The sequence below is a fragment of the Bacillus sp. ATD genome (assembly GCF_050585765.1).
Lineage (GTDB): Bacteria > Bacillota > Bacilli > Bacillales > Bacillaceae > Bacillus > Bacillus stercoris.
The window spans coordinates 689864-747534 of record NZ_JBOBQH010000001.1 but is presented as its reverse complement, the minus strand read 5'-3'; the positions used below and the strand labels follow the sequence as shown (position 1 = coordinate 747534).

The window sequence follows — 57671 nt, the reverse complement described above, 5'->3', positions numbered from 1 at the left end:
TCGAGATCATCTAGTACGATTTTCGGCACGTTGTCCGCTGGCGGAATGTGCTCTGCAGCTTTAGTGTTCGTCATGATAAACGCGGGCTGTGCATCTTTTAGCATAAAAGCAATTCGATCAGCCGGATAATCCGGATCAAGAGGCAGATAAGCTGCTCCCGCTTTCAGCACCGCCAGTAGTCCGACAGCCATTTCCAATGATCGGGGCAGTGCCAATGCCACAAATTGCTCCGGCCCGACACCTTCATTAATCAGCATGCGGGCAAGCCGATTTGCTCTTTCATTCAGCTCTGCATAGCTCAGTGCCTGATCTTCATAAACAACGGCAATGGCATCAGGACGTAAAGCAGCCTGTTTCTCAAACTGCTCCGGTAAACATGCGTGCGGAATCTTTTCAGATATACCTTGCCAATCTGTCACCATATTGCTGCGTTCCTCTGGCGCAAGAATATCCAGATTTCCGATTTGCTCGTCAGGATCAGACTCTGCAACCTCCAACAGGCGCATCAATCGGTCAGCAAGAGCCTGAGCCGTTTCCCGCTTGAAAAGATCAGTGCTGTATTCAAGCAGTCCTTCCATCCCGTTTGGTGTCCCGTCAGCAAGGCGATCTTCACTGATTTCCAGCGTCAAATCAAACTTGGCAGAACCGACACTGTTGATTCGCAGGCTGCTCTCCATGTCAGGAAGTTGCAGTTCAGCATCCGGTGTGTTTTGGAACGCAAGCATGATTTGGAACAAAGGATGCGTCGCACGCGAACGAGCCGGATTGAGCACCTCTACAAGTCTCTCAAACGGCAGATCCTGATTGTCATAGGCTGCCAGATTCACTTCCCTCACTCTGTCAAGAAGCTCACGGAAGCTTGGGTCACCGGACGTATCGGTTCTGAGCACCAATGTATTGATAAACAGCCCTACAAGATCTCCCAGCGCATCATCATTCCGTCCCGCGATCGGACTGCCGATCGGAATGTCGGTACCCGCCCCAAGCCTTGTCAATAAAGCAGCGAGACCGGATTGAAGCACCATAAATAGGCTCACCCTATTTGCGCGAGCCAGCTCCTGCAAGCGCTTGTGAAGGCCGGGCTCAATACGAAAATGAATCGTATCCCCATCATGGCTCGGCTCAGCCGGACGTGAATAATCGGTTGGCAGTTCAAGCTGATCAGGCAGGTTCTTCAAGGTTTCTTTCCAGAAAGCAAGCTGTCCGGCAATCAAGCTATTTGGATCATTCTCGTTTCCAAGCAGTTCTTGCTGCCAAAGCGCATAGTCCGCATACTGCACAGCAAGAGGCGCCCATTCGGGAGCTTTTCCGTGGCAGCGAGCCGCATAAGCCGTCCCAAGATCTCGGGTCAGCGGCGTTAAGGACCAGCCGTCCCCGACAATATGATGCACGAGAAGAAGCAGCACGTACTCGTCAGGACCGATCACAAAAAGCTCGGCACGAAAGGCCGGTTCAGCTGCAAGATCAAAGCTGTATCGTACAGCTTCGGCAAGCCGATCAGAAAGCTCCTTCTCAGCAATTTCAGTAACATGCAACTCAGGACGGGCTTGGTCGGCATCTAAAATATGCTGATAGGATGTCCCCTGTGTTTCAGGGAAGATCGTCCGCAAACTTTCATGACGGCAGACGAGGTCATAAAGTGCCGCTTTCAGCACTCCTTGATCAAGCTCACCCGACAAACGGACAGCAACCGGAATATTATAAGTAGGACTCGGTCCTTCCAGACAATGTAGGAACCATAGCCGGCGCTGGGCAAATGATAGCGGGATCTTTTCAGGCCGCTCAGCTCTTTGCAAAGCGGGACGTGCACTCTGCGCCTGATGAAGATGGGCAGCGAGACCGGCTACTGTCGGTTCGTCAAAGAGCTTGGCGATACCAAGTTCGGCTCCCATTACCTCGCGAATGCGGCTCATCAGACGGGCTGCGAGAAGAGAATGACCGCCAAGCTCGAAGAAACTGTCATCTATACCGACACGTGCCAAACCGAGAACCTCTGCAAACAAGTCACACAATATCTCTTCCTGAGGAGTCCGCGGAGCCCGATCACTGACAGATGTGCTGAAATCTGGTGCCGGCAGTGCTTTTCGGTCAAGCTTGCCATTAGGTGTTAACGGCAGCTCGTCCATCTCCACAAACGCCGCCGGTACCATATAATCAGGAAGACTGGCCCCCATATAACGGCGAAGCTCGGCAATATCGATAACAGAATCAGCGACTACATAAGCCGCCAATCGTTTGTCTCCCGGCTGATCTTCCCGTACGACAACCGCTGCCTGTTCAATGTGCGGGTGCTTGGCAAGCACGGCATCAATTTCTCCGAGTTCAATTCGGAATCCGCGAATTTTGATTTGATGATCCGCCCGCCCGATATAATCCAAAGACCCATCAGCGCGCCAGCGAGCCTGGTCTCCGGTCCGATACATCCGAGTCCCCGGCGGTCCATATGGATCTGCAACAAAACGCTCAGCCGTTAAATCAGGGCGGTGGAAATAACCTCTGGCCAAGCCGGTTCCTGCGATATAAAGCTCGCCGACAACCCCCGGCGGCACCGGCTGCAGACCGTTATCAAGCACATACACCTGCGTATTCCAAATCGGTTTGCCAATCGGCGGAACGCCCTTCAGCCCTTCATCAAGAAAAGCTGCTGCAGACCAAATCGTTGTTTCAGTCGGACCGTATAAATTCGTGACTGAACAATGAAGGTCTTGAAGCGCCTGCAAAAGACCGCTCGGCAGCGCCTCACCTCCGACAAGCACTCTAAGCCCCCGAAGTTTCTCAGGTTCACTCGTCACCAAAGCATGCCATAGTGTCGGTGTTGCCTGCATGATATTGATATCGAAATTTTCAATCATTTGAGCTAATGCCTGTGGCTCTCGGATCGTTTCTTTCTTTGCGATCACGATTTGCGCACCGCTAATCAGCGGAAGATATAACTCCAATGCTGAAATATCAAAAGCGACAGTCGTCACAGCCAACAGCCTGTCTTCTTCTCCTAGAGAAAATGCCTCCTGCATGGACAGCAGAAAATTGCTTAAGCTTTTCTGTGTCACAACGACACCCTTCGGTCTTCCGGTTGATCCTGATGTATAGATAATATACGCAGGATGGTCAAGAGAAACCGATACATTCGGATTGTCAGGCGAATAGCGTTTTAAAACCTCCTGGGTAACAGCCTGATCAAGCACTAGCTCCGGTACATCCAGGTCATCAGGCAGACTGGCTGCTATTTCCTCAGTCGTTATGATGCATGAAGGCTTCGCATCCTCCAGCATGTAAGAAATACGGTCGGCAGGAAACTCCGGATCAAGTGGGAGATACGCCGCACCAGTCTTGAGCACAGCAAGCATTGAAGCCACCATCTCTGGAGAACGCGGCAGCGCCAAAGCGACAAATTGCTCGGGACCAAGGCCTTTTTCAATCAACAGATGCGCAAGGCGATTTGCCTCTTCATTGAGCTTTCGATAGTTGACTTGAATGTCATCACACATAAGAGCGATACGTTCTGGCGTTTGAACTACCTGTTTTTCGAACATGTCTTGGAGTCTGACCAGCTTCTCGGATTTTTCCGTATGGTTCCATTTATGAATGACTTGTTCTTTCTCCTCTGGCAGCAAAAGCTCCATTTGCCCAATCAGCATGTCCTCCCCAGCTGAAGCCGCTTGCAGCAACTGCAGGATACGCTGCTGATGATGCTTGATATCAGACTCGCTGTATACCTCGGGATTCGCATCAACATCAATTCGCAGCCCGCTGCCATCTGTTCTGTCATATACATTGATTGATAGATCATCAACAGGACCGGCTGAAAGATTATGCGTTATGCCCCGGGCCCCGGCAAAGTCGAGACCATAATCAAACGGCATGAGATTGATTTGAGGGCCAAATAATCTATGATTTTCTCCTATCAATTTCAGATCACGCCGAAGCTCTTCATGGCGATACTTATGATGTCGCCGAATACTGCGGATTTCCCGGGAAATTTGCTGAATCAGTTCAGAAAAGCTCATCGAAGAGCTGACAGTCAGCCGAAGAGGGAGAAGGTTCATCACCATAGCCGGTACATTCAGTGATGCGGAACCTATCCTTCCCATCATGGGCAGGCCGAGCACAACATCCTCAGAGCCGGTCATACGGTGCACATAAACAGCTGACACCGCAATCATAACTTCATGCCAGCTTCCTGAGAAATAGCGCGCCGCTTCTTTTAACGCGTTTACATCAGACGGAGGCAGATATGCCGTATGACGAAGAAAACTGTTAGATGTTCTTGGCGCCCGATCAGCCAAGCTCACAACTTCAGGTGCATCTGCAAAACGGTCCAGCCAGAATTGACGATCCTTCTCATACTGCTCTGATCCGCGATAATCTGTATCCTCCTCCAAAATGGCTTGGAGAGACCAAAAGGAACGATCTTTAGCTGTTTGTCCTTTTATAAGCTTGGTATATGTACTTGCCACACGCTGGGCTATCAGGGAAAAACCGAAGCCATCGATCGCTATATGGTGAATGCGCTGATACCAAAAGAAACGATCAGGCCCGGCAATAAACAGAGCTTCATTGAACAAAGGGTCATCTCCTAAATCAACCGGCTTTGCCAAATCTGCTTTCATCCAGTTTAATGCTGTTTTTTCCGGATCAGGCTCAGAGCTGACGTCAATGACGTGCAGCTGTACATCCGGAGACGGGTTTATCATCTGCCATGGCCCGTCCATATTTTCACCGAAGTGGACATGCAGCGATTCCGCTTCCTTGATCACGTGCCGCAAAGCTTCTTCAAAAAGAGCAATATTGATGGGTCCATTGATTTCTATATATTCTGCCGTATTGTAGATTGGATTGTCCGGATCAAGCTGCTGAGCAAACCATATGCCAGTTTGCGCCCCGGTCAAAGAATATTGAAGATCTTTTGTATCAGGCATCCGTTTGTTTACCCTCCTTTTATAAATAATCCGCGTTTGGCAGCACTTGCTGGCTGCGGGTTGTGAGCAATTTCTGCCATTCTTCGATCGTTGGGCGTTCAGCCAATTCCACGAAAGTCACCTCTGCCCCTTCACGGCGCCATTGTTCCACCAATGTCATGATCCTTACCGAATCTAGACCACGATCGAGCAAATCCTCTTGATCTGTAATGTCTTCCGGTGTTTCTTGCAGAAGCTCAGCAATTTGTTTACGGATATTCTCACATGTAAACACTTCTTTTTTGCCGGTGTTTGCTGACGTTTTTTGAACGTCTGCCGGCGCGTTCTGCAGCTGGTCAAGAAGACTGTCAGTCATCACGGTAAACGCACAGCGTCCAGCCGCATAGTCCAGCGCCATTTGATGTTTTTCTAATGAAAAATCAGCAACTGCATCTCCCACAAAAAAGGCTTTTATATCCTCCATAAATGCCTCACATGCTGTAACGAGACAGCCAATATGGGCATAAATTCCGGTAATGATCAGCTGATCGCGTCCCTCTTTCCGCATAATGTCGAGCAGATTCGTTCTCTTAAACGCGCTGTATCTCCATTTTGTCAGCACAAGATCATCATCCTCTGGTGCCAGCTCGGTTATAATTTTCTCCTCATAAGGACCGCTGTTTAATCCCGGGCCCCAAAAGTCTGTCAGCAGCGCACGGTCATCCGGATTTTGGCTTCCCGGCTGTGCGGTATAGACAACAGGAATCCCAAGCTGAACACATTGATTCTTCAGCTTTCGTATATTCGCTGAAAGCTCTGTTACCGGAGACGCTCCCGCTGTGAAAGCATCGACAAAATAGTTTTGCATATCGTGTATTAATAGGACCGCCCGATTTGGTTCAGGCACCCATGAGACTTTGTTTTGCGGCATATCAGATGCTGTCGGCATTTGATACGGCTGAATGGCAGGTATAGCCATATGAACACTTCCTCTCAAATTGTTGATTTATTTTTTTGACCCTGCAAGAAGTTTCTCGGAAATGGCTTCACGAAGAGCCTTTTTGCTTACCTTTCCTACCCCTGTCTGCGGAAAGGATTCGACAAATTCTATACGGTCGGGAATTTTATATGCCGCCAGTCCGCGCTCTCTCAAAAAAGCTTTGAGCTCTGCGGATTTCGGGGCTTCATCCCGGGGAATAATAAACACACAAGATCTCTCGCCAAGAAATTGATCAGGCATGGAGACCATTGCCGCATCATGGACAGCCGGATGCGCCAGCAAATGATTTTCTACCTCTTCAGCCGCAACCTTTTCTCCTCCACGGTTAATTTGGTCCTTCGCACGGCCTTCAACGACAATATAGCCGTCTGGTGTCAGCCTGACGATATCACCCGTACGGTAAAAACCGTCCTCAGTAAATGAAGCAGCATTATGCTCTTCCGCCTTATAGTAACCTCGAATTGTATACGGTCCCCGCGTTAGCAAGTGGCCTGCTTCACCAGGTTTTACATCGCGATCCTGATCATCCCAAACACGCACTTCATCATATGGGGACATCGGTTTTCCTTGGGTATTGACAATGATCTCCTCAGGGTCATCCAATCTCGTATAATTGACAAGCCCCTCTGCCATTCCGAACACCTGCTGCAGCGTGCAGCCGAAAACAGCTTTTACCCTTCGCGCGGCTTCAGCACTGAACTTGGCACCGCCGACCTGCAGCACTTGAAGGCTGGATAAATCGTCACGGCGTGAGGATGCCGCATCCATCCATACCATCGCAAGAGGCGGAACAAGAGCGGTTATCGTGACCTTCTCTCTTTCAATCAAAGGAAATGCGTCATCTGGACTTGGAGAAGGAGATAAAACCACTCTTCCTCCAGCGTATAATACGCCGAGAACCCCCGGTGAGCTCAGCGGATAATTGTGCGCCATCGGCAGCGCAGCCAAGTATACCGTGCTGTCGTCGAGCCAGCAGACCTCGACACTCCGCTTCAGACTGTAAATGTAGTCGTCGTGAGTCCTCGGAATCAGTTTCGATAGCCCGGTGCTCCCGCCAGAAAGCTGGAGGAACGCCACATCTGAAGATTTGACTTCAGGCAGTTTTACAGGTTCTGTATGCAAATCGTTCAGCGGCAAAAATTCCTCTGCCTCACCTGCGACAATGACGTGTTTCAACGTCGGCAGCTTGCTTTGAACCTGTCTGGCAAGTGAACGGTAGTCAAAACCAGAATAAGAATCGGGAATGATATATGCAGCCGCTTCCGCAAACTCGCAAAAGTATGTAATTTCACTGCTTCGATGTGAAGGCAGTGCGAAGACTGGAAGCGCCCCCAGGCGGAAAAGCGCGAAAATGACTTCAAAAAACTCTTTGATATTTGGCAACTGCACCACGACACGATCCATCTGTTGAATGCCAAGCTTCTGAAATCCGGCAGCCAGACGATCAACCCTTGTGTCAAGCTCTTGATAACTCCAATGGGTGTTCCCGCATGTAATCGCAATACGATCGCCATATTTGGCTGCCCGGTCTCTTAACAAATCTCCAAACGTCTCGCCGGCCCAGCAGCCGTTTTTCCGATATATCTCAGCTACCTCTTCAGGCCAAGGAGTAAATCCATTCAGCATATTGTATCCCTCCAGCAATTCATTCTGATCATAAGTGATTCACACCCATTGCCCGCAGCATTGTCCGAAACTTTGCGGATGTCTCCTGAAGCTCGTCCTCTGGCTTTGATCCGGCAACAACACCAGCTCCCGCATACAGGCGGAGTGAGCGATCTTCTGCCTCTGCACAACGGATCGTCACGATCCATTCTCCGTCACCCGCATCGTCACACCAGCCGACCATGCCGGTAAAGAAACCGCGGTCGAACGGCTCAATGCTGAGAATCGCTTCTCTTGCAAGATCAGTCGGTGTTCCGCAGACCGCCGGCGTCGGGTGAAGTGCCGCCGCCAATTCAAGTGCGGTTACAGATGGATCGGAAAGCTCTCCCTTAATCACGCTGGACAGGTGCCACATCGTTTCTGTTTTGATCAGTGAAGGCTTCTCCGGAACATCCAGCGTCCGGCAGAAAGGCCTTAGCGCTGCCGCAACTGCGTCAGCCACAACTGCGTGCTCATGAAGATCCTTTGCGGAAGCAAGCAATTCAGCTGCCCGGCGCTGGTCTTCAACAGGATCATCACTGCGCGGCCTTGAACCGGCTAATGGATTGGAAACGACCTGAGTTCCCATCCTTGAAACGAGAAGCTCCGGACTTGCACCGAGCAATGTTCGGCGGGGAGATGTTTCCGCCTGACTGGACACGTCCGCGGCAAATGTGTAGCCATGCGTGTTATGCTGAGCCAAATGGCGAAGCAGCTCATCCGTCTGAATCGGTTCAGGCGATGTCAGCTGCAGCGACCTGGACAGAACGATTTTGCTGAGTGTTCCATCGGCAATGCGCGCCAGTCCTTGTTCCACACCATTTTTATAATCCTCCGGTGCCGGAACAGGCTCTATGTGGTATGTATGCTCACATTGCTGTTCCTTCTCCGCATGGTCAAATTGAAGCGGTCCTGACCAGCGAACTTCTTCAGGAACAACGAGCCGCGCTGCTTTTACTTGATCAAATGGAACGGCCCCGACAACAAGCGGACGGCTTTGGCCCGATCGCTTTGCCTGACGCAGCGTCTCTGCAATACGGACGGAAAGGGTTTCCATTTGATTTTGTCCGTCTGCCCCCGGTACGATTTCACATATGCCTTTCGCTAACAGTACGCGATGAGGTGAAGCTAAGAAAAAGGCACCCGGCTGATACTCATGAAGCAAATGCTCTGCTTTTGTTTCTGGTATAACGTTTTGTTCCAACATTCTCATGAACCTCCTTTAATTCAGTTACACGCCTAACGTCGCGCCGCCATCTACGCATAAATTATGCATCGTAATATGCCCTGCCTGGCCAGAAACCAAAAAGAGCACTGCATCCGCAATATCCGAAGGTTGGGCTAATTTTTTGAGCGGGATCCCTGTTTTAAATGTCTCAAGTGATCCTTTTATGACTTGCTCCGCTCCATTCTCATCGGCCCATAATGACCACTGCATGTCTGTTTCCGTTGATCCGGGAGACACGATGTTGCAGCGAATATTGTATTCTGCAAGCTCAAGGCCAAGGCATTTCGTAAACATCACAGCCGCAGCCTTTGAAGAGGCATATGCCGCCATAGATGTTCTTGGCACACCCGCAGCATTTGATCCGACCGTTACGATCGAACCCGATCTCCGGTCCATCATATATTTGCTGACTGAACGCGAGGCGTTAAATACGCCAGTCGAATTCACTGAGAACGTCGCTTCCCATTCCTCATCGCTAAGCGAATGGATAAGACCCGGACGAAGGACACCCGCTACATTCACCAAAATATCAATCGGCCCCATCTCACGTTCGATGCGCGCCGTGATCTCGTCAATCGCTGCGCTGTCTCTCACATCCGCAGGAAAAGCTTCCGCATGGTGCCCTTCCGCTTTGAGGCTGTTCACAACCTTTTCCAGCTTTTCTGGATTATAATCAACTGCCGCAATATGTGCGCCTTGACCGGCAAGCGTCCGCGCAACAGCTTCACCTATCCCTTGGGCTGCCCCTGTTATAAAAGCAATTTTGCCCTTTATATCCGTTGCATTCATATCATCAATTCCTTTCTTCACTCTAGATGCCGAACAGAATCCAGAGAAAAAGACTGCCGCACTTTGAAAAGCGCGATTTATTGATAATGATTATCATTATCAATTATAAAAATAATCATATCCAAATGTCATGTGACAGTCAAATATAATTTCAGTGACAACTATTTTTTAGAAGCTAGGCTGAGTATGTCTCAGCCCATTGAAAGATGCGGTCCGTCAGGATGAAGCGCAAAACGCAGCGCCCGGCTGACCAAAACAGGAAGAACCGAAATATGCCCTTCTCCTGAAAACTCACAAAATTCTGCCCGTATGCCTTGTCCAGATAAAACGGCCAGCCGCTCGTAAAGCTCCCTCGCATTGTCGTTCATCCGGCTTTTATGATGCTGCTCCAATTCCCCTGCGGCAAGCAGGATATTGATAGGCTGATTGTTTTTCTTAGTGAGGGAGGCAAAATGATCCGATTTCTCGAGAATAAAAGGTTTATTCCAATGAATGGACGGACTTCCCGCAATATAAGTTTGAAACGCCTCCGGCTTAGTGAACAGCACCTGTAGCACGAAAAGCCCGCCAAGCGAGTGGCCAAAGATTGTTTGTCTATTTTTGTCAATCTGGTAATCTCGTTCTATCTCCGGTTTCAGATCCTCCTCAATAAACCTGATAAAGCTCTCTGCTCCGCCATGCTCCGGCCATTCTTTGCCGTCGGGCCGTTCCGGCAGCTTCGAGTGGGCTGTCGGCATTGTAAAATCCCGGTGACGCGCTGAGGAAAACGGCTCCGCTGTCTCATAGCCAATGCCGACGATCACTGCAGGAATTACCCCTGTTTTTTCAGGTCGGCGCCCCTGTATTCGAACGGCTTCCGTCATCGTTCCAAAGACAGAATTGGCATCCAGCAGATAAATCACAGGATAGCCAGCGGGTGGTGGCGGCGTATTCGGTTTCGAGATAAAAATATGATAGGTACGGTTTTCAATGCGAGAAGACATCATACGCACTTCTGTACCAGGAATCGTATATGCGTTTGGTGTTCCGCCTTTCGTCCGGTCTGTTGTTTGCTCTTTCATGCAGTACGACATTCCTCTCCTTAAACTAAACGCAATGTATGATAATGATTTTCACTATCAACTAGACAACTCAAATAATAGGTTTTCTTCCAAAGAAAGTCAACTTTTTCCCGAATAAAAAAGGCACCTGTATCAAATAAGGTACCTGCAGACTACCAATATGGAAATAAAAACCTGATAAAGATGCGGATGGTCCTGTTTGAAATAGAACCTTAATCCCATGTAAATCTTTGATTTTGCCAAGGATCCCCTCTCATGTGATAGCCATTCCGTTCCCAAAAGCCTGGATGGTTTTCTTTCGTAAATTGGATGCCGCGCAGCCATTTGGCGCTTTTCCAAAAATACAGATGCGGAAATACACCCCGCAGCGGGAAGCCGTGTTCAGGCGTTAATGGCTCGCCATTATGCGCATAAGCCAGAAGGGAAGTTTCCGCTAAGAAATCATCAAGCGGCAGATTGGTCGTCCAGCCTTCTTCCGCATGTAAAATAACGTAGCCAGCTTCTTCTTTCACACCCGCTTTTTCCGCTATATCACGAGCACGCACGCCTTGCCACACATTATCAAGCCTCGACCAGCCCGTGACACAATGAATGTCATTTTTCGATTCGTACTTCGGAAAGGCTTTGACATCTTCAAAGCTCAGCAGCATCGGTTGGTCAACCAAACCATATACTTGAAGATTCCATCTCGTCATATCTTCGTAATATGGGACACTTCCCGTATGAAGCACAGGAAATGAAGTGGTGACATTTTGATTTGGGGGCACTCTTCCAGATTGATCGGACTGTTTTGTTTTTCCAAAATACATATGGAACCCTCCCTTTTGTTAACCTCGTTTTAATTTATGTTGACAATATTTCCGTTCTTTATTACTCTATGATTGTGTATGTAAACCTAAGGGGGACAACTATGAAACAACGTAAACTTCGCGCGGCCGATATGGCGCTGATCGGCATGTTCGCCGCACTTATGGCTGTCGGAGCCAACCTTACCTCAGTAGCACCCTTTTTACAAGTTGCCGGCATTCCGCTTTCGATGCAGCCGTTTTTCTGTCTCTTGGCAGCCTTGCTTCTCGGCAGCAAACGAGCAGCGATTGCCATGATTGTATATGCACTTGTCGGATTGGCCGGAGCGCCTGTGTTTGCTCAATTTTCTGCAGGCTTCGCACCGTTTGCAGGGAAAAGCGGCGGGTTTATTATCTCATACATCCCGGCAGCATTTGCAGCGGGATGGTTTTTAGAACGAAAAATTCAGCCAAGCAAAATTCGATTTCTCATTGCTTCACTTATCGGAACGGCAATCATGTATATCATCGGCACTACCTATATGTATCTTGCACTGAAGCTGTGGATTCATACGCCGGTAAGCTACGGCACAGCTTGGGGCTTTATGACTTGGTTTATGGTAAAAGACACGGCGCTGGCTGTCATACTGGCGTTTATCGCACCAGGGATCTACCGGTCTATTCATAAAGCAACTGGCTTTAACAGAAATCACATATCGTCCACGTAAAAACCGTTCTATGGGAACGGTTTTTTTATGATAACGAGAAAAGGCTCCCCAGTAAAGGGGAGCCTTTTTCCTTATAAAACAAGCGCTGCAATCCATCCAAAGATAATAAGCGGGATATTATAAAATACAAAAGTCGGCACACAAGTGTCCCAAATGTGGTGATGCTGGCCGTCCGCACTTAAACCTGAAGTCGGTCCAAGCGTACTGTCGCTGGCAGGTGAACCGGCATCGCCAAGCGCAGCAGCTGCCCCGATTATCGCAACCGTTGCCATCGGGCTGAATCCAAGCTGCAGGCAAAGAGGCACAAAGATCGTTGTGATAACAGGAATCGTCGCAAAAGAAGATCCGATTCCCATTGTAATGAACAAGCCGACAATGAGCATCAGCAATGCACCCACTAACTGACTGTGCCCCATGATGCCAGCTGCTGTTTTAACCAGTGACTCGACATCTCCGGTTTTCGTTAATACGTTTGAAAACCCGGCTGCAACAAGCATGACAAAGCCGATAAAGGCCATTAAGACCATTCCGTCAGTAATCAGCGAGTCCGCTTCATCACGCTTCATCACACCGCTGACAAACAGAATAACCAGGCCTGCCAGCGCCCCCATAATCATCCCTTCTACTCCCAAAGTCTGAGATAAGTAAAGCTGGACGCCGAGTGACACAACGATGGCAAGCACCGCGATAGCCAGACTTTTTTTCGTATATGGAGAAGAGCTCGCACCAGATATTTCTTTTGTTTCATATGTTTTCGGTTTACGGAATACGATGATTGATAAAATCAGACCTATAACCATACCTGCTACAGGAATCATTAACGCATAAGGAATATCACCGAGAGATACGTTTAATCCGGCATCTGCCATATTATCCTTGAGCATTCCCTGGAAGATTTGCCCGAAACCAACCGGCAGCACAATATAAGGCGCCGTTAAACCAAAAGTGATCACACACGCAATCAGACGGCGGTCCATTTCAAGTTCATTAAAGATTTTCAAAAGCGGCGGAATCAGCACCGGGATAAACGCGATGTGAACTGGAACGACGTTTTGAGAAAAACAAGATACAATTAAAATAATCAGCACAATCAGCACCTTAGACAGTGCTTTTTTGCGAGAATCTTCTTTATTTCCGATTAATTTAACGGAGGCTTCCACCATTGCGTCCGGAAGACCCGTTTTCGTCAAAGCGGCGGCAAACGCGCCAAGCATGGCGTAGCTGACTGCAACGGTGGCATTTCCGCCGAGACCGTCTGTGAAAGCTTTAACCGTTTCGCCAAGACCGAGCCCGCCTGTTAACCCGCCGGCTAAGGCGCCTATAATTAATGCGATAACAATATTGACACGCAGCAGGCTTAATACAAGCATAAGCAGGACTGCGATGACGACTGCATTCATGATACCCCTCCAAAAATCCTTTAGTTTGCTAATGTAGTAGTTAAATAAAGTACGAACGTATCGTATCATAACCGATCCACTTTAGTCAACTAAAGATTTTGGAAGAAAAAATCCCTGCCGCATGTTGCCGCAGGGATTCAACATTATTCGCTTTTTTCTTCTTCCAATGCAAATCGCTCCGCAAGTGTAGCCAATGTTCTTGCCATAACACCGGTTGCACCGGATGGTCCAAAGCAGGTCGCTTTATTGGCAGTCGCTGTGCCCGCAATATCAAGATGAACCCAAGGTGTTGACTCAGCAAATTCTCCAAGAAACGTTCCTGCCATAATCGCATGTCCTTCACGCCCCGGCGAGTTGCTGAGATCCGCCATTTGGCTGCTTTTTACGCGCTTTTTATCCTTCTCTGTTATCGGCAGCTGCCAGATCGCCTCGCCGCACTCTTGTGCAGCATCAGCTACCTGCTGGTAAAAGCTTTGATCATTTGTCATTGCGCCGGTTGTTTCTGTTCCTAATGCCACAACGACGCCGCCGGTAAGCGTAGCCACATCAACAAGAACTGATGCACCATGCTGTTTCGCATATGTAATGCCATCTGCAAGCACGAGCCTTCCTTCAGCATCTGTATTGAGGATTTCAATTGTTTTTCCGCTTAAAGATACGATCACGTCATCAGGCTTCATCGCCCCGCCAGAGATCATATTATCGGTTGACGGAATAACGGCCAGCACGTTTTGCTCGGGACGAAGCTCTCCGATCGTTTCCATAGCGCCGAGAACCGCAGCAGCTCCCCCCATATCTGATTTCATGCCGACAATTCCAGATTTCGTTTTAATGGAGTAGCCGCCTGTGTCAAATGTAATCCCTTTCCCGACAAGTCCGACGACATCTTCCCATTCCTTTTTGCCCTGATATTTCAGCACAATCAATTTCGGCGGTTCGGCAGAGCCTTGGTTTACCGCAAGTATTCCGCCCATACCGAGCTCTTCCATCTCTGATTTCTCCAATATCTCACACTCAAAATCATATTTTGCCGCAAGCTCTTCTGCATATGAAGCGAGGTCAGTCGCGGTCAGCATGTTTCCTGGCATATTCACAAGCGTTCTAGCCGAATTTGTCCCTTGTCCGTATGCCTGGCCGACGCGAAGCCCCGCCTGCACTTCCTGTGTATCTTCATCTGTGACAGCATATACGGTTTCAATTTGTTTGTCAGGCTCATTTGATTTGTGCTTATAATCCTGCACCTCATAGGAAGCAAGCAGGCAGCTCTCAGCTAATGCATGAGCGGCATCGGCTGGAGGCACATCTTCCGAAATAAACGTATCAAGCAGGACAGCTGCTTCTTGTTTTCGGTCTTTATGAATAGCCTGAAAAACATGAGCAAAACGCTCCTTCGCCTGTTCAAACGTAAAATTTGCTTTTCTTCCCAGACCAATGAAATAAATTCGTTTCATACCCGCAGAAGCTGGGGGGAATACTTTTGATACTTGATTCGGTTTCACAGAGACATCACCATCTTTTAAAAGCTGTGTCAGATGGCCTTCGAGCATTTCATCAATTTCCAACGCTTTTCCTGTCAGCTGGCTTTTTTGAAAAAGCCCGACCACAAGGGTTTCTGTATGCTCTAATTGCTGAACCGCATAAAACATGAGGCTTACACTCCTAACGTAATGGGTATTTGTAATGAACAATGGTATAATAGGAAAAACATTCTTTCCACTACACTTATTTTATCAAACAACAGTCTAAGACTTGCTTTTTTCTTTTGAAACACGAAGGATTTTTCAAATAGAAAGGATGTCGCCGATGGAACTTTTAACGAATTTTCCTTTATTATCAAGCCTGGCCGCAATTATTTTTGCTCAGGTCATCAAAGTGCCCATACAGTATATCGTGTCCAGAAAACTGGACTGGTCGCTGGTCACAAGCACAGGCGGCATGCCGAGCTCTCACTCCGCAGCGGTCACTGCGCTTTCTACAGGCGTAGCCTTGGAGCATGGATTAGGCTCCTCACTCTTTGCGGTTTCTGCCATTTTCGCCGTCATCACCATGTTTGACGCAACTGGCGTCAGACGTCACGCCGGTGAGCAGGCAACAGTCATTAATAAGCTTGTCATTGATTTTAACCGTTTTGTTAATGAAGCAAAGGACTTCCCTAAAGCTGAAGAAAAAGAAAAACAAAAAAAGCTGAAAGAGCTTCTCGGACATCAGCCGATCGAAGTCTTTTTCGGAGGCCTGACAGGTATTTTACTAACATTGGCACTCGCTTACTTTTTCATGTAAAAAACGCTCCTGCTTTCGCTGGAGCGTTTTTATTCTTTCACCGTTTTATATTGATTTCTGAACACTTGCAAAGATTTTGTTTCATTGAGCTTCTCAAGCTCATCCTCGGTAATCTTTCCCGTTCCCTTTTTAATCACATATACATCAAGGGTTTTTTTGCCCCATTCATTGTATACATCTTTGACGGTTTCAAAGTACAAATCAAGGCGGTTTCCCTTAATAGCCGATCCGGTGTCAGCTACAACTCCGAGACCGTAATTCGGAATGAATAAAATCGTGCCGATCGGGAAAACCGATGGGTCGGCAGCAACCGTGGAATACAGATCCCGTTTCACTTTCACGCCTGAATATGTAAGCCCGTATAATGGATCACCGGGATTTTTTCCCGTCGACTCAGCTCCTGCAGTATAACCAGTTGCTGTTACTCTTTGGACCGGATACTCATCCCAGTCAAATGCTTCTTCTAAGGGTTTTGTTTTATCCTTAGCCGCGGACGTCGTTTGTGTTTGTTTCTGCTGCAATGCTTTTAATGTCAGTCCTGCATGCTTCAAGTGCTTTTCTTGATGTTCCTGCACCCATTTTGACAAGTCCTTCGCTTCAATTCCTGACACTGATAAAAATGTCGTGCCAAATGCAAGCAGAAATAAACAGGTCATCAGCAAACGTCTGATCATATTCAACATCATTCACCTCTCCTCCGAATCATTGTTCCCAAGCGGAGAGAGCATTATTCAAAATGATGAATGAGCTGAACATACAAAAAAAGCTTTCTATAGAAGAAAGCGGCAGTTAAAACATTTGATATCCTCTTTTTCTGAGCATATTGATCGCTATCCCTGACACAATGGCGCCGGCCAAACCGCTGGCTAAAATCAGCACATCGGCAGCCGCTAATGATAAGACACGATGAAACAGGCTGGCAAAGGATTCTCCCGGCGACTGGACATAGCTGACCAGCTTTTCTTTGCTGATAATGAAAAGGCATACAACCGGATAAATCACAGCCATAATCCAAGACATTCTCAGCAGCATGTTTAATAAGAAACCGATTCCAAAAAACAAAACAAAAAACAAAACAATTGAGATGATTACGACTGGCAGACTAATCAACCTATTCCACCCCCCTGCGTTGCTTTTAGTGTAACGCGGGGGTGGAAATAAAGTCAACGTCTGGAAAATGAATGACTGTCTTTTCCTGTCCCCTGGCAAGACGGACAAGTCTCTGAACCGCCGAGAATCAATTGAAAATATCCTTTTCCTGAGCAAAATGGGCATGCATGTGAAGCGGTTGTCGTTGCAGTTTTCATCTGATCATCACCCTTTTTCTTAATTTTCTGATAATATAACATATCAGGCTGTCAACAATAAAGTCAGATCATGTGACAAATCTTTTCATGTAAGCGGAAACATACTTATTTTCCTCTCGTTCTCTTTTTATTTTGGCGTTTTTTAATAAAGAAAACCCGCTTCCGCGGGTTTTTAGAAAAACTTGAACTTGCCTTTTTTTAGTGTCAGTCCGAGTCCACCAATCATAAACAACGATCGGTTATCAATGACTTTTTTCATAAACGAAGCCGGCGTGCCTTTCAGCTTTCTGCCATAAACAACCCCAACCGCGTTATGCTCGCCAAGAGAAGCCACTGTTCCCTTAATGTCCGGCTTGAATTCCTCAAGCTCTCCGCCTTTAATAAGCCTGCCAAGGTTTTTAGCGACTGTTACGCCCTGCTGCATGGCAATTTGCGCAGTTGGCGGATACGGACGCTCTGTATCTTCATTCATAAACAGCGAGCTGTCACCGAGAATAAAGACATTGTCATGTCCTGGGGCGCGAAGATCAGGGTTGACTTTCACCCGGCCGCGCATATTTTCAAAACCGGCTTCCTCCACAATCGGATGGCCGCGGACACCTGCCGCCCATACAACGGTTTGCGATTTGATCTGCTCTGGTTCCTCATCTTTTTTGCCGACTCTGACTCCTTCTGGTGTACATTCTTGTACAGCCGTGCCGATCTTGAACTCAATTCCGTTTTCCTCAAGATAATGTACGGCATAGTCAACAAGTTCCGGATCAAAGCCCGGCAAAACGGTCGGCGCTGCTTCCACACAAACGATCCGGACAAGGCTTCTGTCAACGTCATACTCCTTACAGAGCTCCGGCACGCGAGCCGCCAGCTCGCCAAGGAATTCAATGCCCGTAAATCCGGCGCCGCCAACAACGATCGTTAACCTGTCCGGCCTTTTTTCCGCTTCCGTATTGTAAGTCGCAAACTGCAGCTCAATATGTTCCCGCAGCAGACGCGACGTGTTGATGTTGGCGATCGGAAACGCATATTCTTTTAAACCTTTAATGCCGAATGTTTCAGGCACGGCGCCGAGCCCGATGACTAAATAATCGTACTGCAGTTCTCCATTCGCAAGCACAACTTTTTTCTCATCTATTTTGATTGCCTTTACGGTATCCTGTACAAAATTGACCCGCGACTGGTTGATTACATCTTTTATCTGATAACGGCAGCGGTCATGGTGGAGCGTACCCGCGCTCGCTTCATGCATCCATGTCGTTTCATAATGATAATTGTGTTTATTCACAAGCGTAATATCAGCATCATTCGGCCCGACAAACTTTGTCAGCCTAGTTACCGTCATCAATCCGCCATATCCTGCACCTAAAATCACGATTTTGGGCTTATTCAATGCCATCACATCCACCTTCTCTTTTTTTGCTTTTGTTAGACCCATAATAAAATCATCATTTGTGTTAGCTTCAGCTTATTGGCGGGATTTTATGAAATATATTGAAAAGTTTTTTGTGAAGTCCTCACCCATAGCACTACTACCATGTTTATCCGGCTGGCTCAAGAAACATTCAGAAAAAGATCATTTCATTTGGTTATTATCGTAGCGGCCGGCGGAAATATTTTCAAGAATGGATGGGCGCGTTGTATCCTTACGATTTTTTCTGCTGACTCGTCAATTCGAACGGCAATATGGTATAATTAATAACAATTTTCATTTAGGAGGCAATTTTCGTATGCGAGAGGATACAAAGGTTTATGATATTACAATTATAGGCGGGGGACCGGTCGGCTTATTCACCGCTTTTTACGGCGGGATGAGACAGGCAAGCGTCAAAATTATCGAAAGCCTGCCTCAGCTCGGCGGACAGCTTAGCGCCCTATACCCTGAAAAGTATATATATGATGTAGCGGGATTCCCGAAAATCCGCGCGCAAGAGCTTATCAATAACCTAAAAGAGCAAATGGCGAAATTCGACCAAACCATTTGTCTGGAGCAAGCGGTTGAATCAGTTGAGAAACAAGCGGATGGCGTGTTTAAGCTTGTAACAAATGAAGAAACCCACTACTCTAAAACAGTCATCATTACTGCAGGAAACGGCGCATTCAAACCGAGAAAGCTGGAACTTGAAAATGCCGAGCAGTATGAAGGCAAAAACCTCCATTACTTCGTTGACGATCTGCAAAAATTCGCCGGCAGACGCGTTGCGATCCTTGGCGGTGGAGATTCCGCGGTTGACTGGGCGCTTATGCTTGAGCCGATCGCAAAAGAAGTATCAATCATTCACCGCCGCGACAAGTTCCGTGCGCACGAGCACAGTGTGGAAAACCTTCATGCGTCGAAGGTTAATGTCCTGACACCATTCGTCCCTGCGGAGCTGATCGGTGAAGACAAAATTGAACAGCTTGTGCTTGAAGAAGTGAAAGGCGACCGCAAAGAGATTTTAGAAATTGATGACTTAATCGTCAACTACGGTTTCGTTTCATCTCTTGGACCGATCAAAAACTGGGGTCTGGACATCGAGAAAAATTCCATTGTCGTGAAATCAACAATGGAAACAAATATCGAAGGCTTCTTTGCAGCAGGTGACATTTGTACATACGAAGGAAAAGTCAACCTGATTGCCAGCGGCTTCGGTGAGGCACCGACAGCAGTGAACAACGCCAAGGCTTACATGGACCCGAAAGCCCGTGTACAGCCTCTTCACTCAACAAGTCTTTTTGAAAATAAATAATAAAAAAAAGGAGTTTGTGTCAGGTGACACAGCTCCTTTTTTATTTGAAGATATTTATATAATTCAGTGCGGTTCCAACAACCAGCGCAATCACAAGTGCTGCGACTACCCAGATCATTGTCATAATAATACGGTCTTGAATCTTTTGGGACTTCGGTGTTTTTTCTTCGTTTTGGGCCATCTTTTTTGCTCCTTTCACATGTTCATGCCATAAAGAAAGCCTGGTGCTGAACAACCAAGCTTTGCTGAACGTATATCATTCGCGTTTTGATCCGCTCTCTAAGACCATTCGTTAAAACTATGATACCTAAACTCACTCTGTATGACAAGCTTCGACACTTGCACCACACCTGCCAGAAAATAATAATGTTTGACATCCTAAATAAAACAGAGTACATTATATAAGGCGAACATTTCATATAATATACGTTTAAATATTCGTTTTTAGGAGTGAAAACCATGGAAAACGTGTTTGATTACGAAGATATCCAGCTAATTTCTGCAAAATGTATTGTAAATAGCCGTTCAGAATGTGATACATCCGTACGTTTAGGCGGACGCACCTTTAAATTACCCGTCGTCCCTGCCAATATGCAGACGATTATAGATGAAAAGCTTGCGATTCAACTAGCCGAAAATGGCTACTTTTATGTCATGCACCGATTTGAGCCTGAAACACGAATTGATTTTATTAAAGATATGAACGCACGCGGATTATTCTCTTCTATCAGCGTGGGCGTTAAAGAGGAGGAGTATGAATTTGTCCGCCAGCTGGCAGAAGAAAATTTGGCTCCGGAATATGTGACAATTGACATTGCTCACGGTCACTCAAATGCTGTCATTGAAATGATTCAGCACCTCAAAAAACATTTGCCGGACAGCTTTGTGATTGCTGGCAATGTCGGAACGCCCGAAGCGGTCAGAGAGCTTGAAAATGCGGGAGCGGATGCCACTAAAGTCGGCATCGGACCGGGAAAAGTATGTATTACGAAAATCAAAACCGGCTTTGGCACAGGCGGCTGGCAATTAGCGGCGCTGCGCTGGTGCGCCAAAGCTGCGAGCAAACCGATTATCGCCGATGGCGGCATCCGCACCCATGGCGACATCGCAAAATCAATCCGATTCGGCGCAACGATGGTCATGATCGGTTCACTATTTGCCGGACACGAAGAATCGCCAGGCCAAACGATCGAAAAAGACGGAAAGCTTTACAAAGAGTACTTCGGCTCAGCCTCAGAATTCCAAAAAGGCGAAAAGAAAAATGTCGAAGGCAAAAAAATGCACGTGGCCCATAAAGGCTCAATCAAGGATACACTGATTGAAATGGAGCAGGATCTTCAATCTTCTATTTCTTATGCAGGCGGAACAAAGCTTGACGCCATCCGCAATGTGGATTATGTAATTGTAAAGAATTCGATTTTTAACGGGGATAAATATTAATCATAAAAAACGCCAAGTCAGCGGCGACGCTTGACTTGGCGTTTTCTGTTACTTCTTCAGCAAAGTATGCTTATATTCGCTTTTTGAATGTATCTTTCATCAGTTCTGCCATTTGTTTTGCATTTGGATTTTCTTCATGTTGCAACTGATCAATGATGTTCATATAATCTGTTTCATTTCGGTTCTGGCTTAATTTATATGCCGCCTGAATGTCTTCCACCTTAATCTTAAATCCAACAATACCTTTCAATTCACGTTCTAAGAGTTTTGGAGAAAGCTTATCCCATAAAACAGGATGATCACGATGTTTTTCGTATTTCTCCAGCATGATTGTTAATTCTTCTGCTAGTTCATCTTTCTCTAACATACTTGCTTTTCCATACATGTGGACAGCCTGGTAATTCCACGTCGGAACATTTTCGCGTGAATACCAGGAAGAAGAAATATAAGCGTGCGGTCCCTGAAACATCACAAGCACATCTTCACAGGCTTCAAACGTTCTCCACTGAGAATTTCCATAAGCAAAATGCCCTGTAATATAGTAATGATCGCCTTTTTTATGAAATCCTAACGGCAAATGAGTGGCAATTGGTTTTCCTTGTTCTGTTGTGACAATCGTACCAAAGGCGTTTTCTTGTACAAAATTCCAAATGTCTTCAGCATTTGTGACCTTAAAATATTTTGGAATATACATCAACATCCACCCTTTGAAAAATATGATGTGAGCGTTTTGGTCATGATTAAGTCTGTTTGTTCTTCATCCCCCATATAAAAAGAGTGGGCGCCAGTCTGAACAAACCCCATTTTCTTATAAAAGGCAATGGCATTTTCGTTTTTTTCCCATACACCTAGCCAAATGTTCTTTTTATTACGTTCCAGCGCAATTTCTATCGCTTTATTCAGCAGATGTTTGCCAAGCCCATGCTTTTGAAAGCTGTTCTTTATATAAATTCTCTCGATTTCAAGTGATTCAGCGCCCATTTCTTCAGACTGCGCATCATCGATGTTGACCTTTACATATCCAGCGACTTCATGATCAAAGTAAACAAAAAAGAATTCCGAAGACATATTGGATAATTCCTTTTCCAACTGCTTCGTGTTAAATGCCCTTTCTAAATAGGCTTTCATATTTTCAGGTGAATTCTGATCTTTAAAAGTGTCGTTGAATGTTTCGATACTCAATTGTTGGAGTATTTGTAAATCTTCCCGGCTGCATTTTTTAATGTTTACACTCATGTTCGGATTTAGCTCCTTTATATAAAATCACGGAACAGATACTGACCTTGTTGCCATTCCACCAAAAATCTTCTCCACCATCAACTCCTTAACAGTATTTTTGTTGCAATTGCAATAAAATACTATGTATTAAATATAGCGTAACTTCGCTGTATTTACAACAAAATACAAAATAACGACAATACAGGATTTCTCTGTCCGAAACACTCGGACCTCTGCTTCATTTTTAAAATGCAGAGCATAATAAAAACGCCCCCCTTAACGATAATTTATCGCTAAGAAAAGCGTCAGTAATAGTTGCTATCCGTTTTTAGTAGTGCTTAGCACTCTTCAGGCTTGCCTGCATTCGTTGCTGTTCTGAACGAAGAACCGCAGCCGCATGAAGCGATGGCGTTTGGATTGTCGATGGTGAAGCCGCCGCCGAGCATGGATTGTTTATAATCAATCACGGTGCCGTTCATGATGTCGAGGCTTTCTTTGTCAACTAGAACAGTAATGCCGTGCTGGTCAAACACACTGTCTGATTCACTCTTTTCATGCTCAAAGCCCATGCCGTAAGAAAGCCCGCTGCAGCCGCCGCCTTTGACGCCTACGCGCAGAAACGCGTTTTCTTCCTCATGCTCTTTCATCATATCTTTTATATGCAAAGCTGCTGCTTCTGTAATTGTTACCGGGTTGCTCATCATTGTGAACCTCCTTTTAAAAACCGGTTGCTGTCTTTTATTATAAACATGATCGTCCCAATTCTCAAACAAGGTGTTTTACAAGAAATAGACACCCTCACAAACGGTTTCGGCAGGCCCTGTCATCATCACATGGCCGTTATCTTTCCAGTTTATCACCAAATCACCGCCTGCTAAATGCACCGTGATGTCTTGATTTCGTTTTGATACGCCGTTCAACACAGATGCGACAGCCGCTGCACATGCCCCTGTCCCGCATGCCTGTGTAATGCCTGATCCCCGTTCCCAGACGCGGAAATGCAGTTCTTGTTCATTCACGGTTTCGACGAATTCCACATTGACGCCTTCCGGAAATCTTGGGTCTTTCTCAATCACCGGTCCCAGTGTTGTTAAGGGTGCCTGTTCGATGTCAGCGATCGGAAAAACGATATGCGGATTTCCCATTGAAACGGCAGTGCCTGTTAGCTCAACTTCACCAAATGCCATGGTTTCATTGATTGTGTGCTCTTCCCCGCCGTCAAGCATCGGGAGCTCGGATTTTGATAAGCGCGGTTCGCCCATATCGACAGTGACCACATTCACTTTTCCATTTTCAACTTGAACCTCCGCTTTCACAAGCCCGGAGAGGGTTTCAATCAGAAAAGATGTTTCCTCAACCAGCTTATGCTCATATGCGTATTTTGCGACGCAGCGCAGGCCGTTGCCGCAGTTTTTCCCTTCAGACCCGTCATTATTAAAAATCCGCATTTTAACAGGCGCTTGATCTGATGGGCATATCAGGATCATTCCGTCAGAACCGATCCCTGTATAAACAGAAGAAACCTGAATTGCAATCTCTGACAGTTTTTCTTCAGGAAGCTGTTCTTCAAATTGATTCACATAAATATAATTGTTTCCCAGGCCGTGCATTTTGGTAAATCGAAATGAGTTCATAGGTGCCTCCAACTTTTTTCTTTTTCTTAGTATAAAAGCTATTATAAACGGACACAATACAATTATCCCCCGTTTTTCATACATAAAAGCTCCTTGCACTGACGCAAGGAGCTTTTATTGTTTATATAAACATGCCGGCAATAGCTGCGCTGAGCAGATTGGCTAATGTTCCCGCAAGAACAGCCTTCAAGCCGAGACGTGCGATATCCGAACGGCGGCTGGGCGCTAATCCGCCAAGCGTACCAAGCATAATCGCTATTGAGGAAAAATTGGCGAATCCGCATAACGCAAAACTGATAATGGTAGCCGTTTTCTTAGAAAACTCGCCGATGTGCGGACCGAAGTTAGAATAAGCGACAAACTCATTCAGCACCAATTTCTGGCCGATATAGCTTCCAGCCTGCAATGCTTCATGCCAAGGCACGCCAATCAAAAAGGCGATAGGAGAAAACACATAGCCGAGAATGGATTCTAATGTGACGCCTTTTAAGCCGAACAAGCCGAAAGCCCCGCCGAGAATACCGTTTACTACGGCGATTAACGCAACGAACGCTAGCAGCATCGCCCCAACATTTAACGCAATTTGCAGTCCTGTTGACGCTCCCTTTGCAGCTGCGTCAATGACATTGGCTGCGCCTTCGCCTTCATCCATTTTAAAATCGCTATTTACGGTTTGCGTTTTTTCCGTTTCGGGTATAATCAATTTACCAAACACAAGTCCAGCTGGAGCAGCCATAAAGCTGGCCGCCAGCAAGTATTCAATCGGAATACCAAGAAGCGCGTACCCAAACAAGGTAGATCCCGCAACAGCCGATAGTCCGCTCGTCATAATCGTAAACAACTCAGAGCGCGTCAGCCCGGCAATCAGGGGCTTGATCACTAACGGAGATTCTGATTGTCCTACAAAAATATTGGCAGCCGCTGCCAGAGATTCCGTTTTGCTTGTTCCAAGGAGCTTCGACAATCCGCCACCAATGACACGGAAAACGAGCTGCATGATTTTCAAATGATATAAAACTGCAATCAGTGCTGAGAAGAAAATGATAACGGGCAGTACACTTAATGCAAATGCCGGACTGTCGCCGACCTTTAAAAGCGGTCCAAAAATAAAACTGATGCCTTCATTCGCATAGTCAATCAGAAGCTGTACACGGCTTGAAAACCATAAAAAAACAGCGCGTCCCGCTTCCCATTTCAACACGATGTATCCAAACGCCACCTGTGTGCATAAACCAACGATGACGGTTCTTATCTTAATATTGCTTTTCTTTTCTGAAAATAAAAACGCGATAGCAATGATCGCAACTGCGCCCAGCAGTCCCCACAGAACATTCATGAATACTCGTACACCTCTTAAATTTTATTTAAAAAAATATCTTTTATACGATAACAATAATATTTTTTGATGTCTACACATTTTTTAGTTCTTTTGTACGACAAAATAAAAAAGGGCCTGTCCAGGCCCTTTTCTTTAAAACATTGGATTTTCTTTAATAAAGGTATATATATTCTCAACAAGCTCAGCAGGCGTTTCACCCATGACGACTTCTCCGTTTACCAGAGCGAAAAGCGATTCCATACATGTCCCGCAGTAGCTTAAGCAGCCGTATTCAAGGACATCCAGGTTGGGATCCTTCTCTAAAATCGCCCTAGCTTCCTGAGAGCCGTGAGCCAGATTGCTGACACAAAATTCAATCATTGGATTCATGCGGTTTCACCTCACATACATCCATTATCGCGAATTTTTTACGATTCGTCAAAGACAACGGACTGTTCAAGATTTATTATCGTAACATATCATTTCTTGTATAACGTTTTACTAATTTGCGCTTTCAGGCTAAATTGTAGGTTATTTTGAAACTATTATTGTGATTTTAGATCAAATTCGATATAATTCTAGATGTTATTTTACATAGTTCGTATTTTCTTCAATGTGTCTATCATACTCTTCGGATTAAAGGGGAATTCAAATGAAAAAATTGGTCTTGATCGGCGGAGGTTACGGGAACATGCGTGTTCTTCATCGCTTATTGCCAAACCAGCTGCCTGATGATGTTTCAATCACGTTAATTGACAGAAATCCTTATCACTGCTTGAAAACAGAATATTATGCCCTTGCCGCAGGCACAATTTCTGACCACCATATCAGAGTGTCATTCCCAGAGCACCCTCGCCTGGATGTCCAATACGGTGATATCACATCAATTGATATTGCACAAAAACAAGTGCTGTTCCAAGATCGTGAACCGATTTCTTACGATGACGCCGTCATCGGGCTCGGCTGTGAGGATAAATATCACAACGTGCCGGGAGCGCCTGAATTCACCTACAGCATTCAAACCATCGATCAGTCCCGTGAAACCTACCAAAAGCTGAATAACCTGAGCGCTAATGCCACCGTCGCCATTGTCGGAGCGGGCTTAAGCGGTGTTGAGCTTGCAAGTGAATTGAGAGAAAGCCGTGATGACCTGAACATTATTTTGTTCGACCGCGGTAATCTCATTTTATCAAGCTTTCCCGAGCGTTTGAGCAAATATGTGCAAAAATGGTTCGAAGAGCACGGTGTCCGCATTATTAACAGGGCAAATATCACAAAAGTAGAAGAAGGCGTTGTGTATAACCACGATGATCCGATTTCTGCAGACGCCATCGTGTGGACTGCCGGCATACAGCCAAACAAAGTTGTCAGAGACTTAGATGTGGAGAAGGACGCACAAGGGCGTATTGTATTAACGCCTCATCACAATCTTCCAGGTGATGAACATCTGTATGTTGTCGGCGATTGCGCCAGCCTTCCTCATGCACCGAGCGCCCAGCTGGCAGAGGCTCAAGCAGAGCAGATTGTCCAAATCTTGCAAAAACGCTGGAATGGAGAAGCCCTGCCTGAATCAATGCCGCAGTTTAAGCTGAAAGGCGTCCTCGGTTCACTTGGAAAAAAAGCCGGTTTCGGGCTTGTTGCTGACCGTCCGCTGATCGGCCGTGTTCCGCGTATGCTGAAATCCGGCTTGCTGTGGATGTACAAACACCATAACGGTTAATGATAGAGAAGAACCGCTGACCAGGTCAGCGGTTTAAATGATTACAACGGCTAAAACGGTTTTAGTTTTAGCCGTTTTCATCTTTTCAGCGTGTTTGAAAACCCTTGAAGTCTAGGAAAGGCGAGCATTGGAGCGGAGCGAATGTTTTCATTCGTGAGCACCAACGCACAGGCTTGACAACGAATGCGAGGGTTTGTCCACACGCTGTAACCGCTGATCAAGTCAGCGGTTTTCTATATACCCATGCTTCTCCATTTCCTCATAAACGTCTTTTAATTTTGGATTGCCTTCACCGACAATTTTGTCTTCTACGAGCACAAGCGGATAAAAATACTCGTCATTTCTGATTTTTTCCGCAAGCTCTTTCTCATGTTCATTGTCAGGCGGCTCATGAATATCGATGTATTGCATCTCAAAAGGCTGATTTGGATATTTTCTTTTCAGCGCAGCCTCAAGCCACTCGTATGTATCCTTGGCTGTCGGCATATTGACACAGCTCGCACAAACGGTTTCTGCCCCGTACACGCTGAGCATGATTGGCTTCATCACTGCAAATGCCCCCTTCTCCTAGGTAAGTCCTTTCTTTAAGTATACAGAGCCAAAGGGCGTTTTTATAGAAAAAAACCGTTTTTGTGTTGAAGTCTGAATGTGCTATAATAGGGAAAGCAACTTTGCAAACCAAACAATAGATTTTTATTGTTACACTGAATATAATGGTTTTATGACGATGAAAGGAGCGAATGTCATGACTGAAGTTGAAATGAAAGAACAGGTGCAGGAAGTACTGGACAAACTTCGTCCGTTTTTACTTCGTGACGGCGGTGACTGTGAGCTTGTAGACGTAGATGAAGGTATTGTTAAGCTTCGTCTTCTAGGCGCATGCGGCAGCTGCCCAAGTTCAACAATTACGCTGAAAGCCGGAATTGAGCGCGCTCTTCTAGAAGAAGTGCCGGGTGTCGTTGAAGTAGAACAAGTCTTTTAATCAAGCAGCCAGGCTGATATTTGATCAGCCTGGCTTTTTTTATTAGAGATATTGGTCAAACCATGAGCTTATATAATTCAGGCGCTTGATCCGCTGTCTTGGGTGTCCGGTGCGTGACAAATTGTGCGACGCTTTCGGAAAACGGACAAACATCGTTTCCTTGCCCATTTTTTTTAGAGCGATAAACAGCTGCTCCGCCTGCTCGATCGGGCATCGGTCATCCCGCTCGCTATGCAGAATCAAAAGCGGTGTCTTAACGTTTGCTGCGTATTTTAAAGGAGACCGGTCCCAGAGCTTTTCTGTGTCCTCAAACATGTCATGCTCAAGCTGCCAGTCTGTAAAGAAATAGCCGATATCACTGACGCCGTGAAAGCTGATCCAATTTGAAATCGAACGCTGGGTGACGGCAGCTTTAAAGCGGTTCGTCTGCCCGACGATCCAGTTGGTCATAAAACCTCCGTAGCTTCCGCCCGTAACGCCGAGCCGCTTAGGATCAATCTGCGGATCTCGTTTGATAGCCTCATCCACAGCCTGCATCACATCGTCATAATCCTTTCCCCCATAATCTCCTCTGACTGCATTCACAAATTCCTGACCGTAGCCGTGGCTTCCCCTCGGATTGATATAGACGACCGCATATCCTTTCGCCGCCAGCACTTGAAACTCATGAAAATATGTATGCCCGTACATCATATGAGGACCACCGTGTATGTTGAGAATAAGTGGATATGCTGTTTCAGCTTCCATTTGTGCGGGCTTCATCAGCCAGCCGTTCACCGTCACGCCGTCTTCTGTGACATATTGAATCTCTTCAGGCATTGAAATCGCATGTTCACTGACAAACTTGTCATTCACGCCAGTCAGCTGTTTTTCTTCCTGTCCAAGCGGGATACTGTAAAGCTCACTCGGTCTGTCCGGCTTTGTCACACTGGCCATAAAGTGCTGTTCATCAGGTGAAAGAGAAAAGCTATTGATGTACTCCTTTTCCAGACGAATCGGATACACAAGGCCTTCAATCGAAATATAATAGATTCCCGTGCTTCCTTGATCTGTGCCGATAACATAAAACCCTTGGCAGTCTTTCGTCCAAATCGGGCGCTGTTCGGCACCTCCAATCAATGAATCTCCAATCAGCGCATCCGCTAAATGAACGTCCAGCATCTCAGTCAGACATGTGAGGCGGCCTTGTTCGATATCATAGAGCCACGCCTTTGAGAGCGTTGCATTCTTATATTCCTTTTCATTTCCAAGCAAAGCAAGATACCTTCCGTCTGATGAAAATGAACTTGATCCGAATGAGCCGCGATGAGGTGTAACCTGCTTTAGATCACCAGACGCCAGTGACATCATGTAAACATCATGCGGCTTGCTGGCATCATCCGTTTCAGTTAAATTAGCTGAGAAAACAAGCCATTTGCCGTCAGGAGAAAAAGCAGGATCGCCATGATCGGCTTTGTGATTTGTCAGCTCCTTCATCTCGCCAGACTTGACGCTGACAAGCACAAGCTGGGCATACGCACCTCTCGTCAGCCCTTTGCCGTCCCGTTTATAGGAGAGACCATGAACTTCAACAGGTTCATAGCTGTCCTGCTCCATTTTTTCTTGATCATTAACACTTTCCCCCTCTCCCAAATTGACAGTGACAAGAATCGATTCACCGTCAGGAGACCATAGCGGCTTTGACACGCCATATGGGATATCAGTCAGTTTTCTTGCTTCTCCGCCTTCAGTGCTCATGATATACAGCTGTGCTGCATCCCCGTCACGATCAGAAATAAAAGCAAGCGTGCGCCCGTCCGGAGACCATCTTGGGTCGGTGCTTCGCTTTTCTCCATGTGTCCAAGGAACAGACCCGCCTGTTTTTGTTTCGTAGATCCATATATTTGATGTATACGAATCTTTCTCTTGGTTTACTTGCGACTTCACAAATGCGGCACGGGTGCCGTCTGAGGCGTATTGAGGATCTGTCACAGAGACAATCTCTGTGATGTCTTCTGCGGTTATCAGCTTTTTCATATTCATATCTCCTCCTTTTTACATGTATTTCGTTTTCCTAAATAAAAACTCCTTTATCTCCAGCAAAAAAAGCGCCCTCAGCTGAGGCTGAGTGACGCTTGGCATGATCTATACACTTTTTACTTGGTATAAAGGGTTTCGCTCTATTATACTTCCCTCTTTCGGAACGGTCAAAGCGTCCACTTCACAATGAGGGAAATGAAGCGCGAGCTGTTCCTTCAGCTCTTCTCCCTTTCCTTTTTCGGTCATGACGAGAATCGTCGGGCCTGCCCCGCTGAGAGCCGTTCCATATGCGCCCTTCATCTCGGCGACGTGTTCTACTTTAGACAGCTCAGGCACTAGCATCGCCCGGTACGGCTGATGAAATATATCCTTTTTCATCATTTTCCCGACGAGCGGCCAATCCTTGGACATGATCGCAGCAATGAGCATATTGCTGACAGCACTTGCTTTTACGGCATCGGCATATGGAAACTCCTTCGGAAGCACGTCTCTTGCGTCTCTTGTCAGCACTTCGTAAAAAGGAATGACAACGACAACGTCAATGTCGGCATCCGGGACGCGGATCATTTGGGTCTCGTCATCCTCATGCAGGCCGATCACAAGTCCGCCAACGAGAGACGCGCCAGCATTGTCCGGGTGTCCTTCTTCTAGACTGGCTACATGCAGCTTGTCCGCTTCAGACAGCTTTAGGCCGCATAATTCATCAGCCAGTTCAATGGCCGCTACAATCGCCGCGGCGCTGCTGCCAAGGCCGCGTGCAAGAGGGATGTCGCTCCACACCTTCACATGGACAGGGGGCATTTCTTTTCCGTATAAATCTGCGGTCCGTTTAGCCACTTGATAGATCAGGTTATCTGTACCCGCCGGAATTCCGGCGACTGTTTCTGTTTCAGCTTCAAATGACCATTTGTCGCTTTCAAAGACGGTCAGCTTCAAATACCTGCTAAGCGCCATTCCGACTGAATCAAAGCCGGGGCCCAGGTTAGCCGTGCTTCCGGGAACAGTGACAGAGAACAGCATGTCGGCTTCGTTCATACACGGGCTGCTCCTTTTATATATTCGAGGATGCTTTCTTCATCAGTCGGCAATGTGACGGGCTTGATTTCGGAAATGTCGACCGCTGTGTTCGGATCTTTCAGTCCGTTTCCTGTTAACACAGCCACGACCTTGCTGCCTTTCGGAATTTCCCCGGATTTCACCTGTTTCAGCACTCCTGCGATAGACGCGCAAGAACCTGGTTCTGCAAACACGCCTTCTTCACGGGCAATCAGCTGATAGGCGTGAAGGATTTCATCATCAGTGACTTCGTCAATTTTCCCATTGGATTCCTCGGCTGCCTTTACCGCTTTGTCCCAGCTTGCCGGGTTTCCAATCCGAATGGCCGTCGCTATTGTTTCCGGATTTTCAATCACTTCATTGCGCACAATTGCCGCAGCGCCCTCCGCTTCAAAGCCGCGCATTTTTGGAAGGCCTGTGCCGTTTTTCTCATGATATTCCTTGAAGCCTTTCCAGTACGCAGTGATATTTCCCGCGTTTCCAACTGGGATCGCTAACACATCCGGCGCTTCCCCCAGCTGTTCGCACACTTCGAAGGCAGCAGTTTTTTGGCCTTCAATGCGGTAAGGGTTGACTGAGTTGACAAGGGCAATCGGTGATTTCTCACAGATGGAACGGACAATTTTAAGCGCGTCGTCAAAGTTTCCGTCAATTGCGATAATCTCGGCTCCGTACATGACTGCTTGAGCGAGTTTTCCAAACGCAATTTTTCCGTTCGGGATAATGACGATGCATTTCATGTTAGCGCGGGCTGCATAGGCTGCCGCAGCAGCGGAAGTGTTACCTGTTGACGCGCACATAATTGTGTCATTGCCTTCTTCTTTTGCCTTCGCTACAGCCATAACCATTCCGCGATCTTTAAATGATCCAGTAGGATTGACGCCCTCCGTTTTGACATGAAGCTCAATTCCGAGCTGCTCAGACAGCTTCGGCAGGTGAATAAGAGGCGTGTTTCCTTCATGTAAAGTAAGCGCCGGTGTTTGATCTGTTACAGGTAAAAATTCTTTATATTGATGGATAAGTCCTTTCCACATTAGCTCCAACCGTTCCCTTCTACACGATATGTGCTTTTGACTTCTTGAACGACTTCCAAATCATTTAGGTTTTGCAGGATATCACTGAAATCAGCTTCTGATGTATGGTGTGTGACAATTACGATTTCTGCTAACTCATCATGGCCTTTAATTGGCAGCTGAAGAATTTTCTCAAAGCTCACGCCCCGTTCTGAGAACACAGACGTAATTTTCGAGAATGAACCAACCTCATCTTTTACATGAATTCTTAAAAACTGCTGTGCGTAAATGTCAGACGGCGATTTCATGTTTTTCTCATATTGCGGCCCGACAAAGCTATTGCCGGTTACGCCGAGGCGCATATTTTTCATGACAGCGACAAGGTCAGAAACAACGGAGGTCGCTGTCGGCATGCTTCCGGCTCCCGGTCCGTAGAACATCGTCTCACCGACAGCCTCGCCGTATACATAAACGGCGTTAAACTCATTATGAACAGCAGAAAGCGGATGGTGGTCAGGAAGCAGTGTCGGCTGTACGCTGACTTCGATTTTGCTGCCGTCACGCTGGGCAATCCCGATCAGCTTCATTGTATAGCCGAGACGTTTGCTGAAGCTGATGTCCTCGTCTGTAATCTGGGAGATCCCCTTTACCTTAACGTCTTCCAAATCTACGTTCATCGAGAAGCCGAGGCGCGCCAATATCGCCATTTTCCGTGCGGCGTCAAGCCCTTCCACGTCTGAAGTCGGATCAGCTTCGGCAAAACCGAGATCCTGGGCTTCCTTGAGCACTTCCTCGTAAGGGCTTTTCTCTTTGATCATTTTTGTTAAGATAAAGTTCGTTGTGCCGTTCACAATTCCCATCATTTTTGTAATCCGGTCTGATGAGAGGCCTTCCTCTAAGGTGCGCAGAATCGGAATCCCGCCGGCAACACTGGCTTCAAAGTAGATATCGCATCCATTTTCCTTCGCTTCAGCAAGCAGCTCGGAGCCGTACACAGCCATTAAGTCCTTGTTTGCTGTGACAACATGCTTTTTCGATCTCAGCGCGTCGACCAAATATTGTTTTGTCTGCTCAACTCCGCCGATCACCTCGATAACAACATCAACATCCGGGTCATCAATGACATCATATACTTCTGTCGTAAGCACTTCTTTCGGCAAATCTACTTCTCTCTTTTTCTCAATATCTTTTACAAGCACTTTTTTTATCGTAACCGGACAGCCGACCTGATGCATAAGCTTATCCTGATGATCTTGAATAATTTTAACGACACCGCTTCCCACGGTACCTAAACCTAAAAGCCCTACACGAATCGCTTTCAAAAAAACTCCACCTTTCTTTTGATTGTCCTCTTGAAAAAGACAATTGTTAACTCAACACAGACATATAAGTTACAAACATTATATAAGCCCGCTTCTGTTTTGACAAGACAGCGATAGGCTGAATTTTTCGAATGTAAACGCTTAACACATTGATACGACAAGATTCTTTATTTTCTAATTATTTTTGTCAGATTTTCTCCTCACCCTGAGCTGCCTTTGCCGAGCCAGCTGACGCGGGGAACAAACAGCTTCTGCGCCCGCATATTCATGAATTCCTGCGCTGTATTGAGAAATTGTTCATAACGCTCACAGTCATTAAGAATAAAGTCAAGCTGTTCTTCAAAATAATGCTTTTCTGATTCTGAAGACATGTAATAGCTTTCCACAATTTCAAAATAATGAAGCGGAAAAAGCAGACGACTGTATAAAAGGCGTTTCGAAAACGAAGACAGCGGTGTGACTTGCTCGTATTCCTGCAAAAAGAGAAAGCCCTGCTGTTGAAAATCTTGTCTGTGATGCAAAAACGTATGTCTCATATATTCAGCCATATCACGGGAAGCGTGGTCAAACACCCAATCCGCCGGAATCCTGATCAGTGATTCGGGTGACCATGTATGCCTTTCCATCCGCTGATGGCATATCGTTCCTGAATCAGCGGCTTGGGGCTTGTCATCCAGCTCCGTGTCCACTAAATATTGGATCGCGTTTTCTGACAGTCCTAAATAATATGGAAATGACTCGATCATTTTTTTATCGAATGGCTCGTGAGGAGGGCTATGAACCTTTCGCTGCCAAAACACCTCCAGCTGATCAATGCGTTTTCCCCACAGATCCTTCCACTGGCCGATTCTTCCGGCTGCCTTCACCTCATACGGATACCCTCGGCCTTTTCGGTGAAATTCCGCCAGCTCCGCTCCAATGGAGAACGCCCTGTTTGAATAAGGGGGGGCCGCCTTCAGCAGAGCGTACGTTTTTTCTTCATGTTCAAATGTCAGCTCGCCTTCTTTTGTAAAGATAAAAACCGAAACGTATGGGTCACTTTGTTCTTGTAAATACTGACTCATGTAATAAAGCTCCGCCAGCTCTGTATCTGAGAATTGGGAAACGGGGACTATCAGAAAGAATGAATTAGGCGTCTGAAAGCATTGATATGTGTGCTGGTACACGGAGAGCTGCCTGATGTGAATGCCGTATTTTTCTTTTATTGTACCTTTCACCATGATCACCTGCCTGTTGAATTAGGGCTCATCACATCGTAGTCATACAGAGCCGGAATTATGAATACATATTTTAATCCGAACAAGGCGCAAGAAAAAGTCGTAAACTTCTCAAACATTTTGTATAAACTAGTAAAAAAGATTGGGTGAAGCTGATGTCAGAAAACGAACAATTCAGTCAGATGGAAGCTAAAGCAAGAGCACGGATGAAGGAGCGCGGCGTAGAGGTATCAGATATTGCCGAGCTTGTCTTTTTTCTGCAGAAAAAATATCATCCGGATTTAACCATTGATGAATGCACGCTGAACGTCAATCGTGTTCTCGCAAAACGCGAGGTGCAAAACGCGATTTTAACGGGCATTGAATTGGATGTTCTTGCTGAGCAGAAAAAACTGTCTGAACCGCTGCAAACGATGCTGGAAATAGATGAAAGCCTATATGGAGTAGATGAAGTTCTGGCATTTTCCATTGTAAACATTTACGGATCGATCGGGTTTACGAACTACGGTTACATCGACAAAGAAAAACCCGGAATCCTTAAACGATTAAATGATAAATCAACCGGCGAATGCCACACCTTTCTGGATGACATCGTCGGGGCGATTTCCGCCGCGGCCTCAAGCAGGCTCGCACACCGCGCGCGGCACACAGAATAAGGGCACCCTTTTGGGGCGCCCTTTTTTCAAATGTATGGAATCCATTCAGTCAGAGAGTCAATGGCGTGAGTCGGTTTTTCCATTTCGTCTGTCATATGCTCTCTTTTCGTTACGCCCGTGTGAACGAGCAGCGTATCCATACCCGCGTTAATGCCGGCCATAATATCAGTCGCGTAGTTGTCGCCGACCATGAGTGTTTCAGACACTTCTGTGCCGAGAACGCGCATCGCCTGCTCCATAATGATTGACTCCGGCTTGCCGATAAATACAGGCTGTACACCTGTAGATACGGTTAACACAGATGTCAGTGAGCCGTTTCCAGGCAGAAGCCCTCTTTCAGTCGGGATCGCAATATCTCCGTTAGTGGAAATAAAGCGGGCGCCATTTCTGATTGCCAGGCAGCCAACAGCAAATTTTTCGTATGTAATGGAACGGTCGATACCAACAACGACAAAGTCCGCGTTTTCTCCGCCAAATGTCAGGCCGTTTTCTTCAATCGCCTGGCGGATTCCTTCCTCCCCAATCACATATACAGACGCGTCTTTTTTCTGCTGGGCAATATGCTGGGCAGTAGCCATGCTTGTCGTGAAAACCTGCTCTTCTGTTGCCGGAATATCAAAAGACATCAGCTTGTCCGCCACCTGCTTCGGTGTGCGCGAAGAGTTGTTTGTCACGAAAAGATAAGGAACGCCGCGATCTTTCAGCGTTCTGACAAATTCACACGCTTCCTCGATTTTTTCCGTGCCATTGTACATCGTTCCGTCTAAATCAATTAAATACCCTTTATATGTTTTCATTTCCAACACTCCTGTGGCTTTCCAGTTGTTATTTAAACGCGGAAACAGGTCCTAGCTCTGTTTCCAAATAGCTTCTGATCCGTTTCGGGAAGTCTTGAAGGGCTGCTTGATGCGCCTTGATCAGCCTGTAAAGCTCGCCGCTGTCAGCGAGCAGGTACTGTTGAACCAATGTTTTGCGGTAGGCGATCAATTTCTTGAGCTCAGTTCCCTCTTTTTCCGTGACAACTTTTTCATCAACAAGTATGTCCATAATGTCATCATAGCTGCCCGGGTCCCGCATAATAAAACCGTCAATCATGTCATTGCCTGTATCAAGAATGCATTCGATCAACAGATGGCCTATACGCTGAAGCGCCAGTCCCCCGAATTCAGTCTGCCAGTCTGTTTGTGAGTTAAATAGCGCCAGCTGGTGCTCGAAGAACCCCAGTGTTTTCTCTATTTTGTTTCTGTCAACAAAATACATGACAGCATCCCCTTTGTGTATATTTATTTTCTGATCCGTTTCAAGACAAAATACGCACAGCCGAAATTGCAGTATTCGTAAATATATTCATCTAATGTGCTGATTTTCGTTTCGAAGGTTGCCTTTTGATTCTGGTCGTCAAAGAAGCCCTTGAGCCTAAGCTGACCGTATCCCCAGTCTCCCACAATATAATCGTATTTATTTAATATATCGGAGTAGCGGGCTTTAAAAGCCTCTTCGTTGAAGCCGTCTTTGAAATTGTGCACCAATTCAAATTCGGCATTTTGAATAAGAATCATGATTTCACCTCTTTTTCACTCATTCCTATCATAATTCATTGCCCCGTCCCCATCAATTGCTAAAGAATAAATCATGCGATTTGGCTACCCTACACATGAGGAGGGATTGATAAATGAAACGAACTGCCATCAGCCTCTGCCTGCTGACCGGACTTTTATCCGGATGCGGAGGCGCAGGATTGGATAATGCCGAGAATGTCCGCAATCAGACACAGAATCAAACCAAACCCATTCATGTGTCGGATCGCAACGAGGCTTTTAACAGGCATGATGAGAACGAACAATTTGGCTATGTCCGCTATCAAAAAGAACAATTTGACGGCGAACAGCAGAAAACGCTGGTGATGAACCGGGAAGAAACCGCTCACATAATATCAAGTTTAACGGTTCAGCTCCCTCATATTCAAGATGCTGCGACATTGGTGACTGACCGAGAAGCGCTTGTCGTATACAAAACCGATTCTAAAAACCGGGAGCTGACCGCCGATCAGGTCAAAAAAACAGCGGCATCTGTCATACCGCGATACTATCATGTGTATATTTCCGATAATCCAAACCATATGCAGTCCATCGAAAATTACAGCAATCTCGGCTCTGGTTCCAGAGATATCAGAGAGATCATGTCGGGGACGATTCAAGAAATGAAAACCTCCCCGCAGGGAAGCCCCGTCTCAGAGAATGAAAATGCCAATGGAGAAACACACCAGGACATGAAAATCGATAGGAATGACAAAAACGCCAGATGATCTGGCGTTTTGGCATTACGCTTGTGCTTGACGCTTTTTAGATGCTTCGTTTACCTGTTCATCCGCATGGTAAGAGGAGCGGACAAGCGGACCGGCTTCGCAATGGCTGAAACCTTTTTGCATCGCGATTTCCTTTAATTCTGCAAATTCATCAGGGTGATAGTATTTTTGGACTTTCAAGTGTTTTTTCGTCGGCTGCAGATATTGGCCGATTGCCATAATATCCACGTTGTTCGCCAAGAGGTCGTCCATTACTTCAATAATCTCTTCTTTGGTTTCGCCAAGTCCAATCATAATACTTGATTTCGTCGGAATGTCAGGCTGCATTTCCTTCGCACGGCGCAAAAATTCCAATGAACGATCGTACGTCGCACGCGCGCGGACTCTTGGCGTCAGGCGTCGAACCGTTTCGATATTGTGATTCAGGATGTCTGGGCGTGTATCCATCAAGGTTTTTAGGTTATCGTAGTTTCCGCCCATATCAGACGGCAGCACCTCAATTGTTGTGAACGGGCTTTTTCTGCGGATTGCACGGACGGTTTCCGCGAAAATGCCTGCCCCGCCGTCTTTCTGATCGTCACGCGCCACAGCCGTAATGACCGCGTGCTTCAGATTCATAAGCGCGACTGAATCCGCTACGCGTTCCGGCTCTTGCAGGTCAAGCTCAGTTGGAAGGCCTGTTTTGACAGCACAGAAACGGCATGCTCTTGTGCAAACAGAACCTAAAATCATAAATGTCGCTGTACGTCTGACCGCCCAGCATTCATGAATATTCGGGCATTTTGCTTCTTCGCATACGGTATGCAGGTTGTTTTCCCGCATGAGTTTTTTGAGCCCTGTATAGTTTTCATTTGTATTTAATTTGATTTTGAGCCATTCGGGCTTTCTGAGGTGTTCGTCTTTCTTTGCCAATTCCCATCATCTCCAATATCCAATATACTCAATTTCTGACACGAAACATTCTGAAAACGAGAAAGGTGCAGGTTTTATTTCTGCAACAAAAATAATGTTTTTCTAACTAAAGAAAGTCTTTTCTTTAGACACTTTAACATAGGAAAAATTTCTCGACAAGGGAAGATGATTACTGACATTTTTAAGCTGGGTTGCTGCAAACTATGTGTATTCAATATGAAAGGAGATTATTTTGTGAAAGTTTTGTTATCCGCTCTTCTTCTCCTTTTGTTTGCCTTTGAGCCTTCTGCGTCTGGAAAAAAGCTTTCAGATCCAGTGCTGTCGAAACGGATGGAATTATATCATAAAATCGAGGCTGTGACGCAGATCCCTTGGTATGCGCTCGCCGCTGTTGATCAATACGAGGAAAATGTGCGGAGCAACCGGAAAGATCTGCCCGACAAGGCGGGAATCATCAGCATCCATATACCCGATGAAATCTGGAGCGGTCCTGAAAACCCAAATCCGAAAGACGATGCGCCGTTAAGCATTAAAGTGTTTGACGGAATCGGAATGGATGGCGATGGAGATGGGAAAGCAGAGGTCAGCAACGATGAAGATATTTTGTATACGTTCAGCCAATACTTGCTGTCGTACGGCACAGATGAGGACAACATCCGCATCGGGCTCTGGCATTATTACCGGCGCGATCAGACAGTGGGGATCATATCTGAATTCATGAAGCTGTTTAAAGCCTACGGCCATATTGACCTGGGCGAGCATGCATTCCCGCTTCCGATCAGAACCGATTACAGCTATCGAAGCACGTGGGGAGATGCCCGCGGCTTCGGAGGAAGACGGATTCATGAAGGTACGGATATCTTTGCCCATTACGGCCTTCCTGTCAAATCCACATGTTACGGCGTAGTTGAAATGAAGGGCTGGAACCGCTTCGGAGGATGGAGAATCGGCATCAGGGACATTAACAATACGTATCATTATTTTGCCCATCTCAATGGGTTTGCCAAAGGTATTAAAACAGGACAAATCGTTGAGCCTGGCCAAGTGATTGGATCAGTCGGTAGCTCCGGATACGGCCCTCCGGGAACCGCCGGGAAGTTCCCGCCGCATCTGCACTATGGCATGTACAAAGACAATGGAAGAACCGAATGGTCATTTGATCCATACCCGCATTTGAGGGCGTGGGAGCGATATGAATACAAAAAAAAGAAGTAACAAAAAGCCGCCTCTTCGACAGGCGGCTTATTTGCTGCTTTTTTCTTTTTTTGAATCATCACCGTCTTCTTCTTTGCTGCTCGGGAGCTGGACAGAAGGAGTGACACCCGAGCCGCCGCTTCCATTATAAAATTGCGGCACTTCGCCCTGCACTGCTTTAATCGATACAGGAACATTATTTGTGACGACAGCGGTTTTGCTGGCAAACGGAATAATGACCTTCACTTTAATTTCGACAAAGATGCTGATATCAATAAGTGCGTTATTTATGCCATACGGCTTGATTTTGGTTTTGACATCTGTAAAAGCGTCACCGATTAAATTGAACCGGACCGGGATTTTCGGCCCGAGGTTTCCAAGAAGGCTGTTGCCGGTTACCTGTCCCAGCGGAATGTTGATCATAATGTTTTCACTGGCGCCGCTGTGTCCGGTATGGGTTTCCATCTCTTTCAGATGAGCCTGAAGCTGCTTTGTCACTTTTGTTTTTACACTGTTTACAACCTGTGTATTAAAATCGATTGTCGTTAAATTTCCGTTTTCATCAGAATTCATTTGAAACATATCTTTCATATTTTCACTGTCAGACATATAGTCCTCAATCGAATCCTGGATCACCTCTGTCGCGATACGCTTCGTTTCCATCTCGCCGATGTCCATTAAAACAGGTTTGATCGAGCCATTGATCATCCAAAGGCTGACCGTTGTTGACAGGATAAAAAAGACAACTGACAGGAGCATCACGTAACGGAAAGGCAAAGGTCCTCTCTTGCGAAAAGGGCCGCGATATCTTGGCAAGAAAATCCCCCCTTACATATCACAATGTATGCTTGTAAGAGAGGACATAGTAATAGCCGGGGCCAATTTATTTTATTTCACCATTTTTAAAAGCGCTTCTCTGCCGCTCATGCCGACTTGAATGCCAAGATCTTCCGCGGCGTACGTGACGGATTCTAAAGGTGCGTCTAACAGCTGGTCAATGGTGCGGACACCAACTGCGCGCCCCGCCACGATGCCACGCTCCTTTAATTTCTCATTCAGCAGCGCCACATCAAGCGCGCCGCACATAATGTATCCGTGATCATTGGCGACGGCCATAAAATTCGTTTTGGGAAGTTTTACTGTCACAGCTGTAAAAGGCTGTCCTTCTATCATGATCGGTGTCAGATTTACCACGTCAACCACTCCCTTCATTCATCACTTTATGATGAAGGGCACAGCTTGTTGTGGGCTGACAGCCTTATTGCGCGAGCTTCCAAGCGAGCAGATCCCGCAAAAATTCCGGCATAAAGTATTCTTTTTCTGCCGCGTCGCGAATCAATGGAAACAGTTTGCCGAGCGTAAACATATCAAGCACCGCAACGGAGTATTGTTTATGTTTTTCAATATCTTCCCCGTTCAGCGTGATGCGGGTGACATGCGTGATCCCGTCATCGAGCCGTTTCGTTTCTATCTCAACGCCGGCATACACCATTTTCCCCATCACTTCTCCGCGGAAGCCAAGTCCTTTGATCCGGAGCTGTTCCATTTGTTCGGAAGCGGCATGGACAATGGTTTCCTTCAGTTCTTCACCCGTCAGGCGGACAGCCACCGGGTTGATCGGATGCGGACAGATGCGGTGCAGATCCAGTTTCGTCACAGGGCCTGCTTTCAGCGGACCGAGAATGACACCTGAATTCACCATACTGATGTCCGTCTCGCACCATTCTTTTAACGCGTACGCCAAAAGCAAAGGCAGCTCTGATTCTTCAAACCACTTCACCTCAGCATCTTGGGCAAGCTCCGCAACGGCATCGGAGAGCTTCTCCTCGGCTTCACGTTCTTTTTCATTAAGAAACGCTTTTGTTTCTGCGGATTCTCCTGTCCATTCCGCCATGTTCTGCACAGACGCTGTTTTGCTGATGATGCTTCGCTGTACACTGTCCACCGTGATTTCTACACAGCCGACATAATGCCCGTATTTCTCAGCACTGGCAAGCAATACCCCGTTCACCACTTGTCCGTCTTCAAGCAAATGATGGGTGTGCGATTCGAGAATGACATCAATCTCAGGTACCGCTTCAGCCACTGCTTGATCATCAAGAATGCCTAAATGCGACAGCAGGACGATGATATCCGCCTGCCCTTTCACTTCCTGAATGGTTTCCTTTACGCTATCAAGGGCATCTGTTACTGTCCATCCCAGCTTGTCGTAAACGGGATAATACGGCACAGTTACGCCTAAGAAAGCAATGGACATACCGTTTTTCAATGATTTGATATGGTAAGGCACCGCCCATGACGGACGGTTCCCGTTTTTATCAAACAGGTTGGAGACGATAACAGGAAATTCAGCATGATCATATAAAGCAGCAAGCTCTTCATGCGGAAGCGTAATCCCTTCGTTATTGCCGATCGCCGCTCCATCAATGTGAAGGCGGTTTAAGAGATCGACATTGGCTTTTCCGAATGTCGCCTCTGTCACGAATTGAAAACGATCAAGATGATCGCCAATATCAAATACGAGCGTCTCTTCGCTGTCTGATTGATGCTCTTTTCTTTTCTGCTCGATATAATCTACAATTTTCGGCCAGTTTTCAAAATGGCTGTGCAAATCATTTGTATGATATAAGCGGAGCTTCTCCTTCATAATATCTCTCCCTAATCGTTCAGCTGAAAATGCCTTCATAAATGAGCTGGCAGCCGATCAAAATCAATACGATCCGCATGATCATAACGATCGTTTTCGTCTGCATTTTTCTGTTGATGGCGGCGCCAAGCTTTCCGCCGAACCAAGCGCCGGGCACAAGCGCGAGGGCGTACAGCCAATTGACGTGCCCGGAAATAATATGTGAGACAGACCCTGTCATAGAAGACAGGAAAATAATAAACATGGATGTTGCGACCGCAACCTTCGGCGGAAACAAAAATAACAGCATCATCGCCGGAACCATCAGTGATCCGCCGCCTATTCCGAAAAGCCCGCCTAAAAAACCGACAACAAAGGCAATGGCAATACCGACAGGGGCCTGATATGAGTACGTATAAGGCTCACCGGCATCATCCTGAAATGTCCGGATAATCCCTTTGTGCGCTTTGTTAATGGGCCGGGCTTTCGCTTTCAGCATTAAGGATAATGAAATCAGAATCATAAAAATGCCAAACCAAACGGAAAATGAGTTTGAATTGAAAAGCTTTGACACATAAGCCCCGATTATGCTGCCGGGACCTGAACCGATAAAGAAAATGAGCCCGCTCTTATAATCAACGATTTTATATTTAATATAAGCCAAAGTTGAAGAAAGACCCGTAAAAATAATGACCAAAAGCGAAGTTCCAATCGCAACCTGCGGCGTCACATCCTGAAACAGCGGCGTCACTGTGCTTAAAAACATCAAAGACGGCACAATGACAATTCCGCCGCCAAGCCCGATCAGACTTCCTACCGTACCTGCGATTAATCCCAGGACGACCAAAATCACAAACGACATCAGTAAAAACCTCTTTTCTAAAATAAATCGAGCTGTCTCGGAGCAAGTCCGCTGTACTCGATATCAAGCAGTTCAAGCATCTGCTTGCCGTTATCCGCCGCGTCACCGCCGGAATTATTGTTGAACAGGACAAAAACATCCTTACATTGCTGCTGCAATTCATTCAGGTGCTTTTTCCAATCCTCCAGCTCCTGTTGGTTGTAGCGGTATAGGTACCTGACCTCGCGCCAGTTTTTCCCGCCGTCAGGCTTCATCCAGCCCTGCTTGTTGCGTCCGTGAAACCTGACGAGCGTTTTGTTTTCATCGGTCGCGCGCAGCACAGTCGGAACGCTGCCTTCTCCGATTTGCGGTTCATCACAAACACTGTGAATCCAGCCTTCCGCTTTCATAAATGAAAGCGTCTGCTCATAAAACGGCGGCGAGAACCATGAACGGTTTCTGAATTCAAGCGCACAAGGAATATCCCCCATTTGGTGCTTGCACCATCTCAAATAGGCGACATTCTCCTTCTTGCAGTCAAACCACGGCGGAAATTGAAACAGCACCATGGCGAGCTTGTTGCTATGTAAATATGGCGTTAAAGACAGCTTAAACGCATCAAACATCTCCTCTTTTGAGTCAAAGGGAATTTCACCGCGCTGATGCCCTGTCATGCCCTGATATGCTTTCACGATAAATTGGAAGGTTTCGGGCGTTTCCTTGACCCACTTTTCATTATTGCGAGCCGGCTGAATCGCATAAAAGCTCGCGTCTAATTCCACGATCGGAAAATGGGAGGAATAGGCCTGCAATTTTTTCTGGCTGGCCGTCTTCGGCGGATAGATGCTGTCATGATCCCCCCATCCCGTCAGTCCAATATAAATCACACTCATTCACCTCTCTTTCAGTTTATCACACGTGTTTTCAGGTTTCCTCGGAAATGCTGTTCATATGGCGGGAAAAAGCAGAACTCAAATGCTGATATTGTTCCTCATTCGTATCTAAAAACGCCTCTTCTCTTGTGGAAGGAATATGCTGATATTCAATAGGCGCCTGAAACTGCTCACTCGTAAAATCGTACACCACACCATTGAAGCTGTTATAAAAATGCCAGCTCTCACCGACTCTTGTTTTCAGAATGGCGCCGCCGAATTGATCCTGAATCACCAGTGCCGTCACACCGCATTGGCCGCATGACGGGCATTCTTCCGTCCATTTAGAGCTCGTATGGCGAGACCAAGATTGCTTAAGTATGTATTTGACATGCTCCACTGCCTCCGCCTCCTTTTAAAAAAGATACCACGTTGATGAAATTTTAAAAACAAGAACGGCAGAAATCAAAAAACCCGGCGGTAAAATCCGCCGGGCTTACGAAGGAACGACCAGCGCTCCGTCAATTCCGCTGACTTTTTCCCCATCATTGTACACGCACCGGCCTTTGCTGTAAGTGGCCGAAATACGGCAGGGAAATGTATGTCCTTCGTAAATGCTTATTTTATGCTTTGCAAACATCGATTCTCTAGTGACAGTGTACGGCTCCATGCTGACGAGCACAAAATCCGCATCACACCCCGCTTCAAGCCGCCCTTTTTTCTGAAGGCCAAATCGTTTTGCAGGGGCCGCCGCTGTCCATTCTGCGATGGTTTCAAACGGAATCTGATGTTCAAGCGCCAGTTCCAGCATGCCTAATAAAGTGAACTGCCCGCCGCTGATTCCGCCCCATGATAAAAACAGATTGTCCTCCCGCTTTAAGGATGGACGGCAAGGGGAATGGTCTGAGGAAACCATGTCAATGTCCCCGGCAATGAGCGCCTCGATCAGCTTCTCTTTTGATTGCCGTGGCCGGAGCGGAGGCGCGCATTTTGCAACAGAGCCCTTTTCCCGTAAATCGTCATGGCTGAACAAGACATAATGCGGGCATGTCTCGACCGAAACATCAAGCCCTTCCTGTTTCGCCTCTCTGATCAGCCGGACCGCTTTCGCCGTGCTGATATGGACAAAATGAACCGGACAGCCTGTCACCTTCGCATACTGAATCGTGCGATACACCGCTTCAGCTTCTGCTTCCTCCGGGCGGGAGGCAGCGTACGCATCCGCATCCACCTTTCCTTTATTGGCCAAAACCATCTGCAAATAGCTTGTGATCGCGTCACTTTCCGCGTGAAGAGCGAGGATTTTTCCCGCATCTGCGATTTCTGCCATACCTTTGAGTAATGTCCGTTCGTCAACAGAGCGGAACTCATCAGTGCCTGACTTTGATAAAAACGCTTTAAACCCGATCGCTCCCGCTTCAGCCATCGGACGGATGTCCTCGATATGGCCAGGCACAAGACCGCCCCATAGCGCAAAATCCACGGCAGATTTTTGCCTGCCCAGCTCAGCTTTTGCGAGAAGATGCTCTGCCGTCACGGTTGATGGAATGCAGTTGAGCGGCATATCAAAAAAGGTGGTGCAGCCGCCTGCGGCCATCATTTGAGAACCTGTTTCAAATCCCTCCCAATCTTCCCTGCCCGGTTCATTAAAATGAACATGGCAGTCTATCGCACCAGGAAACACGTATGTCCCGTCTGCCTGGATGATTTCCGCCCCGCTTGCTTCGATGTCAGAACCTATCTCGACAATGACACCGTTTTGAACTGCAATATCAGTTTCTGTAACGCCATCTGGCGTAACTGCCTTTGCACCTTTTATGACCATATCGTAAGCCATATTGATCCCCCCATGTAAGGATGACGATTTTTCATGTCAGTTTATGTCACACAACCAGTTCTATTTTCAACAGTTTACTGCTACTATGATCGTATTACATCAGCAAAACCGCTAGAATTCCTATTGAAAATTATTCATCTTAACCAATGTTTTTATAGAAAAGGAGAATGCGCTATGAATATTTTTGATGTGATGAAAATACCGGCTTTTGAAAACGCCAATTTAATCGCTGGAAAAGCAGGAGGGGAAAGGGAGGTTCAGCATGTCAACATGATGGACGCTCCGGATATCGCAGACTTTTTGCATAAGAATGAATTGCTCGTCACCACCGCCTATCACCTGAAGGATCACCCGCATCAATTATCTGAACTGATTCGGCAAATGGCAAAACGCGGCTGCGCGGGCCTCGGCATTAAAACAAAGCGCTACTTGGAGGATATCCCGAAAGAAATCATTGAACTGGCCGATTCATACGCTTTTCCGATCATTGAGCTTCCAGAACACATCCGCCTTGGGGATATTGTGAATGCCACACTCAGCCATATTCTCGATATGCGTTCTAACGAGCTGCAGCAAGCCATTTACGCGCATAAAAAATTCACAAACCACATTATGAGCGGAAAGGGGCTGCAATCTCTGCTCAAAAAGGTGTCAGACCTCCTTCAGCTTCCCGTGCTGCTTCTAGACCAGCATGCTAAAATGCTGTCAGCGTCTCATCAAACTTCAGTTGAAACCGAAAAGCTGAAAGGCACCCTGAATACCGTATCCGGGCCATTTTTCACTTGTTTCTCTACAATCTCAGATCAGAAAACATGCTCTGTCCTTCCCATTTATAATCACGAAAAAAACTGCGGCTACCTGCTGATACCGGACATGGTGCAGGCCGGCGACAAAGGATTGATCCTCACGATTGAACAAGCGGCCAACGTCATTTCCTTTGAACTGCTGAAGGAAAATGCGCTGAAGCAGTTCAGCCGGCGGGCGCGCAATGAGTTTTTTAACAATTTTATTGAGCGGTCCTTTTCTTCAGACGACGAAATCAAAAACCGGGCAAAAGAATTCAAGCTGCGCTGGGATCAAAAATACATGTGCATTGCCGGCAAACTCGATCGCAATGACGAATCAATCAGCTTTACAGAAAATCAGCTCGCTTCCGACAGCGTATTCGAATTTCTTGAAGGTGAGTTATCGGCCTTCCCGTTTCCGCCTCACTTCTTTATGAAAGGAAACGTCGGCATTATTCTCATCGAGGCGACAGACAGCTGGAGTGAAATGCACGCCTCGGTGATCAGCTTTTTAGAACAGTTCCAAACACAGGTCAGCACTCAATTTAAACGAACCGTGTCCTTTGGCATCAGCAACATATGCCAAAAGCTCATTGATGTTCCCGACACGTTCACAGAAGCTTCTGATGCTCTGCAATCGGGGCATTTGTCTAGAAGCACCGCATTTATCCAGGTGTATCACGCCAAAGATGTGCCTGAGCTTCTGCGCTTGCTCCCGGTTGAGGATTTGAAGAAATTTTACAACTCCACGCTTCAGAGCCTTGCTGAAAAACAGCAGGAGGATCAAAGCCTTCTTCATACGCTTTCCGTCTATTTAGAGACACACTGCCAAATTTCAGAGACGGCCAAGCGTCTGTACGTTCATCGCAATACGGTCATTTACCGCCTTGAAAAATGCGAAGAGCTGCTTGGAAAAAGCTTAAAAGATCCAGAAACAACGATGCGTTTGCGGCTTGCCTTACGTATGCAGCGGCTGATCAGCTAACGTTTGTCACATTCTCTTACAAAATCAATCACTTTTCGTCACTTTCAGCAATCACACCTGTCTTTTTCGGCTACTGTATCCAATGACACTCCTCAATCGGCACGATATCATGTTACTAAAGTTCACATACGAGGAGGGACTATGGTGAAAAAAAGATCGTTTGCGGTGTTTACGCTTGGCCTGCAGCATGTGCTGGCCATGTATGCAGGTGCGATTTTGGTGCCCCTGCTTGTCGGCAGGGCGCTGAATGTAACAACTGAACAGCTGTCCTACCTATTGGCGATTGACCTGTTAACGTGCGGCGTCGCGACGCTTTTGCAAACCTTGCGCGGAGCATACATCGGCATCGGGCTTCCCGTCATGCTTGGCAGCTCATTTGTGGCCGTCACCCCGATGATTGCAATCGGTGCCAATTACGGCATTCACACGATTTACGGTTCTATCATCGCGGCCGGTGTGTTCATCTTTTTGTTTGCTCGTTTTTTCGGCAAACTGACTGTGTTATTTCCTCCTGTCGTAACAGGTACGGTTGTGACATTGATCGGCCTTTCACTAGTTCCGACAGGTGTGAAAAATATGGCTGGCGGCGAAAAAACAAACGGTAGCGCCAACCCCGAATACGGTTCGCTCGAAAACCTTCTTCTCTCTGTCGGTGTCCTTGTTCTGATCTTAGTCCTCAACCGCTTTCTCAAAGGATTTGCCCGAACACTGTCCGTCCTGATCGGAATCGCCGCCGGAACAGCGGCAGCAGCGATCATGGGCAAAGTCAGCTTTTCTTCTGTTACAGAAGCACCGTTCTTCCAAATCCCGAAGCCTTTTTATTTCGGAGCTCCTGCGTTTGAAATTGGCCCGATCTTAACGATGCTGATCGTCGGAATCGTCATTATTGTGGAATCAACCGGCGTTTACTACGCAATCGGAAAGATATGCGGCAGACCTTTAACTGAAAATGACCTCGTCAAAGGGTATCGCGCGGAGGGAATCGCCATTCTCATCGGCGGGCTGTTCAATGCCTTTCCTTATAATACCTTTGCGCAAAACGCCGGCTTATTGCAGCTGACGAAGGTAAAAACGAGAAACGTCGTGATTACCGCAGGCTTTATCCTTGTCTGTCTCGGACTGATTCCGAAGATTGCTGCCCTTGCTTCTGCCGTTCCTGCTGCTGTGCTTGGCGGCGCAACCGTCGTCATGTTTGGCATGGTGATTGCCTCTGGCGTCAAAATGCTCAGCACAGCGGATCTCACAAATCAATACCACCTCCTGACCATCGCATGCTCAATCGCACTCGGCATCGGCGCCAGCACCGTCCCCGGGATTTTTGCTGAATTCCCCGCTCCGATCAGAATTCTGGTCAGTGACGGCACCATCACTGGCAGCCTGACCGCTATCTTTTTGAATCTATTTTTCAGCTTGCGCGGCAAAAAAGACAAAACAACTCAGAAAACTGAACTTCCGGTATTAGAACATACACTTGCATTAGAAAAAGAGGTGTAAAAAAGATGAAGAAACAGCATAATGCCTTTCAGCTGATGATGCTGGGGCTTCAGCACATGCTCGCCATGTATGCGGGAGCCATTCTCGTGCCGCTGATCGTCGGAGCGGCGATCGGACTGAATGCGGGGCAGCTGACGTATTTAATTGCGATCGATTTGTTCATGTGCGGGGCGGCAACTCTTTTGCAGCTCTGGAGAAACCGGTATTTCGGCATCGGCCTTCCCGTTGTGCTCGGATGCACGTTTACCGCAGTCGGCCCGATGATTTCTATCGGCAGCACTTACGGTGTCCCAGCGATATATGGTGCCATTATCGCCGCAGGGCTGATTGTCGTCTTAGCCGCAGGCTTCTTCGGAAAGCTTGTCCGTTTTTTTCCGCCTGCCGTAACCGGATCAGTCGTCATGATCATCGGTATCAGCCTGATCCCGACGGCAATGAATAACCTGGCCGGAGGTGAAGGAAGCAAAGAATTCGGCTCACTGGACAACGTCCTCCTCGGGTTTGGCGTCACAGCTTTTATCTTATTGCTGTTTTATTTCTTTAAAGGTTTTATCCGTTCCATAGCAATTTTGCTCGGTATGATCGCAGGAACAGCGGCTGCATACTTCATGGGAAAGGTCAATTTCTCTGAGGTCTTGGAGGCATCTTGGCTTCATGTTCCGTCTCTGTTTTATTTCGGACCGCCCGTCTTTGAATGGCCGGCTGTTGTCACGATGCTTCTCGTTGCGCTTGTCAGTCTCGTCGAATCGACTGGTGTTTACTTTGCGCTTGCCGATATCACAAACCGCAGACTGTCGGAGAAGGATCTGGAAAAGGGCTACCGGGCGGAAGGCCTTGCGATTATGCTAGGCGGCTTATTTAACGCGTTTCCCTATACAGCCTTCTCGCAAAATATCGGCATCGTACAGCTTTCAAAGATAAAAAGTGTCCACGTCGTCGCCACCACAGGAATCATGCTGATGGCGATCGGGCTTGTTCCAAAAGCCGCGGCACTGACTACAGTGATCCCCGCCCCAGTGCTCGGCGGCGCAATGATCGTCATGTTCGGCATGGTCATTTCGTACGGGATCAAAATGCTGTCCAGCGTCGACTTCGATTCACAAGGCAACCTGCTGATTATCGCCTCTTCCGTCAGCTTGGGGCTTGGCGCTACAACTGTTCCCGCGCTGTTTTCATCACTTCCGGGCGCCGCATCAGTCTTGGCGGGAAGCGGAATCGTGATCGGCAGTTTGACAGCCATAGCACTGCACGCTTTTTTTCAAGCCAAACAGCCGAATGGCTCAGACATAAAAACGTAAAGGAAGATGCCAATGTTCACAATGGATGACCTGAACCAAATGGACACACAAACAATGACAGACACACTTGGCTCTATTTTTGAACACTCTTCATGGATTGCGGAGAGATCCGCGGCATTACGGCCGTTTTCGTCCCTTTCTGATCTTCACCGCAAAATGACCGGTATTGTAAAAGCCGCGGATCGCGAGACACAGCTTGATGTAATCAATAAGCACCCCCGGCTCGGAACAAAGAAAACAATGAGCAGTGAGTCGATAAAAGAGCAACAGAACGCAGGGCTCAGCAAACTGGAACAGCAGGAATACGAGGAGTTTCTCAAGCTGAACGAACACTATTATGATCGCTTCGGCTTTCCTTTTATTTTAGCGGTAAAGGGAAAGACGAAACAGGACATTCACCAAGCCCTGCTGGAAAGGCTTGAGAACGAACGGGAATCGGAGTTCCAGCAGGCCCTTATAGAAATTTACCGAATCGCCCGCTTTCGCCTGGCTGACATCATCACTGAAAAAGGAGAGACGCAAATGAAAAGAACCATGTCTTATGGCAAAGGAAATGTATTTGCATACCGAACGTTTTTAAAACCGCTCACTGGAGTGAAGCAAATCCCAGAATCATCTTTTACCGGGAGAGACAATACAGTTGTCGGCGTTGATGTGACATGCGAAATTGGCGGAGACGCCTTCCTGCCATCATTTACAGACGGAGACAACACTCTCGTCGTGGCAACGGATTCAATGAAAAACTTTATCCAGCGCCATCTCGCATCCTATGAAGGAACGACAACCGAGGGGTTCCTACACTATGTAGCTCACCGATTTTTAGATACCTATTCTCATATGGACAAGATCACTCTGACTGGCGAAGACATTCCGTTTGAAGCAATGCCTGCATACGAGGAGAAAGAGCTCACCGCAAGCAGCCTTGTCTTCAGAAGATCACGCAATGAACGAAGCCGCTCTGTGCTGAAAGCCGAACGCAGCGGGAATACCATCACGATTACAGAACAATACAGCGAAATCATGGATCTTCAGCTCGTTAAGGTGAGCGGCAACTCCTTCGCCGGCTTCATCCGGGACGAATATACGACTCTTCCCGAAGACGGCAACCGCCCCCTGTTTGTCTATTTAAACATCAGCTGGCAGTATGAAAACACCAATGACGCATATGCTTCTGACCCAGCCCGCTACGTCGCGGCTGAACAAGTCCGCGACTTGGCGAGCACCGTTTTTCACGAGCTCGAAACCCCTTCAATCCAACACTTAATCTATCACATCGGCTGCAGAATATTAGCGAGGTTCCCGCAGCTCACTGATGTCAGCTTCCAATCTCAAAATCACACATGGGATACAGTTGTCGAAGAAATCCCGGGTTCAAAAGGAAAAGTCTACACCGAACCGCGCCCGCCATTCGGCTTCCAGCGCTTTACCGTGACAAGAGAAGACGCCGAGAAAGAAAAACAGAAAACTGCTGAAACCGCAGGGAGCCTGAAAGCCTGATGGGAAAGCTGACCACCCATATTTTAGATTTAACCTGCGGCAAACCGGCGGCGAACGTCAAAATTGAATTGAAGCGGCTGGGCGAAAGTATAATGAAAGAGGTATACACTAACAAGGACGGAAAAGTCGATGTCCCTCTGCTGGCTGCTGAAGAGTTGGTGTCCGGAGAATATGTGATGGAATTTCATGCAGGAGACTATTTTGCGAGTAAAAACACGAACGCAGCCGATCAGCCGTTTTTAACCATCGTCACCGTCCGTTTTCACATTGCAGATCCAGATGCGCATTACCATATCCCGCTTTTGCTGTCGCCGTTTGGTTATCAGGTGTATAGGGGGAGTTAACATGTCAAGCCCGGTCTTCACGACCGGGCACTTTCATTTTTTTCCTGTTATAATCATGAAGACAGTATTCTTCTCACATCTATTGCCATCACTTATCTTCTTTATTTTTTCATTTTTTGAACTCTTTTCAGCCAGCAGCCGTATATAGTAACGAAACCAAGTTTCGAGGTGGGGTATGGACATTCTTTCTGACGAAGAATTGATGGAAAAAGTAAAACAAAAGGATATGGAGGCCTACAACAGTTTATATGCCCGTCACGCTCCAAAAACATATCAATTTATATTTCTGTACATCCGTCAAAAACAGGCAGCTGAAGATCTTCTGCAGGAAACTTTTATCCGGGTATATGTAAAATGCCGCAGCTACAAAAACGAAAAAGCGAGCTTTCGTACCTGGCTCCATCAAATCGCTCACAGACTATGTATTGATTATTACCGAAAGCATTCTAAATTCAAATGGCAGCAGATGGAATTGGACGATTATTCGGAAAAGCACCAGAGCACCATTGAGCAAAATATACAAAATAAAATATTGATTCAACAGTATTTGGGACAGCTGCCTGACAAAGAGCGATCAATTCTGATTCTCGCCTACTATCAAGGGTTTACAGGCAAAGAAATTTCTCACATTCTCAACATACCGGAAGGAACAGTCAAATCCAAGCTTCATTATTCTCTAAAGAAGCTGAACAAATCCATTGAAAAGGAGCTGAAGGACTCATGAATGAGCAAGATGAAGTGAAAAGCATGATTGAAGGATTACAAGAACACATGCCCAAGCTGAACGAATTCCTGGATATGAACCGCCTGTCTCTTCCAGAACATATGTTAAAACCACCTTCTCCACCGATTACTTGGTTTGACCGTTTGAGCCATTGGCTAGCTTATCCTAGCTGGCAGCTTCCAGACCTTTTCTCATTCCGTTCTGTTGCTCAAGTGGTGACGATTTTGCCGATTTTATCCGGGAGCATAGCAGCACAAATACTTTTTTTCTTATTCTTAGGAAGGTGATCATATGACAAGCGGTACGGTGATAGGACTAATAAGCGGCGCGGCAGCTCTTACTGTCGGTACACTAGGTGGAGTCATGGGGTCTGCATTTAATCGGCAGATTTTAAACTCAATTGGCGTACATTCACTTCCACAGAACCCTAAACGGAAATATTCACTGATTGCAAAACATTGCAGATTTTTAGGCGAATGGAATCGTTTTGACAGCTATAATGTGTTTGTCTTTTTTTTAGGGATTCTATTTCTAATTGGTGCAGGCGTATTATTGATTGTGAGATTCGAAACGGGCGGCACCCCTTTCCAAGACACACTTCAGCTCGCTTTTTTGGTTAACTCTCTCACCTGGATCTCCGTGTCCTCGATTTTATTGTTAGGACGGCTTGTACAATTGATCCACATCTATAAATACGGTATTCAACATATCAGTAAGGAGGAAACAGCCATTACCAAGACCCAAGAACAGCAAAATAAAAACAAATTCTCTTTATATTGGATCATTATTTTAGCAGCAACGATCCTGTTTATTGGTGGAGGTCTTCTGCTGCTTCAATACCCTGTTGGTTTTTTAAGTCTGGCAGGCGCCTACTTTTTGTTCATGTTTACTTTTAACTCGGTTTATCATAAAAACAAGCGGAAATAAAGAACTTCAGCCCAACAGCTGAAGTTCTTTTTTATTATTTTATATCAGTTGTGTTTTTAGATATTTGCGCGAGCAAAGCTCCGAGATAAGCCTCTTCTATCGGCCACACCCCTAAACGGTTATTCATCATATGAATATAGTGAAAGGCTAGATGGGAAGCAGACGTTCTAATCTTATCGGACTCTTGTATCTGTGAAAAAGCACTCTCCAGCAGTTTTTGGTACCCATTCGTTGACTTGGTGACAAAAGGGTTAGAGTGCATTTTTTCTATGACAACATTTATTACATCAATCCGTTTTTCCGCAGCCTCCTTCAGCTTCGTTTTATAGGTTATTCCATCAGTATAATCAGCTCCGCTCCAATAATGCAGCATGCTCTCCCAAAGATCCTGTGTTTGGTCTAATGATAAAGAAGCTTGTTCCGCTGTTTTTTTCATAAGAAAGAGAGCGAAATCAAAACGGTCATGATCTTTAAATCCAGGATCATTCAATAATGAAAGAACCAATTCACTCGAAGACTGAAAGATGTCTTCAGCTATATTAACGCCTTGGATGCCGCCGTATTTTTCATACTCCGGCTCATATTCCTCTTGTTGGAATCCGGATTCAAAATTTCTAGTATCGGTTTTGACAGGCAGCAGCCGGCTCATTTCTGAAAGAGGTTCAGCCAGGACTTTAGATAGACTGCTGTTCAAATGCTCTTCCGTAATCTCTTCAACGATATCAATATCGTCTTCATTTACTAAAAAACGCAAACGGATATGAGGCCCTTGCATATCAATGTATCTGATAAAAAACCACTTATGTACTTGAACACTGTCTTTTACCTGCTTAACAATCGGCGTTACAATGTTAATGATAATATTTTCTAAATACTCAGCCCTCGGCACATAAATGCTGTAAAACACCCATTCCTTCATATAAAAACCCCTTTCTCATTAGCTATAGCCGATTCTTGCCTTTTCTCAACAGGCCATTGGAATAAAGACATATACTCAGAAGCAACTACGCGCCCTTCAGCATTTTCCAGCCAATGCTGGTGGCGATTAGGAAGTCCTTCAGTGAATGTTATAGACAAAAGGTCATCTTCAACAATCGTGTTTACAGCAGCTGCGATAGAATGGTAGCTATTGAAATTCAGATACATTGGTTTTCTTTGTTTTGGATTCAGCATCACACTTGTTCTCTCTCCAGAAAGAAAACCCTCATCCGGAAGGCTGTACTTCTTTTGAAATGCTTTCATTCGTATAAAGTATGCATAGTCACTCTCTCGATTCTCTTTTAAAGGGAATAAGAATACCGGGATCCGCCAGCGGGCACGCCTTTGTACAATCCTCCCCTCCTGCATACGCGGATGAAATTCTACTTTTTCCGGCGGAGGTGATTTAGGAAATAGTGGTGATGTCACCCAATTGGTTTGGTAAGCATTAATCCATGGGTTCATAATGGTAAATAAATATGAGACAGGCCCATGCATCATGTGCTGTGGCACAGCACCAAAATACATAGGAGCAACAGGGCGCCCCTCTTTGTTTACAAATGCCAGCGTACCGCGCGGATCATGCACCAATAACAGATCATTTAACAAAAGATCATTTTGATCCGCTGTTGGATTTTCACCAAGCCACCTTAAGGACTGTGCTGTAATACCTGGATCAGTTTGCAAATTGCTGAAATCTGAGATCATCGGAAAATGAACGATATCTGAGTGAGGGTTCATCACATGAATCCATCGCTTTGTAAGACTGCTTAAATTTCTCTGATCCTCATTAAACATTGATTGAAAGCGGAGTACCAGCCCCAGACCGGAACTGATCTGGTTGATAACAAGCTGGTAGTCACCATTGGAAATGTCTTTACTGCCATTATTTGCTGCTAATTGATAAAACACAACCGCACTTGGGGGAACTGAGCTGCCGCTGCACGGGGCAAACACTCTGGACTCCTCCAGATTTACAGCTGTCTTTTTATCTTTCCGCAAGGCATTTTTAATCAGCCGGGGCCTATCTTTCCTCATTTCAAACTGATACAAAAACTCCTGAATGTCATGGCATACGCCTCCTTCCCCATACATCTCTATGAAGTGCTCACACAACAAATCATAGAGATGGGTCCGGAATTGATGCTTTCTCAACTGTCCAGAAAGCTGTTCTAAATCACGTTTGACCTGCTGGCCTAACGGCGGGTGATCTTCTATCCATTTCACATTTTCGTAAACAAGCTTTTCAGTTATTACACTTTTCGGTATTTTATCCGTAAGCTCACTGAATGCACGTTTTGACAGTCTGTAAATGAACTGATGATAGCGCAGTCTTTGCTTGGGCCCGCTTTTCGCAAGCTCCTCTACACAATGGTTCATCCATTTCACAATTCTTGCTATCCTTCTTGCTTTTTGGGTTTGTATCGGCTGTAAGAAATGATATAAACTGAGCAAAGGCTTTTCTGTTTTTCTCGAAAAAGGAAGTACCGGCTTGATCCATTGTTCAGCTGACAAGTCAGGTATTGTAAAAGAAGTATTTTTCAGCAATTCCTGTATCTCCGCATAACTCCCTGAACGGAGAGATTTGATCACCTTCAATTGTTCTTCTGACGAAATTTCTTCTGACACCATCTTATCTTCACGCCATGCAAACCCGTTTAAAATGGTGTAAGAGCTTTTCAGCAGCCGCATATTGTTCTTTTTATCAGTGTGGAGGGTTTGATTTTTTTCGTAGTACAAGTACTGGGATAATTCGTTATGCTGCGCCATCTCAAAAATAAGTTCACTGCATATTGACTTAGAAATGCTGCAAAAGTTCGTTTTTTGATTATTTGTATCAGGAGGCGTGTTATCAGCTGAAAAAGAGGTCAAGCCAATCTTGGTAAACGTACTGAATGGGCTTGTTTTCATCGTTATTCTTCCTAAATAAGACATACTGGTGCGTGCGTATTGTTTGTGGGGCCTCCATAGTTTAGCCTTTTTCTTGTTATAAGCGGATAGATATTTCGGATTTGCCAGCGCCAATCCTTTTTGCCATTCTTCATTTTCCATTTCATTCGCTAAATGTTGGCCAGCCTCTTCAATCTCTTTCTCAAAAATTAGTTTGGTATCTTCCATATACCTTTGTCTGTCGTGAACGGCCATATACCAGCGGTTAAATAATTTATAATCAGAAACAGTCAATCGTTTCTGCAGTTCACTTCTATTTTTATCATCAATTTGAAAAGGACGGCTGTTAAAGATATCTCGTTTTACTTTTAAAAGAAAACGAAGAAAGTTCGTTTCATCATCGTTGAGACAGGAAATCAGATGAAAGAAAATGTCGCTTAGAGGCTCCTTCATTACTTCAATTTCTGTTTCCAAATTCAAAATCTTTTCTATATTTTCAGATGTCTGTTTTACATCAACACATGCCAAGCTATCGATACTGCCCCCGGCAGCCCTCAGCATAACAAAAGGCGCTACATGTCCCTTCATGATACATCACCCCATATATCCAAATGCATTTCGTAAAAGAAAGAAAAACGCCGATAGCAAACAAAAAAGATAAGTAAGTGAGACTAAACTGTAGGTAACGTAAATGATTTTTCTATTTTTCGCCACATGCTGTAAG

General features: G+C 46.3%; 57 protein-coding genes (2 of these 57 running past the window's edge). 17 read left to right on the top strand and 40 right to left on the bottom strand.

Annotation, left to right across the window (positions count from 1 at the left end; genetic code table 11):
* From dhbF to ACQXR1_RS03745, 7 genes are all read right to left on the bottom strand, one after another.
* A protein-coding gene (dhbF, locus tag ACQXR1_RS03775; protein ID WP_430771755.1) for a non-ribosomal peptide synthetase DhbF crosses the window boundary here: on the bottom strand, positions 1-4919 show its 5' portion. The gene continues 2218 nt to the left of window position 1, outside the view; only the first 4919 of its 7137 coding nucleotides appear in the window; the start codon lies at positions 4917-4919; the stop codon falls past the left edge of the window.
* A 19-nt stretch (positions 4920-4938) separates the two neighbouring features.
* Positions 4939-5877: an isochorismatase family protein gene (locus ACQXR1_RS03770; protein WP_430771754.1), complete on the bottom strand. Its 939-nt coding sequence runs from the start codon at positions 5875-5877 to the stop codon at positions 4939-4941.
* A 27-nt stretch (positions 5878-5904) separates the two neighbouring features.
* Positions 5905-7524, bottom strand: coding sequence for a (2,3-dihydroxybenzoyl)adenylate synthase (locus ACQXR1_RS03765; RefSeq protein ID WP_430771753.1), 1620 nt, complete (start codon positions 7522-7524; stop codon positions 5905-5907).
* A 28-nt stretch (positions 7525-7552) separates the two neighbouring features.
* Positions 7553-8749: an isochorismate synthase DhbC gene (dhbC, locus tag ACQXR1_RS03760; protein ID WP_430771752.1), complete on the bottom strand. Its 1197-nt coding sequence runs from the start codon at positions 8747-8749 to the stop codon at positions 7553-7555.
* A 24-nt stretch (positions 8750-8773) separates the two neighbouring features.
* Positions 8774-9559, bottom strand: coding sequence for a 2,3-dihydro-2,3-dihydroxybenzoate dehydrogenase (locus ACQXR1_RS03755; protein WP_041521529.1), 786 nt, complete (start codon positions 9557-9559; stop codon positions 8774-8776).
* A 191-nt stretch (positions 9560-9750) separates the two neighbouring features.
* Complete coding sequence (besA, locus tag ACQXR1_RS03750; protein WP_430771751.1) at positions 9751-10620, bottom strand: ferri-bacillibactin esterase BesA; 870 nt, start codon at positions 10618-10620, stop codon at positions 9751-9753.
* 212 nt (positions 10621-10832) lie between these two features.
* Positions 10833-11429 (bottom strand): sulfite oxidase-like oxidoreductase, encoded by a 597-nt coding sequence (locus ACQXR1_RS03745; protein ID WP_014665221.1) that lies wholly within the window; start codon positions 11427-11429, stop codon positions 10833-10835.
* 101 nt (positions 11430-11530) lie between these two features.
* Between ACQXR1_RS03745 and ACQXR1_RS03740 the strand changes: the two genes are divergently transcribed.
* Positions 11531-12133, top strand: coding sequence for a biotin transporter BioY (locus tag ACQXR1_RS03740; RefSeq protein ID WP_040081953.1), 603 nt, complete (start codon positions 11531-11533; stop codon positions 12131-12133).
* Between the two features lie 71 nt (positions 12134-12204).
* Here the strand turns inward: ACQXR1_RS03740 and ACQXR1_RS03735 are convergent, their stop codons facing one another.
* Positions 12205-13533 (bottom strand): Na+/H+ antiporter family protein, encoded by a 1329-nt coding sequence (locus ACQXR1_RS03735; RefSeq protein ID WP_430771750.1) that lies wholly within the window; start codon positions 13531-13533, stop codon positions 12205-12207.
* Positions 13534-13676: 143 nt separating this feature from the next.
* A complete protein-coding gene (locus ACQXR1_RS03730) occupies positions 13677-15179 on the bottom strand; it encodes a leucyl aminopeptidase (protein ID WP_430771749.1) in 1503 nt (500 codons plus the stop codon).
* A gap of 157 nt (positions 15180-15336) precedes the next feature.
* Here ACQXR1_RS03730 and ACQXR1_RS03725 point away from each other — a divergent pair, with 157 nt between their 5' ends.
* On the top strand, positions 15337-15813 hold the full coding sequence (locus ACQXR1_RS03725; RefSeq protein WP_014665224.1) for a divergent PAP2 family protein: 477 nt from the start codon (positions 15337-15339) through the stop codon (positions 15811-15813).
* A 29-nt stretch (positions 15814-15842) separates the two neighbouring features.
* Here the strand turns inward: ACQXR1_RS03725 and spsC are convergent, their stop codons facing one another.
* The 4 genes from spsC to ACQXR1_RS03705 form a co-directional block, all read right to left on the bottom strand.
* Positions 15843-16499, bottom strand: coding sequence for a stationary phase survival protein SpsC (gene spsC, locus ACQXR1_RS03720; protein WP_080488032.1), 657 nt, complete (start codon positions 16497-16499; stop codon positions 15843-15845).
* 103 nt (positions 16500-16602) lie between these two features.
* Positions 16603-16923 carry a YuiB family protein gene (locus ACQXR1_RS03715; RefSeq protein WP_014665226.1) on the bottom strand — a complete coding sequence of 107 codons (321 nt, stop codon included), beginning with the start codon at positions 16921-16923 and terminating at the stop codon, positions 16603-16605.
* Positions 16924-16976: 53 nt separating this feature from the next.
* Positions 16977-17120 carry a YuiA family protein gene (locus ACQXR1_RS03710; RefSeq protein ID WP_015714640.1) on the bottom strand — a complete coding sequence of 48 codons (144 nt, stop codon included), beginning with the start codon at positions 17118-17120 and terminating at the stop codon, positions 16977-16979.
* Between the two features lie 172 nt (positions 17121-17292).
* Complete coding sequence (locus tag ACQXR1_RS03705; RefSeq protein WP_430771748.1) at positions 17293-18513, bottom strand: NAD(P)/FAD-dependent oxidoreductase; 1221 nt, start codon at positions 18511-18513, stop codon at positions 17293-17295.
* 331 nt (positions 18514-18844) lie between these two features.
* Between ACQXR1_RS03705 and yumC the strand changes: the two genes are divergently transcribed.
* Complete coding sequence (gene yumC / locus ACQXR1_RS03700; RefSeq protein ID WP_003220618.1) at positions 18845-19843, top strand: ferredoxin--NADP reductase 2; 999 nt, start codon at positions 18845-18847, stop codon at positions 19841-19843.
* 40 nt (positions 19844-19883) lie between these two features.
* On the opposite strand, the gene ACQXR1_RS03695 is transcribed toward yumC, so the two are convergent.
* Positions 19884-20024, bottom strand: a complete 141-nt coding sequence (locus tag ACQXR1_RS03695; RefSeq protein WP_014665230.1) for a hypothetical protein — start codon at positions 20022-20024, stop codon at positions 19884-19886.
* 278 nt (positions 20025-20302) lie between these two features.
* On the opposite strand from ACQXR1_RS03695, the gene guaC reads away from it, so the two are divergent.
* Positions 20303-21283: a GMP reductase gene (gene guaC / locus ACQXR1_RS03690; protein WP_430771747.1), complete on the top strand. Its 981-nt coding sequence runs from the start codon at positions 20303-20305 to the stop codon at positions 21281-21283.
* A 70-nt stretch (positions 21284-21353) separates the two neighbouring features.
* Here guaC and ACQXR1_RS03685 read toward each other — a convergent pair whose 3' ends face one another.
* The 6 genes from ACQXR1_RS03685 to ACQXR1_RS03660 form a co-directional block, all read right to left on the bottom strand.
* Positions 21354-21977 carry an FMN-binding negative transcriptional regulator gene (locus tag ACQXR1_RS03685; RefSeq protein WP_430771746.1) on the bottom strand — a complete coding sequence of 208 codons (624 nt, stop codon included), beginning with the start codon at positions 21975-21977 and terminating at the stop codon, positions 21354-21356.
* Positions 21977-22519 carry a spermidine/spermine N(1)-acetyltransferase gene (paiA, locus tag ACQXR1_RS03680; RefSeq protein ID WP_227099405.1) on the bottom strand — a complete coding sequence of 181 codons (543 nt, stop codon included), beginning with the start codon at positions 22517-22519 and terminating at the stop codon, positions 21977-21979. Before paiA ends, ACQXR1_RS03685 begins: the two co-directional genes overlap by 1 nt.
* A 320-nt stretch (positions 22520-22839) precedes the next feature.
* Positions 22840-23202 carry a HesB/IscA family protein gene (locus ACQXR1_RS03675; protein ID WP_003244166.1) on the bottom strand — a complete coding sequence of 121 codons (363 nt, stop codon included), beginning with the start codon at positions 23200-23202 and terminating at the stop codon, positions 22840-22842.
* A gap of 78 nt (positions 23203-23280) precedes the next feature.
* Positions 23281-24135: a diaminopimelate epimerase gene (dapF, locus tag ACQXR1_RS03670; protein ID WP_014665235.1), complete on the bottom strand. Its 855-nt coding sequence runs from the start codon at positions 24133-24135 to the stop codon at positions 23281-23283.
* Between the two features lie 121 nt (positions 24136-24256).
* A complete protein-coding gene (locus ACQXR1_RS03665) occupies positions 24257-25471 on the bottom strand; it encodes a NupC/NupG family nucleoside CNT transporter (RefSeq protein WP_014665236.1) in 1215 nt (404 codons plus the stop codon).
* 135 nt (positions 25472-25606) lie between these two features.
* A complete protein-coding gene (locus ACQXR1_RS03660; protein ID WP_430771745.1) occupies positions 25607-25843 on the bottom strand; it encodes a YuzB family protein in 237 nt (78 codons plus the stop codon).
* 262 nt (positions 25844-26105) lie between these two features.
* On the opposite strand from ACQXR1_RS03660, the gene ACQXR1_RS03655 reads away from it, so the two are divergent.
* A complete protein-coding gene (locus tag ACQXR1_RS03655; RefSeq protein WP_014665237.1) occupies positions 26106-27173 on the top strand; it encodes an NAD(P)/FAD-dependent oxidoreductase in 1068 nt (355 codons plus the stop codon).
* Between the two features lie 222 nt (positions 27174-27395).
* Here ACQXR1_RS03655 and ACQXR1_RS03650 read toward each other — a convergent pair whose 3' ends face one another.
* Complete coding sequence (locus ACQXR1_RS03650; protein ID WP_430771744.1) at positions 27396-27722, bottom strand: YuzD family protein; 327 nt, start codon at positions 27720-27722, stop codon at positions 27396-27398.
* A gap of 97 nt (positions 27723-27819) precedes the next feature.
* On the opposite strand from ACQXR1_RS03650, the gene ACQXR1_RS03645 reads away from it, so the two are divergent.
* Positions 27820-28155, top strand: coding sequence for a NifU family protein (locus tag ACQXR1_RS03645; RefSeq protein ID WP_172640843.1), 336 nt, complete (start codon positions 27820-27822; stop codon positions 28153-28155).
* Positions 28156-28197: 42 nt separating this feature from the next.
* Here ACQXR1_RS03645 and ACQXR1_RS03640 read toward each other — a convergent pair whose 3' ends face one another.
* The 5 genes from ACQXR1_RS03640 to cotNH all read right to left on the bottom strand — a co-directional run bounded on the left by ACQXR1_RS03640 (position 28198) and on the right by cotNH (position 34785).
* On the bottom strand, positions 28198-30171 hold the full coding sequence (locus ACQXR1_RS03640; RefSeq protein ID WP_430771743.1) for a S9 family peptidase: 1974 nt from the start codon (positions 30169-30171) through the stop codon (positions 28198-28200).
* A gap of 108 nt (positions 30172-30279) precedes the next feature.
* A complete protein-coding gene (thrB, locus tag ACQXR1_RS03635; protein WP_014665240.1) occupies positions 30280-31209 on the bottom strand; it encodes a homoserine kinase in 930 nt (309 codons plus the stop codon).
* On the bottom strand, positions 31206-32264 hold the full coding sequence (gene thrC, locus ACQXR1_RS03630; protein WP_103032348.1) for a threonine synthase: 1059 nt from the start codon (positions 32262-32264) through the stop codon (positions 31206-31208). The genes thrB and thrC overlap by 4 nt, the downstream gene beginning before the upstream one ends.
* Positions 32264-33565 carry a homoserine dehydrogenase gene (locus ACQXR1_RS03625; protein ID WP_014477878.1) on the bottom strand — a complete coding sequence of 434 codons (1302 nt, stop codon included), beginning with the start codon at positions 33563-33565 and terminating at the stop codon, positions 32264-32266. Before ACQXR1_RS03625 ends, thrC begins: the two co-directional genes overlap by 1 nt.
* Before the next feature lie 200 nt (positions 33566-33765).
* Entirely contained in the window at positions 33766-34785 is a 1020-nt protein-coding gene (cotNH, locus tag ACQXR1_RS03620; protein ID WP_014665243.1) for a spore coat-associated protein CotNH, read from the bottom strand.
* A 152-nt stretch (positions 34786-34937) separates the two neighbouring features.
* Here cotNH and ACQXR1_RS03615 point away from each other — a divergent pair, with 152 nt between their 5' ends.
* Positions 34938-35438: a phosphatidylglycerophosphatase A family protein gene (locus ACQXR1_RS03615; RefSeq protein WP_003243814.1), complete on the top strand. Its 501-nt coding sequence runs from the start codon at positions 34938-34940 to the stop codon at positions 35436-35438.
* A gap of 26 nt (positions 35439-35464) precedes the next feature.
* Here the strand turns inward: ACQXR1_RS03615 and nucF are convergent, their stop codons facing one another.
* The 3 genes from nucF to ACQXR1_RS03600 are packed head-to-tail and all read right to left on the bottom strand — an operon-like array spanning position 35465 to position 36997.
* Positions 35465-36235: a 5' nucleotidase NucF gene (gene nucF / locus ACQXR1_RS03610; RefSeq protein ID WP_071580815.1), complete on the bottom strand. Its 771-nt coding sequence runs from the start codon at positions 36233-36235 to the stop codon at positions 35465-35467.
* A 28-nt stretch (positions 36236-36263) separates the two neighbouring features.
* Positions 36264-36698: a DUF86 domain-containing protein gene (locus ACQXR1_RS03605; protein ID WP_014665245.1), complete on the bottom strand. Its 435-nt coding sequence runs from the start codon at positions 36696-36698 to the stop codon at positions 36264-36266.
* 23 nt (positions 36699-36721) lie between these two features.
* Positions 36722-36997 (bottom strand): YutD family protein, encoded by a 276-nt coding sequence (locus ACQXR1_RS03600; RefSeq protein ID WP_003228682.1) that lies wholly within the window; start codon positions 36995-36997, stop codon positions 36722-36724.
* A 113-nt stretch (positions 36998-37110) separates the two neighbouring features.
* Here ACQXR1_RS03600 and ACQXR1_RS03595 point away from each other — a divergent pair, with 113 nt between their 5' ends.
* Positions 37111-37743, top strand: coding sequence for a YhcN/YlaJ family sporulation lipoprotein (locus tag ACQXR1_RS03595; RefSeq protein ID WP_430771742.1), 633 nt, complete (start codon positions 37111-37113; stop codon positions 37741-37743).
* Between the two features lie 15 nt (positions 37744-37758).
* On the opposite strand, the gene lipA is transcribed toward ACQXR1_RS03595, so the two are convergent.
* Positions 37759-38655 (bottom strand): lipoyl synthase, encoded by an 897-nt coding sequence (gene lipA, locus ACQXR1_RS03590; RefSeq protein ID WP_003222888.1) that lies wholly within the window; start codon positions 38653-38655, stop codon positions 37759-37761.
* Positions 38656-38889: 234 nt separating this feature from the next.
* Between lipA and lytH the strand changes: the two genes are divergently transcribed.
* On the top strand, positions 38890-39870 hold the full coding sequence (lytH, locus tag ACQXR1_RS03585; RefSeq protein ID WP_430771741.1) for an L-Ala--D-Glu endopeptidase: 981 nt from the start codon (positions 38890-38892) through the stop codon (positions 39868-39870).
* Positions 39871-39897: 27 nt separating this feature from the next.
* Here the strand turns inward: lytH and yunB are convergent, their stop codons facing one another.
* The 7 genes from yunB to ACQXR1_RS03550 all read right to left on the bottom strand — a co-directional run bounded on the left by yunB (position 39898) and on the right by ACQXR1_RS03550 (position 46025).
* Positions 39898-40665, bottom strand: coding sequence for a sporulation protein YunB (gene yunB, locus ACQXR1_RS03580; RefSeq protein WP_430771740.1), 768 nt, complete (start codon positions 40663-40665; stop codon positions 39898-39900).
* Positions 40666-40737: 72 nt separating this feature from the next.
* On the bottom strand, positions 40738-41043 hold the full coding sequence (locus ACQXR1_RS03575; protein ID WP_015251300.1) for a YunC family protein: 306 nt from the start codon (positions 41041-41043) through the stop codon (positions 40738-40740).
* Between the two features lie 64 nt (positions 41044-41107).
* A complete protein-coding gene (locus ACQXR1_RS03570) occupies positions 41108-42496 on the bottom strand; it encodes a bifunctional metallophosphatase/5'-nucleotidase (RefSeq protein ID WP_430771739.1) in 1389 nt (462 codons plus the stop codon).
* 19 nt (positions 42497-42515) lie between these two features.
* On the bottom strand, positions 42516-43337 hold the full coding sequence (locus ACQXR1_RS03565; RefSeq protein WP_014665251.1) for a sulfite exporter TauE/SafE family protein: 822 nt from the start codon (positions 43335-43337) through the stop codon (positions 42516-42518).
* A 17-nt stretch (positions 43338-43354) separates the two neighbouring features.
* Positions 43355-44203, bottom strand: coding sequence for a DUF72 domain-containing protein (locus ACQXR1_RS03560; protein WP_069840307.1), 849 nt, complete (start codon positions 44201-44203; stop codon positions 43355-43357).
* 37 nt (positions 44204-44240) lie between these two features.
* Positions 44241-44588: a YunG family protein gene (locus ACQXR1_RS03555; RefSeq protein WP_040081928.1), complete on the bottom strand. Its 348-nt coding sequence runs from the start codon at positions 44586-44588 to the stop codon at positions 44241-44243.
* Between the two features lie 96 nt (positions 44589-44684).
* On the bottom strand, positions 44685-46025 hold the full coding sequence (locus ACQXR1_RS03550; protein ID WP_430771738.1) for an allantoinase: 1341 nt from the start codon (positions 46023-46025) through the stop codon (positions 44685-44687).
* Between the two features lie 174 nt (positions 46026-46199).
* Here ACQXR1_RS03550 and pucR point away from each other — a divergent pair, with 174 nt between their 5' ends.
* The 8 genes from pucR to ACQXR1_RS03510 all read left to right on the top strand — a co-directional run bounded on the left by pucR (position 46200) and on the right by ACQXR1_RS03510 (position 54079).
* Positions 46200-47795: a purine catabolism transcriptional regulator PucR gene (pucR, locus tag ACQXR1_RS03545; protein WP_430771737.1), complete on the top strand. Its 1596-nt coding sequence runs from the start codon at positions 46200-46202 to the stop codon at positions 47793-47795.
* Positions 47796-47939: 144 nt separating this feature from the next.
* Positions 47940-49289, top strand: a complete 1350-nt coding sequence (pucJ, locus tag ACQXR1_RS03540) for a uric acid permease PucJ (protein ID WP_430771736.1) — start codon at positions 47940-47942, stop codon at positions 49287-49289.
* A gap of 5 nt (positions 49290-49294) precedes the next feature.
* Positions 49295-50587 carry a uric acid permease PucK gene (gene pucK, locus ACQXR1_RS03535; protein WP_430771735.1) on the top strand — a complete coding sequence of 431 codons (1293 nt, stop codon included), beginning with the start codon at positions 49295-49297 and terminating at the stop codon, positions 50585-50587.
* A gap of 12 nt (positions 50588-50599) precedes the next feature.
* Positions 50600-52084, top strand: a complete 1485-nt coding sequence (gene pucL / locus ACQXR1_RS03530) for a factor-independent urate hydroxylase (RefSeq protein ID WP_430771734.1) — start codon at positions 50600-50602, stop codon at positions 52082-52084.
* Positions 52084-52428 (top strand): hydroxyisourate hydrolase, encoded by a 345-nt coding sequence (gene uraH, locus ACQXR1_RS03525; RefSeq protein WP_148343152.1) that lies wholly within the window; start codon positions 52084-52086, stop codon positions 52426-52428. The genes pucL and uraH overlap by 1 nt, the downstream gene beginning before the upstream one ends.
* Positions 52429-52603: 175 nt before the next feature.
* Entirely contained in the window at positions 52604-53152 is a 549-nt protein-coding gene (locus tag ACQXR1_RS03520; RefSeq protein ID WP_069840279.1) for an RNA polymerase sigma factor, read from the top strand.
* Positions 53149-53439: a hypothetical protein gene (locus ACQXR1_RS03515; RefSeq protein ID WP_014665262.1), complete on the top strand. Its 291-nt coding sequence runs from the start codon at positions 53149-53151 to the stop codon at positions 53437-53439. The genes ACQXR1_RS03520 and ACQXR1_RS03515 overlap by 4 nt, the downstream gene beginning before the upstream one ends.
* Positions 53440-53443: 4 nt before the next feature.
* Positions 53444-54079, top strand: coding sequence for a hypothetical protein (locus ACQXR1_RS03510; RefSeq protein ID WP_014665263.1), 636 nt, complete (start codon positions 53444-53446; stop codon positions 54077-54079).
* Between the two features lie 34 nt (positions 54080-54113).
* Here the strand turns inward: ACQXR1_RS03510 and ACQXR1_RS03505 are convergent, their stop codons facing one another.
* The 3 genes in view from ACQXR1_RS03505 to ACQXR1_RS03495 are tightly spaced (at most 6 nt apart) and all read right to left on the bottom strand, a layout consistent with a single transcriptional unit that may run on beyond the window.
* On the bottom strand, positions 54114-54998 hold the full coding sequence (locus ACQXR1_RS03505; RefSeq protein WP_134975156.1) for a thiopeptide-type bacteriocin biosynthesis protein: 885 nt from the start codon (positions 54996-54998) through the stop codon (positions 54114-54116).
* Complete coding sequence (locus ACQXR1_RS03500; RefSeq protein WP_430771733.1) at positions 54995-57535, bottom strand: lantibiotic dehydratase; 2541 nt, start codon at positions 57533-57535, stop codon at positions 54995-54997. Before ACQXR1_RS03500 ends, ACQXR1_RS03505 begins: the two co-directional genes overlap by 4 nt.
* A gap of 6 nt (positions 57536-57541) precedes the next feature.
* Positions 57542-57671, bottom strand: the end of a protein-coding gene (locus tag ACQXR1_RS03495) for a PqqD family peptide modification chaperone (protein ID WP_430771732.1). It continues 995 nt past the right edge of the window; only the last 130 of its 1125 coding nucleotides appear in the window; its start codon lies off the right edge, out of view; it ends in the stop codon at positions 57542-57544.

What these genes read in the sequence shown, in the direction of transcription:
- ACQXR1_RS03770 (WP_430771754.1), bottom strand. Translation starts at nt 5,877, where the DNA reads ATGGCTATACCTGCCATTCAGCCGTATCAAATGCCGACAGCATCTGAT.
- ACQXR1_RS03765 (WP_430771753.1), bottom strand. Translation starts at nt 7,524, where the DNA reads ATGCTGAATGGATTTACTCCTTGGCCTGAAGAGGTAGCTGAGATATAT.
- dhbC (WP_430771752.1), bottom strand. Translation starts at nt 8,749, where the DNA reads ATGTTGGAACAAAACGTTATACCAGAAACAAAAGCAGAGCATTTGCTT.
- ACQXR1_RS03755 (WP_041521529.1), bottom strand. Translation starts at nt 9,559, where the DNA reads ATGAATGCAACGGATATAAAGGGCAAAATTGCTTTTATAACAGGGGCA.
- besA (WP_430771751.1), bottom strand. Translation starts at nt 10,620, where the DNA reads ATGAAAGAGCAAACAACAGACCGGACGAAAGGCGGAACACCAAACGCA.
- ACQXR1_RS03745 (WP_014665221.1), bottom strand. Translation starts at nt 11,429, where the DNA reads ATGTATTTTGGAAAAACAAAACAGTCCGATCAATCTGGAAGAGTGCCC.
- ACQXR1_RS03740 (WP_040081953.1), top strand. Translation starts at nt 11,531, where the DNA reads ATGAAACAACGTAAACTTCGCGCGGCCGATATGGCGCTGATCGGCATG.
- ACQXR1_RS03735 (WP_430771750.1), bottom strand. Translation starts at nt 13,533, where the DNA reads ATGAATGCAGTCGTCATCGCAGTCCTGCTTATGCTTGTATTAAGCCTG.
- ACQXR1_RS03730 (WP_430771749.1), bottom strand. Translation starts at nt 15,179, where the DNA reads ATGTTTTATGCGGTTCAGCAATTAGAGCATACAGAAACCCTTGTGGTC.
- ACQXR1_RS03725 (WP_014665224.1), top strand. Translation starts at nt 15,337, where the DNA reads ATGGAACTTTTAACGAATTTTCCTTTATTATCAAGCCTGGCCGCAATT.
- spsC (WP_080488032.1), bottom strand. Translation starts at nt 16,499, where the DNA reads ATGATGTTGAATATGATCAGACGTTTGCTGATGACCTGTTTATTTCTG.
- ACQXR1_RS03710 (WP_015714640.1), bottom strand. Translation starts at nt 17,120, where the DNA reads ATGAAAACTGCAACGACAACCGCTTCACATGCATGCCCATTTTGCTCA.
- ACQXR1_RS03705 (WP_430771748.1), bottom strand. Translation starts at nt 18,513, where the DNA reads ATGGCATTGAATAAGCCCAAAATCGTGATTTTAGGTGCAGGATATGGC.
- yumC (WP_003220618.1), top strand. Translation starts at nt 18,845, where the DNA reads ATGCGAGAGGATACAAAGGTTTATGATATTACAATTATAGGCGGGGGA.
- ACQXR1_RS03695 (WP_014665230.1), bottom strand. Translation starts at nt 20,024, where the DNA reads ATGGCCCAAAACGAAGAAAAAACACCGAAGTCCCAAAAGATTCAAGAC.
- guaC (WP_430771747.1), top strand. Translation starts at nt 20,303, where the DNA reads ATGGAAAACGTGTTTGATTACGAAGATATCCAGCTAATTTCTGCAAAA.
- ACQXR1_RS03685 (WP_430771746.1), bottom strand. Translation starts at nt 21,977, where the DNA reads ATGTATATTCCAAAATATTTTAAGGTCACAAATGCTGAAGACATTTGG.
- paiA (WP_227099405.1), bottom strand. Translation starts at nt 22,519, where the DNA reads ATGAGTGTAAACATTAAAAAATGCAGCCGGGAAGATTTACAAATACTC.
- ACQXR1_RS03675 (WP_003244166.1), bottom strand. Translation starts at nt 23,202, where the DNA reads ATGAGCAACCCGGTAACAATTACAGAAGCAGCAGCTTTGCATATAAAA.
- dapF (WP_014665235.1), bottom strand. Translation starts at nt 24,135, where the DNA reads ATGAACTCATTTCGATTTACCAAAATGCACGGCCTGGGAAACAATTAT.
- ACQXR1_RS03665 (WP_014665236.1), bottom strand. Translation starts at nt 25,471, where the DNA reads ATGAATGTTCTGTGGGGACTGCTGGGCGCAGTTGCGATCATTGCTATC.
- ACQXR1_RS03660 (WP_430771745.1), bottom strand. Translation starts at nt 25,843, where the DNA reads ATGAATCCAATGATTGAATTTTGTGTCAGCAATCTGGCTCACGGCTCT.
- ACQXR1_RS03655 (WP_014665237.1), top strand. Translation starts at nt 26,106, where the DNA reads ATGAAAAAATTGGTCTTGATCGGCGGAGGTTACGGGAACATGCGTGTT.
- ACQXR1_RS03645 (WP_172640843.1), top strand. Translation starts at nt 27,820, where the DNA reads ATGTGCTATAATAGGGAAAGCAACTTTGCAAACCAAACAATAGATTTT.
- ACQXR1_RS03640 (WP_430771743.1), bottom strand. Translation starts at nt 30,171, where the DNA reads ATGAAAAAGCTGATAACCGCAGAAGACATCACAGAGATTGTCTCTGTG.
- thrB (WP_014665240.1), bottom strand. Translation starts at nt 31,209, where the DNA reads ATGAACGAAGCCGACATGCTGTTCTCTGTCACTGTTCCCGGAAGCACG.
- thrC (WP_103032348.1), bottom strand. Translation starts at nt 32,264, where the DNA reads ATGTGGAAAGGACTTATCCATCAATATAAAGAATTTTTACCTGTAACA.
- cotNH (WP_014665243.1), bottom strand. Translation starts at nt 34,785, where the DNA reads ATGGTGAAAGGTACAATAAAAGAAAAATACGGCATTCACATCAGGCAG.
- ACQXR1_RS03615 (WP_003243814.1), top strand. Translation starts at nt 34,938, where the DNA reads ATGTCAGAAAACGAACAATTCAGTCAGATGGAAGCTAAAGCAAGAGCA.
- nucF (WP_071580815.1), bottom strand. Translation starts at nt 36,235, where the DNA reads ATGAAAACATATAAAGGGTATTTAATTGATTTAGACGGAACGATGTAC.
- ACQXR1_RS03605 (WP_014665245.1), bottom strand. Translation starts at nt 36,698, where the DNA reads ATGTATTTTGTTGACAGAAACAAAATAGAGAAAACACTGGGGTTCTTC.
- ACQXR1_RS03600 (WP_003228682.1), bottom strand. Translation starts at nt 36,997, where the DNA reads ATGATTCTTATTCAAAATGCCGAATTTGAATTGGTGCACAATTTCAAA.
- ACQXR1_RS03595 (WP_430771742.1), top strand. Translation starts at nt 37,111, where the DNA reads ATGAAACGAACTGCCATCAGCCTCTGCCTGCTGACCGGACTTTTATCC.
- ACQXR1_RS03570 (WP_430771739.1), bottom strand. Translation starts at nt 42,496, where the DNA reads ATGAAGGAGAAGCTCCGCTTATATCATACAAATGATTTGCACAGCCAT.
- ACQXR1_RS03565 (WP_014665251.1), bottom strand. Translation starts at nt 43,337, where the DNA reads ATGTCGTTTGTGATTTTGGTCGTCCTGGGATTAATCGCAGGTACGGTA.
- ACQXR1_RS03550 (WP_430771738.1), bottom strand. Translation starts at nt 46,025, where the DNA reads ATGGCTTACGATATGGTCATAAAAGGTGCAAAGGCAGTTACGCCAGAT.
- pucR (WP_430771737.1), top strand. Translation starts at nt 46,200, where the DNA reads ATGAATATTTTTGATGTGATGAAAATACCGGCTTTTGAAAACGCCAAT.
- pucK (WP_430771735.1), top strand. Translation starts at nt 49,295, where the DNA reads ATGAAGAAACAGCATAATGCCTTTCAGCTGATGATGCTGGGGCTTCAG.
- pucL (WP_430771734.1), top strand. Translation starts at nt 50,600, where the DNA reads ATGTTCACAATGGATGACCTGAACCAAATGGACACACAAACAATGACA.
- uraH (WP_148343152.1), top strand. Translation starts at nt 52,084, where the DNA reads ATGGGAAAGCTGACCACCCATATTTTAGATTTAACCTGCGGCAAACCG.
- ACQXR1_RS03520 (WP_069840279.1), top strand. Translation starts at nt 52,604, where the DNA reads ATGGACATTCTTTCTGACGAAGAATTGATGGAAAAAGTAAAACAAAAG.
- ACQXR1_RS03515 (WP_014665262.1), top strand. Translation starts at nt 53,149, where the DNA reads ATGAATGAGCAAGATGAAGTGAAAAGCATGATTGAAGGATTACAAGAA.
- ACQXR1_RS03510 (WP_014665263.1), top strand. Translation starts at nt 53,444, where the DNA reads ATGACAAGCGGTACGGTGATAGGACTAATAAGCGGCGCGGCAGCTCTT.
- ACQXR1_RS03505 (WP_134975156.1), bottom strand. Translation starts at nt 54,998, where the DNA reads ATGAAGGAATGGGTGTTTTACAGCATTTATGTGCCGAGGGCTGAGTAT.
- ACQXR1_RS03500 (WP_430771733.1), bottom strand. Translation starts at nt 57,535, where the DNA reads ATGAAGGGACATGTAGCGCCTTTTGTTATGCTGAGGGCTGCCGGGGGC.